This window comes from Mesorhizobium australicum WSM2073 (genome assembly GCF_000230995.2).
Taxonomy (GTDB): Bacteria; Pseudomonadota; Alphaproteobacteria; order Rhizobiales; family Rhizobiaceae; genus Mesorhizobium; species Mesorhizobium australicum.
Genome location: NC_019973.1, coordinates 3,385,907 through 3,443,577 on the forward strand (window position 1 = coordinate 3,385,907; position 57,671 = coordinate 3,443,577).

The window sequence follows — 57,671 nt, forward strand, 5'->3', positions numbered from 1 at the left end:
GCCTCGTATTTCTGCATGGCGGAGCGATGGTCGCCGGTCAACACGGCCTGTTCGGCGGCATTGGTCAGCGCCGCCATGCCCTCTGTCGGCTTGTCGAAGGCCGGGCCGAGCACCTTGTTGCGGTATTGCTGGGCCTGGTCGGCCATCCAGTTGGGAAAGAAGGCGAGTTCCGGCGGCGCGCCGATGTCGGGATCGCCGTCCATGTTGACGACCTTGCCGGCGACCGCGCCGGTGAAGGATTTCAACTGGTTATAGTCGGATTTGAGAAAGCACCATTTTGCCTTGGTGTTGTAGGTGAAGGCGCGGCAGGCCGGATCGCCGAGGCATGTCGTCTTGCACTGGTCGAGCGTGACGTTCTGGTCGGACCGGAGATCGAAGCCGAAATAATCGGAATTGTCCGTCGTCGCGATCCGCCGGGCCTCGGCCGCTTGCGCGACGCTACCCCAGGCAAGGAAAAAAAGGACGAGAATCGACAGACCACGAGCCGCGCGCATTGCCATTACACCCTCCAGACAATTGCAGACGTCCGGGCATGATCAAGCTTCAGTCGGGCTTGTCAACGCGCGAACGCGGCAGGTGCCGCCTGCCAACGGTTTATTTTCCGGCCAAGGACCGGTATGCGGACAGTAACCTCCATGGGAAAGGGGATCACGCTTTCTTGCGGAAACGCAGAAGGTGTGAATTCCAAGCCCGTCCTATTTCAGACAATTGGATTGTGGCCCCTTTACGAGCGCTTCAGAACTTCATTCCAATTTTAGTTTTACGAACTAGGTTGTCTTAATGCCGGCGTATGAAGAGCAGATGTCAGGAGGGATCGCGCCAGGGCGCGTGCTTCCGCGCGCCCTGCTTTTGGCCATGATGTGCTCGATGGCGCTGCTTTGCGAATCGAGGCCCGCGGCCGCGTTCGAGCTTTTCGGCATCAAGCTGTGGGGATCGTCCAGCGACGAGGACGCCGACATTGTCGATCCCCTGCGCTATGCGGTGACCATCTCCGCGCCCGATGCCGACAAGGACCTGGTCAAGAAGCTCGAAAACGCCTCGGCGTTGAAAGGCGACGAGGACCGGCCGGTTTCGGGCTCGCTCGGGCTGATGGCCAAGGCACGCAGCGACCGTGAACAGCTGGTCGCCGCCCTTTATGCCGATGCCCGTTATGAAGGCGTCGTCACCGTCACCATCGACGGCAAGCCGCTCGACGAATTGCCGCCGGACGCCGAATTCAAGGGGCCACAGCCCATTCCGGTGGCGATCACCATCTCGGCCGGCCCCAAATTCACGCTCGGCAACATCAGGCTGGAAGGCGACGCGGCGGGGCTGATGAGCGCCGATTATGGGCTGATAGCAGGCGGCGACGCCGGATCGGGCGCTGTGCTCAAGGCCGAGGCGCTGATCGTGCGGACGCTGAAGGAGCAGGGCAGGCCGCTGGCCAAGGTGACCGGCCGGCAGATCGTCGCCGACCATGCCACCTCGACGCTCGACGTGTCGCTGACGGTCGCGGCCGGCCCGGTAGCCGGCTATGGCGCGACCACGGTGGAAGGCACCGAGAAGGTCGACCGCGACTTCACCGAATACATGACCGGGCTGAAGCGCGGCAAGCAGTACTCGCCGCAGGAGATCAGCGACGCGCGCGACAGGCTGCTGGCGCTGGAGGTGTTCAACAGTGTCACCTTCAAGGAAGCCGACAAGCTCGACGCGGACGGCAACATCCCGATCGGCGTCCAGGTCAGCGAGCGCAAGCCGCGTTATTTCGGGCTGGGCGGCACCTTCTCGAACACCGAGGGGCTTGGCCTGGAGGGCTACTGGGGCCATCGCAACCTGTTTGGCCGTGCCGAGAAGCTGCGCATCGACGGTGCCATCAGCGGCATCGGCAGCAACAATCTGTCCGAACTGAACTACAATGCCGGCATCATGTTCGAGAAACCCGGCGTCATCGGGCCGGCGTCGAAGTTCTTCGCCAGCGTCAAGACGGTGCTGGAACATCCCGACGCCTACGACCATTTCTCGGTCAAGGGCAGCACCGGCCTGTCTTATGAACTCGACAGGAAGCAGACCGTGTCAGCCGAGGTCGCGCTCGATTATTCGCGCATTCACGACGCCTTCGGCAAGCACAAATACCTGATCGCCAGCGTTCCGCTGCAGTATGTCTATGACAACAGAGACAGCCGGCTCAACCCGACCACCGGCTTCCGTTTGCTGGCCTATGCCGAGCCGAGCTACGACATTTTGAGCGGTGCGGCCTTCCTCAAGCTGAAGGGCGAAGGGTCGGCCTATCAGTCGCTGGACACGGCCTCGAAATTCGTGCTGGCCGAACGGGTCGCCGTAGGCTCGATCGTCGGTACCGGGCTGCAGAACGTCCCGGCCGACCGGCGTTTTTATTCCGGCGGCGGCGGCTCGGTGCGCGGCTATGCCTATCAGGGCATCGGCCCGAAGGACTTCACCGGCCAGCCGATCGGCGGCCTGTCCTTCTTCGAGACTTCGGTCGAGATGCGCATCGCCGTCACCGACACGATCGGCATCGTGCCGTTCGTCGATGCCGGCACCGTGTCGACCAAGTCGGTTCCCAACTTCTCCGACGTCAAGGTCGGCGCCGGTGTCGGCCTGCGCTACGTCACGCCGTTCGGGCCGCTGCGCATCGATGCGGCCGTGCCGCTCAACCGCGACCCAGGTGATCCGCATTTCGGCATCTATGCCGGCATCGGACAGGCGTTCTGACGATGAAAACGGTCTGGCGCATCCTTCGCATTGTCCTTTACACGCTGCTGATCGTGGTCGCGGGTGCGATCGGCGCGCTGGTCGTGCTGACCAAGACCGAGCGCGGGCGCGACAACCTCGCCGGCATCATTTCGCGGCTGGCTTCAAGCGACGACCGCAAGGTCACCGTCAGCGGCATCAACGGCATCTGGTCGGGTAATCTCAGCGTCGACCATGTCGTGCTTGAGGACCGTGAGGGCGCCTGGCTGGTGGCGCGCAAGGTGGCCGTCGACTGGTCGCCGACGGCACTTCTGTCCAAAAGCTTCAGCGCCGATCGCATCGCCGCCGATCGCGTCGAACTGGCACGCCTGCCGGTGGCCGGTACGCAGCCGCCCGCGCAGAGCGGCACGACGACGCTGCCGGTCTCCATCGACATCAAGCAGATCGAGCTGCCGGAAATCGCGCTTGGCCAGCAACTGGCCGGCAGCGGCATCGCCGAGCTCGCGGCCAAGGGAATGCTCAAGGCCGATGCCGCGCCACTGGCGGTCCAGACGGTGCTCAATGTCACCCGTCACGACGGCAAACAGGGCAATGTCGACGCCAAGATCCATTTCGCACCCGCCGATAACAAGCTGGACCTCGACCTCAAGGCGTCGGAGCCGGCCGGCGGCATCATTGCCAACCTGCTCAAGCTGCCGGATGCGCCACCAGTAGATATCGTGGTTTCGGGCAGTGGGCCGCTTGCCAACTGGAGCGGTGTCGGCACCTTCCTCGTCGACCATCGGATCGTCACCCAGCTCACCGGCCGTCACCAGCTCACCGACAAGGGCAATCATGTCGAAGCAAAGGGTGACGGCGATTTTGCGCGCTTCCTGCCGGAAAACCTGAAGCCCCTGTTTGCCGGCAAGACCAGCTTCGATGTCGCGGGCACCGCCACGTCGGTCGGCGGTATCAGCATCGACCGGGCCAGCATCGAGAGCGATGCGGTACACGGCACCGCGTCCGGCATTGCCGATCCTGCCGGCGCCAGCGACCTGTCGGTCGAACTCGCCGCCAAGGGCCCGCCCGTGGTGATCAGCGTCGGCAGCAAGGCGCAGCCGATCACGCTCGCGATCAAGAACGCCACAGCGCGCGCCTTCGGCGACGGCAAGGCGCCGATCGTCGACATCGGCGCCTCCTTCGTTTCGATCGTCGCCGGCGGCACGCGGCTGGACGATCTGGCGGCGCAAATCCATTCCGATGGTTTCGATATCCAGAACCGCGCCGGCCCGGTTGCCGTCAAGCTGGAGGCGGGCGGCCTGAAAACCGACGTCGCGACGTTGGCGCCGCTGATCACCGGCAAGGTCAATGTCGATCTGGCCGGTTCGATCAGCAAGGACGCCGTTATTGCCATCGATCAGGGTACGCTGCGCTCCGATGCGGTCAATGCCTCGCTGACCGCGACGGTGGCGCTCGCCGACATGTCGATGCAGCTCAAAATGAATGCCGATGCCGTGGCGACCGCGTTTCCCCAGCAGATCGCCTCGGTGCTCGGCGGGCGGGTGAAATTCTCGGCCACGGCATCGCGCGATCCGCAGGGCTCTTTCGCCGCAAACTCGATCGAACTCACTTCGGGATCGCTCAGCGCCAGCGGTACGGCCAGCATGCAAGGCACTGACATCCAGGCCGACATCAAGGGCAAATTAGGCGACGTTTCGGTGTTGTCGCCGACGGTCGGCGTGCCGGTTGCCGGCGGGGCCGATTTCGCGCTGTCGGCAAGCGGCGCGATGACCGCGCCGGATTTCACCGTTAGCGCCAACAGCGACAGCCTGACCGCTTCGGGCCGCACGGTGAAGGCCATCAAGCTGACCGCGAGCGGCAAGGCCGACATAACGAACCCTTCCGCCAACGTCTCGCTGACCGGCGCCGTCAACGACCAGCCGCTCGACATCAAGGCGGCCCTGGTGACCAGCGAGGGCAAGCGTTCGATCAATGGCTTCCTGGTGTCGCTGGGCGACAACAAGGTCTCAGGCGACCTGGCGCTCGACGACAAGTTCATGCCCCTGGGCACGCTGACGCTCGCCGCACCTGCCATCGACCAGTTGGCCGCGCTCGCCGGCCAGGCGGTGACCGGCGACATCAACGGCACCATCCTGTTCGCCAAGGACGGCGATGCACCGTCCATTGCCATCGATGCCAAAAGCACGTCGGTCGCGCGTGGCGAGGTGACGGCCAAAGCGATCGCCATCAATGCGCTGGTCGCCAATTATCTCAAGGCGCCGGCGATCTCGGGCACCATCAAGGCCGATGCGGTCACTTCGGGAAACACGGAAATCAGCGGCATCGGCGTCGACCTCAAGCGCGACGGCGACTGGACCGATTTCACTGGTGGCGCGACCATAGCAGGCATTCCTGCGACCGCTGCCGGCCGGGTGAAGATCGCCGAGGGCACCACCAGCGTCGAGATCGCCTCGGGCGACGCCACCGTTCGCGGCATCAAGACGGCGATTGCCGAACCGTCGGCTCTGACCATCGCCGACGGTACGGCCAAGATCGAGAAGCTGGTGCTCGATATTGGCGGCGGCAAGGTGGCGCTGTCGGGCAGCGCTGGCGAGACGCTCGATCTGGCGGCGCAGGTCTCCGCCTTGCCGGCGGCGCTTGCCAATGCGTTTTCGCCTGGCCTGGATGCCACGGGAACGCTTGACGGTATCGCTGAAGTGAGCGGAGCGCCGGCAACTCCCGATATCCGGTTCAACGCGAAACTGGCCGGTGCCGAGACCAGCCAGACCCGCCAGGCAGGGCTCGGACCGCTCGCCGTCGATGCGGCCGGCAGCTACACGATCGCCGGCGGCGTCGCCCTCGACCATGCAACCCTGTCCGGCGACAAGGTCTCTGGGCAGGCCACAGGCACCATCAATCCGAACGGGGCGAGCGATTTTGCGATCGATCTGACCTCGTCGGGTCCCAGCCTGCCGCTGACGGTCGGCAGCGCCGAGAGCCCCGTCAAGATCGAGGTCCGATCAGTATCGGCTAAAATCGCGGGCGAAAGCACGCATGCCCGACTGGACCTTTCCGTGATCCTGCCCTCGGTCGTTACCAGCCCGGCGAAGGTGGACGGACTGACCTTGGCGCTGCACTCGGACGCATTCGATCTCCGGAATCGCGCCGGGCCGGTTTCCGGAACGGTATCGGTGGACAAGGTTGGGCTCGACAATCCAACGATCGCGCCGCTTATCGCCGGCAAGGTCACGGCCGCGCTCAGCGCCCGGCTGAGCGCCGACACTGTGGCTATCGACAGCGGCTCGCTGAAAAGCGATGCGCTGAGCAGCCAGGTGGCCGGTCAGGTATCGCTGCGTGACGGTGCCATCGATCTCAACCTGAAGGCGGATGCGCCATCGTCGGCCTTGCCGGCGGCGGCGCGCGGCATGCTTGGCGACCGCGCCCAGATAAGCGCCATGCTGAAGCGCGAACCCAACGGCAATCTCCACATCGGTGGATTGAAGCTGACTTCCGGCGCGCTGAGCGCCGACGGACAGGCAAGCCTTGCCGACAACAAAGTGACCGCCGATATCAGGGGGGCGCTGAGCGACATCTCGCCATTGTCGAAGGATGCCACGGGCGCCATCGCCTTCGCGCTGAGCGCGCAAGGGCCGGCCATGGCGCCCGACCTGTCGCTTACCGTCAACAGCGACAGACTGTCGGTGGCATCGCGCGAGATCACCGGATTGAAGCTCACGGCTACCGGCAAGGCCGATGCCGCCAATCCGGCGGCCAATGTCCAACTCACCGGCAATGTCGCCGGGCAGGCGCTGCAGGGGAGTGCCGTGCTGGCAACGGCGAACGGCAGGAGCGCCGTCAATGGCCTGCTGCTGTCGCTGGGCAAGAACCGGATCTCGGGCGATCTGGCGCTGGACGACAAGTTCGTGCCTGAAGGCACCATTTCGCTCGACCTTCCCGACATCGGGCCGCTTGCCGCGCTGGCACTGGAAAAGGCCGAAGGCGACGTTCGCGGCACGATCGCCTTCTCCGGGAATGGCGCGGCGCCGCAGGTCGCCATCAAGGCGACGACCGACTCGATCATACGCGGCGACCTGCAGGCGAAGGCCGTCTCGGTCGATGCGCTGATCGCCAATTATCTCGCCGCTCCCGTGATTTCAGGCAAGATCCGCGCCGACACCGTCACCTCGGGCGGTACGGTGATCAGCGGCATCAATGTCGATTTGAAGCGCGATGGCGACTGGACCGGCTTTTCCGGTGGAGCGACGGTCAAGGGCATTCCGGCGCAGGCGGCAGGCCGGGTGAAGGTAGCCAACGGGACGACCACCATCGAGCTTGCTTCAGGCCAGGCGACCGTCCAGGGCATCAAGGCGGCCATCGCCCAGGCCTCGACCGTCAGCATCGCCAATGGCACGACGACGTTGGACAGGCTGGTGCTCAACCTTGGCGGCGGCACCGCGACGGTGACCGGCAAGGTCGGGCAGGCGCTCGACATCAATGCGGTGCTGGCACGCGTGCCGATGTCGCTCGCCAACAGTTTTTCGCCCGGGCTCGATGCCGCGGGTTCCATTTCCGGCACGGTGAAGGTGACGGGCGCACCGGCGAGCCCCGCGGTTGCCTTCAACATAGACGCGGCCGGCGTGCAGACATCGCAGACCCGTGGCGCGGGCGTCGGCGCGGTGAGCGTTTCTTCGTCCGGCACCTTTGCCGGCAACAAGCTGGCCTTCAACGCCAATATCAGCGACGGGGCCGGCCTTGGGCTCAAGGGCGGCGGCACGGTGACGACGGTGGGCACTCCGGCGCTGGCGCTCGACTTCAACGGTGCGGTGCCATTCGGCCTTCTCAGCGAGAAACTTGCCGCGCAGGGCTTGTCGCTGACCGGCAACGCCAACGTCAATGTCCAGGTGCGTGGTCCGGCGACATCTCCGGTGATCGGCGGCAGCGTCAAAACCTCCGGCGCGCGGCTGGTCGATGCACGCTCGGGCCTTGCCATCAACGATATCGCGGCCGATGTCTCGATCGGCAATGGCGTTGCCAGGGTCAATCGGTTGACCGGAACCCTGTCGACGCGCGGCAGCCTGTCGGCCAGTGGCACGGTCGGCATCAATCCGGCGCAAGGATTCCCGGCCGACCTGTCGATCAAGCTCACGGACGGTCGTTATACGGACGGTCGCGTGGTGACCGCCAACCTTGGCGGCGACCTGACGATCAAGGGGCCGCTGACTTCGGCACCGGCGATTGCCGGAACCGTCAACCTGGCCAAGACCGTCATCACGGTCCCGGACAAATTGCCAGGCTCGCTCTCGGCGCTCGACGTCAAGCACAAGAATGCGCCGGGTCCGGTCAGGGCGCAGGACAAGGCGCTGCGCCCGGCGACGACCAGCGGCAAGAGCGGTGGCAGCGGTCTTGCGCTCGACGTCACGGTCAACGCGCCGAACCAGATCTTCATCCAGGGCAGGGGTGTCGACGCCGAATTCGGTGGCTCGCTCAAGCTAACCGGCCCGGCCTCGTCGCCGCAAGCCGTCGGCACCTTCACCTTGCAGCGCGGCCGGCTGTCGATCCTTGGCAAGCGGCTGACCTTCACCGAAGGCACGGTCGGGTTCTCGGGTTCGCTGGTGCCTTACCTCAATCTGACGGCGACGACGACGACGACCGGCGCGACCGTCACCATCGTGGTGTCGGGCGAGGCGACCAATCCCAAATTCACCTTCAGTTCGGTGCCGGCGCTGCCGGAGGACGAGGTGCTGGCGCAGTTGATCTTCGGGCGGTCGATGTCGAACCTGTCGCCGCTGCAGATCGCGCAGCTGGCCGAGGCCGCCGGACAATTGGCCGGCGTCGGCGGTTCGACGTCGCTTCTGGAAAACCTGCGCAGCGCCATCGGCGTCGACGACCTCGACGTGACCACCGATGATAAGGGCGGCACGGCGGTCTCGGCCGGCAAGTACCTGAACGACCGCACCTATGTGACCATCCAGAAGGGCGACAAGCCGGGTTCCGGCAAGGCGACCATCGATCTCAATGTCGGGCGCGGCGTCAAATTGCGCGGCGAGGCGACGGACGCCGGCGAAGCCAAGGGCGGCATCTTCTACGAGAAGGAATATTGAGGGCCTGGCCTTCATCCTGGCCGCAACTGGCGCTGTCGTAACCAGTGCGAATGTCTCAATTTAATTGCCCGAAGAGATTTTGGCGAAATCTGGGCGCACTAGCAATTTTGCGCCAAGACTGTCGCTATCACGCGAACTGCCCCCCTTCCAAAGTTGCACATTCGCTAACATGTTCCCAATCCATGCCGTCTTTGACATCATGGCCCGGATGCGGAATGTTAATCGGCGGAAAGCCAACAATGGGAGTTAGTCATGACAATCTATAAGAGCAACGGCGACAGCGTTCCGGATCACATCCTGGCGATGGCCGAAGAAGCCAAGTCGGGCAAAGTCGATCGCCGCGAATTCCTCGCGCTCGCCAGCGTCTTCGGTGCCTCGACCGCCATGGCCTACGGCCTGCTCGGCCTTGCCGCTCCGACCCCGGCCAAGGCCGAGGACGTCCAGGGCAAGAAGGGCGGCGTGCTGAAAGTGGCGATGTCGGTCAAGGATCCCAAGGATCCGCGTACCGCCGACTGGTCCGAGATTTCCAACGCCGAGCGCCAGGCGCTCGAGCCGCTGGTGAAATACACCAAGGAGTACACATTCGCTCCATATCTGCTGGCAAGCTGGGACATCAACGACGACGCCACCGAGTACACGCTGCATGTGCGGCCTGGCGTCGAATGGAACAATGGCGACAAGTTCACCGCCGATGACGTGATCTACAATTTCACCCGCTGGGCCGACAAATCAGCCGAAGGCAACTCGATGCCTGGACGTCTCGGCAGCCTCGTCGACGAAAAGACCAAGAAGTTGCGCGAAGGGTCGATCGTCAAGGTCGACGACATGACCGTCAAACTGAAGCTGTCGAAGCCCGACATCGCCATCATCCCGAACCTGTGCGACTATCCCGGCCTCGTCGTCCACAAGAGCTTCGACGAGAAGGGCGCCAACTTCAAGAACTGCCCGATCGGCACTGGTCCGTTCGAGCTCGTCTCCTATGATGTCGGCCAGAAGGTGGTCTACAAGCGCCGCACGACCGGCAAGTGGTGGCAGGGCGAAGCCTTCCTCGACGGCGTCGAGTTCATCGACTACGGCACCGATCCGGCCGCGACCGTTTCGGCCTTCGAATCGGGCGAAGTGCAGACCAACCACGAAACGACCGCCGACTACGTCAAGATCATCGCGGACGTCGGCGCGCCGCCTTCGGAAGTGGTGACCGCGGCTACCGTGGTGTCGCGCTTCAACGTCAACGCCAAGCCTTATGGCGACCAGAAGGTGCGTCAGGCGATGTGCCTGGCCGTCGACAATTCGGTGGTCCTGCAGCTCGGCTACGGCAATGCCGGCACGCCGGCCGAAAACCACCATGTCGCGCCGATCCATCCGGAATATGTCGAACTGCCGAAGATCAAGCGCGACGTCGCCAAGGCCAAGCAGATGCTGACGGAAGCCGGCGTGATCGATTTCGAACACGAGCTGATCAGCAACGACGAGGACTACCACAAGAACACCACGGACGCGATCGCGGCCCAGCTGCGCGAGGCCGGCATCAAGGTGAAGCGCACCGTGCTGCCGAGCTCGACCTTCTGGAACGACTGGACGAAGTATCCATTCTCGGAGACCAACTGGAACATGCGTCCGCTTGGCATCCAGGTCATCGCCATCGCCTACCGCTCGGGCGAAGCCTGGAACGAGACGGCCTATGCCAATCCGGACTTCGACAAGAAGGTCAACGAGGCGCTCGGCATCGCCGATGCGGAGAAGCGCAAGGTGGTGATGAAGGACATCGAGCAGATGCTGCAGGATTCCGGCATCATCATCCAGCCTTACTGGCGCAAGCTCTACATCAACATCAAGCCCGAGGTGAAGAACCACTCGATGCACCCCACCTACGAGCACGATTTCGGCAAGGTCTGGCTCGATCAGGCGTGACCGCTGCTTGATGGATATGAGGGGCGCCTGCCCCTCATATTCGCAGGATCGTCGCCGTTGCATTGGATGCAGCGGCGGCGGGACGCTACAGGGTTTTCGTCACAGGGTTGACCATATCTGACCCCAACCCGGCCGGCAGGGGGGCACAATGTTCTCATTCATCATCAGACGCATCGGCACGATACTGCTCACGATGCTGTGCCTGACGCTGGTCGTCTTCTTCCTCGTCAATCTCGAACCCAATCTAAAAAAGCTGGCGATCAGCCAGACCGAAATGCACACATCGGCGGAGCAACTCGAAAGCTGGCTGGTCAATCACGGCTATCGCCAGAATTTCTTCGTTCGCTATGGCCAGTGGCTCGGCGTCGTGCCCAAGCAGCCGATCACGGATCCGGCGACCGGAAAGACCACGCAGCGCTTCTCCTTCTGCAATGACCCGGCCGTGCCGACATTCTCCGGCGTGATCGAGGGTGATTTCGGCTGCTCGACCAAGTTCAAGACCACGGTCGCGGCCAAGCTGTTCCCTGCGCTGGGCGCTACCGGCATTCTGATGCTCTGCGTGCTGGGCGTAATGGTGCCGGTGTCGCTGCTGGTTGGCATCCTTGCCGGCATGCGGGAGGGGTCGCGCACCGATCGCGTGCTGTCGATCGCCTCGATCGCCTCGACGGCGACGCCTGAATATGTGTCGGGTGTCATCTTCACCGTCATCTTCGCCTCCTGGCTCGGCTGGCTGAACGGGTCGGCCGCCTCAGCAAGCCAGGGCATCACGTTCTACAATTTCACCCTGCCGGTGATCACGCTGGCGATCTACGGCATCGGCTATATCGCACGCATGACACGCGCCTCGATGGTCGAGGTGATGACGCAGCAATATATCCGCACGGCACGCCTGAAGGGGCTTTCCTTCAAAAGCGTCGTGGTCAAGCACGCGCTGCGCAACGCGTTGATCGCACCGTTCACCGTCATCATGCTGCAGTTCCCTTGGCTGCTCACCGGCGTCGTCATCGTCGAGGTGATGTTCCGCTACCAGGGCTTCGGCTACACGCTGGTCGAGGCCGCCGGCAACAACGACATCGATCTTCTGCTCGGCTGTTCGCTGGTCTCGGTGTTCATCGTGCTGATCACCCAGCTCATTTCCGACGTCGGCTACGCATTCCTCAATCCGCGCATCCGCGTTCAGTAGGGAGAAGGCGCATGCAAGCTCAATATATCGGCGCCTCCACCATCATCCTCGAAGTGCTCTGGCGCTTCTGGCCGGTCTGGGCCGCGCTCGCCATCGTCATGGGGGCGAGCTTTCTCTACAAGAAGAAGCTGGCGCTCTACGGCCAGTTGTTCGACAGCGGCGTCGGCATAGCGGGCGTGTTCATCTGCCTGTTCTGGCTGTTCACGGCGATTTTCGCCTCGACCATCTCGCCTTTCGATCCGCTCGGCCAGATCCCGATCATGAAGGACACGCTGCCGGGCGCCATCGAACCGCAATCGGGGCTCGTCTACTTGTTCGGCGGCGACAAGCTCGCCCGCGACGTGTTCTCGCGCATGGTCTATGGCAGCCAGATCGTGCTGATCATCGCACCCGCCGCGACCGGTTTCGCGCTCATGGTCGGCATCACGCTTGGCCTGCCGGCCGGCTACTACGGCGGCAAGATCGATTCCATCCTGTCGTTCCTGGCCAACCTCGTGCTGGCCTTCCCGGTGATCCTCCTGTTCTACCTGCTGGTGACGCCGGGCATCATGGACACGCCGATCCCCTATGCGCTGGCCGGCGTCTTCTTCCTGTTTCCGATCATTTTCTTCAGCGTGCTGTTCTGGACGCGCTACAAGAACCGGCCCGACCGGATTTATATCCTGCTCGGCCTGACACTGATCATAGGCGGCTGGATCTACCTCGGCCTCGTCTTCGACAGGGACCCGCTGCACATCGTCCACATCGATCCCAACCAGCTCAATATCTTCGTCGCGGTGGTGTTCGCCTCCAGCCCGGGCGTGTTCCGCATCGTGCGCGGCCTGGTGATGGACATCAAGACGCGCGACTATGTGGCGGCGGCGCAGACGCGCGGTGAATCGCCTTGGTACATCATGCTGTGGGAGATCCTGCCCAATGCGCGCGGGCCGCTGATTGTCGATGCCTGCCTGCGCATCGGCTACACCACCATACTGCTCGGCACGCTGGGCTACTTCGGCCTGGGCCTTGCGCCCGAGAGCCCGGACTGGGGTACGGCGATCAAGGATGCCAGCCGATTGCTGCGGTCCTTTATTCACCCGGCGCTGCCGCCGACGATCGCGTTGATGTCGTTCGTGCTGGGTCTCAACCTGCTCGCCGACTCACTGCGTGAGCAATCGATGAAGGATTGACGGCGGGGTCTCAGATCCCACTTGGCCAAGAATAAGGATTGGAGCGACCCATGAACGAGGCAGTTCGAAATCCGGCACAGCCGATCATCGAGATCGAGAACCTTTCGATCTCCTTCTTCACCCGCAAGGGCGAGATACCGGCCGTCATGGACTTTTCCTGCACGGTCATGCCGGGCGAGGCAATGGGCATCGTCGGTGAATCCGGTTGCGGCAAGTCGACCGTGTCGCTCGGCATCATGCGCGACCTCTCCAACATCGGAAAGATCGTTGGCGGCAAGATCAAGTTCCAGGGCAAGGACATGGGCGAGCTCTCCGACGAGGAGCTGCGCGCCATCCGCGGCAACAAGATCGCCATGATCTACCAGGAGCCGATGGCCAGCCTCAATCCGGCGATGAAGATCGGCCAGCAGCTGATGGAAGTGCCGTTGATCCACGACAAGGTGTCGACGAAAGAGGCCTACTCCAGGGCGCTCGAAATGGTGCGCTCGGTCAAGCTTCCCGATCCCGAGCGCATGATGCGCTCCTATCCGCACCAGCTTTCCGGCGGCCAGCAGCAGCGCATCGTTATCGCCATGGCGCTGCTGTCGAAGCCGGCGCTGCTTCTGCTCGACGAGCCGACGACGGCGCTCGACGTAACCGTGGAAGCGGGCATTGTCGATCTGGTCAAGGGGTTGGGCGAGAAGTTCGGCACCTCGATGATCTTCGTGTCGCACAATCTCGGCCTCATCCTGGAAACCTGCGACCGCATCACGGTGATGTATTCGGGCGAGGCGGTCGAGACCGGCAAGATCAAGGACGTCTTCGACCGGATGCGCCACCCCTATACGCAGGGGCTGTTCCGTTCGATCCCGCTGCCTGGCGCCGACAAGAACTCGCGGCCGCTGATCTCGATCCCGGGGCAATTGCCACTGCCGCACGAACGGCCCAAAGGCTGCAATTTCGGCCCGCGCTGCCACCATTTCGTCGAGGGCGTCTGCAACGCCGCCGAAATCCCGATGATCGAAGTCGCCGGACACGAGGGCCATTTCTCGCGCTGCGTGCGCTTCAACGAGATCGATTGGGAGGCATTGCCGCCCGGCGCCAAGAAGGTGAATGAGCGCGTCGTGCCCGGCGCGCCGGTACTTAAGATCGAGGACCTGCGGAAATACTACAAGGTCGGCGGCAGCGAGGTGTTCGGCTCGAGCGAAGGCCGCGTCGTCAAGGCCAACGAGACGATCTCGTTCATGGCACGCGAATCCGAGACCGTGGCCATCGTCGGCGAATCCGGCTGCGGTAAGTCGACGCTTGCCAAGGTACTGCTCGGACTGGAAACCGCCAGCTCCGGCAGCGTCACGCTCGGCAACAAGGAAATCCAGTCGACCGGCATCGAGAAGCGCAGCGTCGACACCGTGTCGTCGATCCAGATGGTGTTCCAGAACCCGTTCGACACGCTGAACCCCAGCCATTCGGTCGGGTCGCAGATCATCCGGACGCTGGAAAAATTCAATGTCGGCAAGACCGTCGCCGACCGGCGCAAGCGCATGCTGGAACTGCTCGACCTGGTGAAACTGCCGCGGGCGTTCGAAACCCGCAAGCCGCGCCAGCTTTCCGGCGGCCAGAAGCAGCGCATCGGCGTGGCGCGAGCCTTCGCCGGCGACGCCAAGGTCGTGGTGGCCGACGAGCCGGTTTCGGCGCTCGACGTCTCGGTGCAGGCGGCGGTGACGGAACTGCTGATGGATATCCAGCGCAAGAACAAGACGACGATGCTGTTCATCAGCCACGATCTGTCTGTCGTGCGCTACATCGCCGACCGCGTCGTCGTCATGTATCTCGGCTATATCGTTGAGCAAGGCACGACAGACCAGATCTTCGCGCCGCCCTACCATCCCTATACCGAGGCGCTGCTCTCGGCGATCCCGATTGCCGACACCAGCGTGGTCAAGAAGCACATCGTGCTGGAAGGTGACATCCCCTCGGCGATGAACCCGCCGTCCGGCTGTCCGTTCCAGACACGCTGCGGCTACAAGAAGCTGGTGCCTGACAATCTGTGCGAGACCAAGGTGCCGCCGGTCAAGAATCTCGGCGATGGCCATATGAGCCTGTGCTGGCTCTCCGACGACGTGCTCAAGACCATGGAGCCGGTGATCAAGTTCGACAGGGAACATGCCGCCCATGAAGGCGTGCCTGACGACGCGCCGCATGGCGAAGGTCCGGGCTTTGCCGGCGAGCCGCCAAAGCGGCCACATGGCAAGGTGGCAGGTGCTGAGGCCGACGCGATCGGGGAGGCCGCCGAGGAGGCGGACGCCGTTTCGCGGGCCCGTCGCCACGAAGTCCGCGACGAGGTGTCGGAAACCGGTGATTCAAAACCGAAGGACACGACAAAGCCGCACTAGCGCGGACAGGACATCAGCTCCCGCATTGCTGCAGCTGAACAGCATAGTCGCGGGCCATCTTGTCGGTGGCCCGTGCGTAGCCCTGGACGCCGGCATCGCCACGATTGCCGCGGCCATAGGCGGTCCAGCCTAGGTAATAGGCGAGGTAGAGGTTGTAGGTGTCGTTGCGCGCGACGCCATATGTGTCGGCTGTCTTGGAATGATACCAGCCGACGAAGTCGACGGCGTCGGCGAATCTCGTGCGCCGCGCCGCCCAGTTGCCGGTTTCGCGCTGATATTGCGACCAGGTGCCGTCCAGCGCCTGCGAGAAGCCGGTGGCCGAGGAGACATGTTTCCACGGAATGAAGCCGAGCAGTTTGGTGCGCGGCGGCCGGGCGTTGCTCTTGAAGCCGGATTCCTTGCGCACCGTCGCCATCAGCACCGGCACCGGCACGCCATATTTCTGTGAGGCGCGCTCGGCACCCGACTGCCAATTGTCGAACCAGCCATCGTTCTGGTCGAAGACGGCGCAGACATTGTTGATGTGACTGGGTGCCGTGGCGCAGGCCGAAAGTGCCAGCAGCACGCCAACCGCTACAATTTTACTAAAACTCGACCTACGCATTGGATGAGCAATAGGCCGAAATCATAAAGGGAATCTTGCTGCCGCTGTTAACGCCTCGTCGGCACGGTCAGGTGAGAAAATGCCATAGCTGTATTCCGACGCCAATTGTCGCCTTTTATAAAGTCGTGCTGAGCATATGCCGCCTTGGCTAAAATCACGCCCGTAAACGGCGCATTTCTGACAGCTTGCGCGGTTTACCGAAGCTTTGATGCCGGCATGACCGAACCAAGACGCAAGCGCGGCGCCGAGCGTACCAGCAACCGGGGGCCAGCGCCCATCGCACAGCTGCGGCCCAGGCGGGTGATCAATCCCTATCCGCCGATGGCCTTGCTGTCACCAGACCAGATCGAGGCGATCCATCAGGCGTCGATGCACATATTGGAGAATTTCGGCATCGAGGTGATGAGCCCGCGTGCGCTGTCGCTGTTCGAGAAGGCCGGCGCCAAGGTCGATCACGCCTCGGCCAATGTGCGCGTCGATCGCGGCATGATCGACGAGGCGCTGAAGACAACGCGGTCCGGCTATACGCTGACCCCACGCAATCCAGCCAACACAATCCATCTCGGCGGCAACACCATCAATTTCACGCTGGTTGCCGGTCCTCCCAATGTGCATGACATGGAGCGGGGCCGCCGTGCCGGCAATCTGCGCGACTATGCGGATCTGACCAGGCTGGCGCAGCATTTCAACTGCGTCCACATGCTTGGCAACCAGGTCTGCGCACCGGTCGAACTGCCGGCCAACTCACGCCATCTCGATACGTACTTCACCAATCTGACGCTGACCGACAAGAGTTTTCATGTCTCGGCGATCGGCCGGGGCAGGGCGCTGGACGGCATCGAGATGATGGCGATCGCGCGTGGGATGACGCTGGACCAGATGGCTGATGATCCCGGCATTGCCACCATCATCTCTGTCAACTCGCCGCGTCGCTTCGACGAGATGATGGCCGAGGGGCTGATGACCATGGCCGAGTACGGGCAGTCGGTGGCGGTGACACCGTTCACGTTGATGGGAGCGATGAGCCCGGTGACGCTGGCCGGGGCGCTGGCGCAGCAGAATGCCGAGGCGCTGTTCGGCGTGGTGCTGACGCAGCTGGTGCGGCCAGGCGCGCCCGTGATGTACGGCGCCTTCACCTCCAATGTCGACATGAAGTCGGGCGCGCCGGCCTTCGGCACGCCTGAAAACACCAAGGCCAACATTGCTTCGGGTCAATTGGCGCGCCGCTATGGCCTGCCATACCGGACGACGCCCGGTTCGGCTTCCAACGTCGCCGACGCGCAAGGCGCCTATGAGACCCTGATGGCGTTGTGGGGCGCGGTGCTTGGCCATGGCAATCTCGTCTACCACGCCGCCGGCTGGCAGGAGGGCGGGCTGACGGCTTCGTTCGAGAAATTCATCATCGACGTCGAGATGATCCAGCACATGATGGAGTTTTTGCGCCCGATCGTGGTCGACGAGGCCGAACTTGCCGTCGAGGCGCTGGGCGCGGTGCCGACCGGCGGCCATTTCTTCGGCGAGCCGCACACGCTGGAGCGCTACGCCACCGCCTTCTACCAGCCGATGCTCTCCAACTGGCAGAATTACGAGGCCTGGCAGGAGGCCGGCGGCCTCGACGCGACCGCGCGCGCGACGCGGCTGTGGAAGAAGGCGCTGGAGGATTATGTCGAGCCGGTGATGAACATCGCCGTACGCGAAGCGCTCGAGGCCTACGTGGCCAAGCGCAAGGAAGCGATCGGACAGGGCGAGCCGTGATGCGCCACGAACGTCCCGTTTTGAATCATCCCACCCATCCAACTAACTGATATCAGAGAAGAAACCATGAAATCGCCTGCAAAGGTCGTGGTCATCGGCGGTGGCGTCGTCGGATGTTCGGTGCTGTTCCATCTCGCCCATCATGGCTGGACCGACGTCGTGCTGCTGGAGCGCGACGAGCTGACCTCGGGCTCGACCTGGCACGCGGCCGGCGGCATGCACACGATCAATGGCGATCCCAACGTCGCCAAGCTGCAGAAATACACCATCAACCTCTACAAGGAGATCGAGGAGCTGTCGGGCCAGGCAACCGGCGTCCACCTGACCGGCGGCGTGCTTCTTGCGGCCACCGAGGCGCGGCTCGACTGGCTGCGCGGGGTGGTCGCCAAGGGCCGTTATCTCGGCATCGAGCTGGAGGAAATCTCCCCGAAAGAGGCGGCCGAACTGATGCCGCTGCTCGATCCCAAGCAGTTCGTCGGCGCCGTCCGCAACAAGGAGGACGGCCACCTCGATCCCTCCGGTGTCACCCACGCCTATGCCAAGGCGGCACGAAAACTCGGCGCCGAGGTGGAGCGCTTCACCAAGGTCAAGGATATCGTGCGCCGTCCCGACGGGCTGTGGCGCGTCATCACCAACAAGGGCGAGGTGGTGGCCGAGCATGTCGTCAATGCCGGCGGCCTGTGGGCGCGCGAGGTCGGCCGCATGGTTGGGCTCGAACTGCCAGTACTGGCGATGGAGCACATGTACCTGATCACCGAGGACATGCCGGAGGTTGCCGCCTGGAACCAGAAAACCGGCACCGAAATCATCCATGCGGTCGATTTCGACGGCGAACTCTATCTGCGCCAGGAACGCGGCGGCATGCTGATGGGCACCTATGAGAAAGCCAACAAACCATGGTCAGAATACCAGACGCCGTGGAATTTCGGCCATGAATTGCTGGCGCCGGATATCGACCGCATCGCGCCGTCGCTCGAGGTCGGTTTCCGGCATTTCCCGGCTTTCCAGAACACCGGCATCAAGCAGATCATCAATGGGCCCTTCACTTTCGCGCCCGACGGCAACCCGCTGGTCGGGCCGGTGCGCGGCCTGCCGGGCTTCTGGGTCGCCTGCGGCGTCATGGCCGGCTTCAGCCAGGGCGGTGGCGTTGGTCTGGCGCTATCCAACTGGATGATCGAGGGCGATCCCGGCGCCGATATCTGGGCGATGGATGTTGCGCGCTACGGCGACTGGGCGACGATGGCCTACACCAACGCCAAGGTGCGCGAAAACTATTCCCGGCGTTTTTCGATCCGCTTCCCCAACGAGGAACTGCCGGCCGGGCGGCCGCTAAAGACGACGCCCGTCTACGACCTGTTGTCGGCCAAGGGTGCGCAGTGGGGCGTCGCCTACGGGCTGGAAGTGCCGCTCTGGTACGCGCCGGAAGGCGTCAAGGACGAATTCTCATGGCGGCGCTCAAGCGACTTCAGCCATGTCGCCGCCGAAGTCGCGACGGTTCGCGCAGGCGTCGGCTTGTCGGAGATATCGAGCTTTGCCAAATACAAGGTGACGGGCGAGGGGGCCGCGGCCTGGCTCGACCGGATGCTCGCCTGCAAGCTGCCGAAGCCCGGCCGGATGACGCTCGCCCCGATGCTGAAGGACGACGGCAGGCTGATCGGCGATTTCACGCTGGCCAATCTCAGCCCCCAAGGTCGGGAAGAAGGGGGCTGGTTCCTGGCCGGCTCCGGCATTGCCGAGCAATATCACATGCGCTGGTTCGAGCAGCATCTGCCCGACGATCGCTCGGTCCATATCGAAGCGCTGGGACAAAAGCTTACCGGCCTGTCGATTGCCGGCCCCAAGGCCAGGGACGTGCTGGCGAAAGCCACGCGCTCCGACATCTCGAACGCGGCATTTCCCTTCATGGCCGTCGGCAAGATGGATGTCGGCATGGCGCCATGCCTGGTCGGCCGCGTCAGCTACACCGGCGATCTCGGCTACGAGATCTGGGTGGTGCCGGAATATCAGCGTGCCGCCTATCAGGCGCTGATGGCGGCGGGGGCGGAATTCGGCATCGGCCTGTTCGGCTCGCGCGCGCTCAACGCGCTCAGGCTGGAGAAGAACTACGGCTCATGGGGGCGCGAATACCGGCCGATCTACGGGCCGCTGGAAGCCGGCATCGATCGTTTCGTCGCCTACGGCAAGGACGCGGATTTCATCGGCAAGGCGGCGGCTCTGGCCGAGCGCAAACAGGGCGGCAAGTTGCGGCTGCGCGCCTTCATCGTCGATGCCGACGATGCCGATGTCATCGGCGACGAACCGATCTGGTTCGGTGGCGCGGTGCGCGGCTGGGTGACGTCGGGCGGCTATGCCCATCATTCGAAGAAGTCGGTCGCTCTCGGCTATGTGCCGAAGGAGATCGCAGAGAAGAGCGACGGCTTCGAAATCGAGTTGCTCGGCAAACGGCATGCGGCGCGAATCCAGGCGGCGCCGCTGTTCGATGCGAATTTCGAACGGATGCGGGGGTGAACCACCCCCGCATGGGGTTCACGCGCTACGGCGGTTGTCCAGCGCGAAGGCGCCGGCGCCGGCAAAGACCAGATAGAGGAATATGAAGCAGAACGAGATCGCCGAATCGCCGCTGTTGTTGACGGGGAAGAAGTCGCGCGGCATGTGAGCCATGAAATAGGCAATCGCCATTTCGCCGGCCAGAAGGAATGCGACCGGGCGGGTGAAAAGGCCCAGCGCCAGCAGAATGCCACCGGCGAATTCGAGGATGCCCGCTGCTAGCGGCAGTCCGCTCAACGCGGTGGCTGCGTGGTCGCTGGCGGGGAAATTGAACAGTTTCTGCGTGCCGTGCTCGATGAACTGCAGCGCGGTCATGATGCGCAGAACGCCAAGCGCCTGCGGCTGGTATCTGGCTAGGCCATCGAATAGCTTCATCCAAAACTCCGTTTGGCTTCTCGGATCGGCCATAGGTTATTGCCCGGCAGTGGACCATTCACTTCCCATGGCCCGCCATCAATAATTGGTGATTGGAAATGTTCCCCAGTCTGACCTTTCACATTGTTCTCGTCAAGGTTGCATTTTTTCCTGTTTGGTTGTATTGGCTGTCGACGTCGATTTGGATGCTCTTCACATGTGGGTTCCCTTGCCATGAAAAAAGTCGCCATCAGCCTGTTCGCAATCCTTCTGAGTACCAGTTTAGCCATGGCCGAGGACGCCGGCTGCGAGGCCTTCAGATGGCCGGTGACGCGCGAACAGGCGCTGTTTGCAACCGCACCCTCAACGCCGTCCGGAGCGACACTGGCAGTGGGGGCGGCCGCGGATCTGGCGCTGGTGCCGGCCGAGAAGGCCGGCTTTGCGGTGCCGCCCGAACGCGCGCCCGCGGAGGGCACGTTCGGTGCCGTCGCCAGTGTGGCGGTGCCTCCGGAGGGGACCATCCAGATCAGCCTTTCGGGAGAGGCCTGGGTCGATGTCATCCAGGACGGCAAAGCCGTGAAATCGTCCGGCTATAGCGGCGTCAAGACCTGCCCCGGCATCCGCAAAAGCGTGCGCTTCAAGCTGGCGGCCGGCCAAGCCACCGTCCAGTTCAGCGGTGCCAGGAAAGAGACCCTCAAGGTCGCGGTGCTGGCACCGGAATAAGCCGACGCCAGCAAGCGTGATATCTGCGGTTGACGCGGGCGCTTATCGCACCGGCGCCATCAAAGCGAAGTGCGCGCCTTGCGGATCCTGGCATTGCACGACCCAGCTGCCTCCGGGGACCTCCATCGGTCCCATCAGGATCTTGCCGCCATTGTCGGTGACGCGTTTTGCGGCCGCGTCGATGCCGGTGACGTTAAAATAGAACTGCCAGACCGGCACCGGAATCTGCTCGGGCTTGTTCATGATGCCACCGCCGGATTCGGGGCCGGCGGTAAAGGTCTGGTAAGTGCCCATCGGCCCCATGTCGAATTCGCCGGCATTGGCCCAGCCGAACTGGCTGGAATAGAAGTCAAATGCGGCCTTCCAGTCGCTCGTATAAAGCTCATGCCAGCCGATATGGCCCGGCGTGCTGGCCGGCACGACGGGCTGGTCGGGGCCGTTCGGCTGCAGGAGCATGAAGGTCGCGCCTTGCGGATCGGCCACGACGGCAAAGCGGCCGACGCCTGGAATGTCGTCGGGCTGGCGGTGAACGGCGCCACCCGCCTTTTCCAGCGACGCTGTTGCCGCGTCGACATCCCTGGCGTGGATGTAGCCCAGCCAGGCGGGCGGCATGCCCATCTTGGCGGCATCCTGAGGCATCGTCATCAGGCCGCCGACGCCACGCTCGCCGGCATTCATGACGACATAGCGCGGCATGCCTGGAGCCTTATCGAAGGGCTCGGCCTTCCAGCCCACCACGGCGGGGTAGAAAGCCTCGGCGGCGTCGAGGTCTGATGTCATCAGTTCGTACCAGAAGAAGGGCATCGGGGATTGTGGCATGGTCGGTCTCCTCACCTTTGTGCGCCGATCGTCGTTCGATCCATCCTAGGACGATCTTGACGACGGAAATCCGACATCTGGGCTGGAAATCGGGAACGGCAAGGCGCACCCTCTTGGCAATCTTGCGTGTCTTGCGATTTTCGCCTTTGCTTGGCCTCGAGGAGGAGGTCGTCGTTCCATGCGGCAGATGTCACTTACAGCCGAGCTTGTCGCACTGTGCCATCGCGACGAGGCCGATCCCGGGCCCAGCGGCGGCTGGACGCAACTGAGCGACGAGGATTTCCGGGTCCTTTCCGCGCGGCTCGCCGATGAAGCAGATGCGGGGCCGCTATGGGTGTTCGCCTATGGCTCGCTGATCTGGAAGCCGGCTTTCGAGTCCGTCGAACGCCAGCGTGCCACCGCCCATGGCTGGCACCGCTCGTTCTGCATCGACATGGTTCGCTGGCGCGGCAGCGTCGCGCAGCCTGGACTGATGATGGCGCTCGAACGCGGCGGGCGGTGCGATGGTGTGATCTACCGTTTGCCGGAAGGGGAGAAGACTGCTCAGATCGAAAGGCTGTTGCGGCGCGAGATCGACGATCATGAGAGCGTCGCTTCGGTCAGGTGGGTCTCGGTGCGTACGGCGCAAGGGCATCTTCGGGCGCTGGGTTTCTGGGTCGGGGTGACGGGCAGGGGCACTTCGCTCGGGCAGCCGCTGGACCGGGTGGCGCGGGTGCTGGCGCGGGCCTGTGGCCATGTCGGATCGGGCGCCGAATATCTCTACAACACCGTCAGCCACCTCGAGGAATTCGGCATTCGCGACCGCAATCTGTGGCGCCTGCAGCAATTGGTCGCCGACGAAATCAGGTCTATCCATGGCAATGGCAGGGGCGGCGGCCTTATCCCAGTGTCACCGTCATCATAACATGAATACCACTATCATGTTTTCTTCCAGTCTTTTCAACGGTTTGTGCCAAAAATTGACCAATTGATAAAAAAATAAAACGTGCTAGCCTTCCCCAAAACGAAAACATGGGGAACTGAGAATGCCAGAAGGCCAGTTCAAAGAGGGTATTGTCGGCGGCCGGCTTCTGCCCGACCAATACGCGGATAATTTTTCCGACCTGCATCCCCCGCTCGATCATCACGAGGCGCTGGTCGAATCCGACCGCTGCTATTTCTGCTACGACGCGCCGTGCATGAACGCATGCCCGACCTCGATCGACATTCCGCTGTTCATCCGCCAGATCTCGACCGGTAACCCGATCGGCTCGGCCAAGACCATCTTCGACCAGAACATTTTGGGCGGCATGTGCGCCCGCGTCTGCCCCACCGAGACGCTGTGCGAGGAGGTTTGCGTGCGCGAGGTTGCGGAAGGCAAGCCGGTCCAGATCGGTCGTCTGCAGCGCTACGCCACCGATGTCGCGATGAGCGAGAGCAGGCAATTTTATCCGCGCGCCGAGCCGACAGGAAAAACCGTAGCCGTCGTCGGCGCCGGCCCGGCCGGTCTTGCCGCGGCGCACCGGCTCGCCCGCCATGGCCATGACGTGACCATCCTGGAGGCGCGCCCGAAGGCGGGCGGCCTCAACGAATATGGCATCGCCGCATATAAGAGCGTCGACAACTTTGCCCAGGCCGAGGTCGACTATGTCACCGCGATCGGCGGCATCGACATCCAGAATGGCAAGGCGCTCGGCCGCGATTACCAGCTCTCCGACCTGATCCGCAATTACGACGCCGTTTTCCTTGGCATGGGGCTTGGCGGTGTCAACGCGCTGCGCGCCGATGGCGAGGATGCCGCCGGCGTCACCAACGCGGTCGAATTCATTGCCGAACTGCGCCAGGCCAGCGACCTCTCCGGATTGCCGGTCGGCCGCCGCGTCGTCGTCATCGGCGGCGGCATGACGGCGATCGACGCCGCCGTGCAGTCGAAGCTGCTTGGCGCCGAGGAGGTGACGATCTGCTACCGGCGCGGCCAGGAGCATATGAACGCCTCCGAATTCGAACAGGACCTGGCCGCCGCCAATGGCGTCACCATCCGTCACTGGCTGCAGCCGAAGCGGGTGATTGCCGAAGGCGGCAAGGTCAGTGCCATCGAACTCGAATACACGGCACTCGACGGCGACCGGCTTGCCGGCACCGGCGAGACGCTGACGCTGGTTGCCGACCAGGTGTTCAAGGCCATCGGCCAGAGTTTCGTGCCGGCTGCACTCAACGGCAGCGGGGCGTCGATCGATCTCGAAGCCGGCCGTATCAAGGTCGACGCGGAAGGGCGCACATCGCTGGCCAAGGTCTGGGCCGGCGGCGACTGCATTTTTGGTGGCGACGACCTGACCGTTTCGGCTGTGGCGCAAGGCCGCGACGCGGCGGAAAGCATCCACAGGAGCCTGACCCAGGGATAAGGACCATGGCCACGGTGGAACCGGGCATTGCCCGTCACTACGAGATTTCAGGCCTGGAGGAGCGGATTCTTGCCGCGCTTGCCGACACCGGCGTGGAAATTGACCATCTGAGCGCTGACGATCTCGCAGCGGTCGACGAATTCCACATTGGCGGCGTGGCCGCCACCAGGGAACTCATCGACCAGATGGGGCTGAAGCCTGGAGCCCGGCTTCTCGACATCGGTTCAGGCATCGGCGGCCCGGCCCGTTTTGCCGCGAACAATGCCGGCGCCGATGTCACCGGCATCGACCTGACCCAAAGCTATGTCGATATCGCGACCAGCCTGTCGAAACGGGTGGGAATGGCCGGCAAGACGCGCTTCGTGCAAGGCAGCGCGCTGGACATGCCGTTCGGCAAGGCCAGCTTCGATGCGGCAATGATCCTGCATGTCGGCATGAACCTTCCCGACAAGGCCAAGCTGATGAGCGAGGCCGCCTGCGTGCTGAAGCCCGGCGGCGTCTTTGCCGTCTATGACGTGATGCGGCTCAAGGATGGAGCACTGGCCTATCCGCTGCCATGGGCATCAGACGCGACCATATCGTTCGTCGCCACGCCTGCTGATTATCGAGCGGCCGCCACCGCCTGCGGCTTTTCAGTAATCGCCGAGCGCCCGCGCGGCGCTTTCGCCATCGAATTCTTCGCCACCATGCGTGCCCGCATGGCTGCCGCGCAGGCCGAGGGCAAAAAGCCGCCGCCCGGCGTCGGCCTGATCATGGGCGAGGATGCCCGCACCAAGATCGCCAATCTCACCGCCGCGCTTGAAGGCGGCATTCTTGCACCCGTGGAAATGCTCCTTCGTCTCGGTTGAAAGGGACCTGTCATGGCTGACATCAGAAATAATTTCGTCGGCATCAAATCGCCCAATCCGTTCTGGCTGGCCTCGGCGCCGCCGACCGACAAGGCCTACAACGTCATCCGCGCTTTCAAGGCGGGTTGGGGCGGTGTCGTCTGGAAGACGCTTGGCGAAGAGGGGCCGCCGGTGGTCAACGTCAACGGCCCGCGCTATGGCGCGATCTGGGGCGCCGACCGGCGCCTGCTCGGCCTCAACAACATCGAGCTGATCACCGACCGCGATTTGCAGACCAATCTGCGCGAGATGAAGCAGGTCAAGATGGATTGGCCCGACCGTGCGCTGATCGCCTCGATCATGGTGCCCTGCGTCGAGGAGAGCTGGAAATCGATCCTGCCGCTGGTCGAGGAGACCGGCGCCGACGGCATCGAGCTCAATTTCGGCTGTCCGCACGGCATGTCGGAACGCGGCATGGGTGCGGCCGTCGGCCAGGTGCCGGAATATATCGAAATGGTGGTGCGCTGGTGCAAGCAATATACGCGCATGCCCGTCGTCACCAAGCTGACGCCCAACATCGCCGATATCCGCAAGCCGGCGCGGGCAGCGCATGCCGGCGGCACCGACGCGGTGTCGCTGATCAACACCATCAATTCGATCACCGGCGTCGACCTCGACAGTTTCGCGCCGATGCCGACCATCGATGGCAAGGGTTCGCATGGTGGCTATTGCGGTCCGGCGGTGAAGCCGATCGCCATGAACATGGTGGCCGAGATCGCCCGCGACCCCGAAACCCGCGGCCTGCCGATCTCCGGCATTGGCGGCATCACCACGTGGCGGGACGCCGCCGAATTCATGGCGCTAGGCGCCGGCAATGTGCAGGTCTGCACGGCGGCGATGACCTACGGCTTCAAGATCGTGCAGGAGATGATCGCCGGCCTCGAAAACTGGATGGACGAGAAGGGCCACCGCTCGCTCGACGACATTATCGGCCGCGCCACGCCCAACGTCACCGACTGGCAGTATCTCAACCTCAACTATGTCGCCAAGGCGCATATCGACCAGGATGCCTGCATCAAATGCGGCCGCTGCCACATCGCCTGCGAGGACACCTCGCACCAGGCGATCACCAGCATGGTCAACGGCGTCAGGCATTTCGAGGTGATCGAGGCCGAATGCGTCGGCTGCAATCTGTGCGTCAATGTCTGCCCGGTGGACAATTGCATCACCATGGAGCCGCTTGCGGCCGGCGCGTTGGACCAGCGCACCGGCAGACCTGTGTCGCCGGTCTATGCCAACTGGACCACCCACCCGAACAACCCGATGGCCAAGGTGGCGGCGGAGTAGGGGTAACCTTTCAAAAGCGGCTTCTCCGGGCGTCGCCTTTTCATTTTCTTATTGCAGATAAATTTTATCCAGGATATGATGTATCTACGAATTGGAGACTAGCATTATGAAGCTGGGCGAGGGCGTTGAGGCGGCCATCCACTGCGCGGCGACACTGGCGAGCGTCGACGGCAACAGTACCATGCCGGGCGCGGCGCTGGCGGAATCCTTCGGCCTGTCGCCGAGCTATTTGCTGAAGCACCTCAACATGCTGACGGCGTCCGGCATTCTGGAATCGGTGCCGGGTCCCGCCGGCGGCTACCGGCTGGCGCGGGCTGCCGAACGCATCACGCTGCTCGACATCGTGCTGGCCATCGAAGGGCGCGAGCCGGCTTTTCGCTGCGGCGAGATCCGCCGCAACGGTCCGGTCAAGATCGATGCCTCCGCCTATGTGAAACCTTGCGGCATCAATGCCGCGATGCTCAAGGCGGAGCGCGCCTACCGGGCAGCGCTCGCCGAGGTGAAGTTGTCCGACATCGTGGCGGATTACGCTGCGGAAGGCGACCCCAGATCGTTTGCCGCGAGCTGCGCCTTTGTCGAGCGCCATCAACGGCGGCAGAAACCCAGTTCAACCAACCAAGCCTAAATTAACCTCCCCAAGGATGTGAAAGGAAAGACGATGAAACAGAGGCTGCAGTTCTTCGCCAAGGCGCCCGAGATCATGAAGGCTGTGTCGGCACTCAACAAGGCGGTCGACGAATGTGGACTGGAGGTGAGCCTGCTGCACCTGGTCAAGCTCAGGGCCTCGCAGATCAATGGCTGCTCGTTCTGCGTCGAGATGCACAGCCGCGAGGCCAGGCGCGACGGCGAGACCGAGCAGCGGCTCTATCTCGTCGCCGCCTGGAAGGAATCGCCGCTGTTCTCCGAGCGCGAACGCGCCGGACTGGCCTGGACCGAGGCGGTGACGCTGATCGCCAACGATGGCGTGCCGGACGAACTCTATGCGCGCACGCTGGAGCATTTCTCGGAAGAGGAACTGGTCAAGCTCTCCGTCGCGATCGGCATGATCAACACATGGAACCGACTTTGCATTCCGTTCCACGCCATCCATCCGATGCCGGCCGCCAAGGCGGCCTGACAGTCCGGACATCTGTTGGGGGCGCCGCCGGGGAAAGGCGGCGCCCCTACTGTTTCAAAGGGGGAGTTCAATGCCTGTCGATTTGCCTTCGACCTTGCTGTTTCTCGGTCGCCTGCTGCTCGGCGGTGCCTTTGTCTTCGCCGGCCTGCGCAACATCCAGAACGCGGATTTCCTGACCAGGTTGGTGGCCGCGCGTGGCGTGCCCCAGGCCCGGCTGGCGTTGTGGGCTGGCATTGTCGCGCAGATCATCGCGGGAGTGCTGGTGATGGTCGGCCTCTGGACCGCGATTGCCTGCGTGGTGCTGGTGCTGTTCCTGATCGTGGCGACGCCGATGTTCCACAATTTCTGGGATCATCAGGTCCGGAGCGTGCATCCCGCATCAATGGCTTCGTCGGCAATGTCGCACTGAGCGGAGTTTTTTTGTCGCTGATCGCGCAGTCGCTTTAACTCTCCAACGTTTTACGCCGCGAACCGTAGGCCGCCGTCGCAGGTCAGCACCTGGCCGGTCATGAAGCCGTTGGAGACGAGGAAGGCTATCGCCGAGGCGACGTCCTCGGCGCGGCCGATGCGGCCGACCGGCGTTTTCCCCGCATAGTCGGCAAAGACCGCCTGCCGCTGCTCTGCGGGCAAAAAGTCCCACCATGGCGTGTCGATGACACCCGGCGCCACGACGTTGACGCGCAGCGGCTTCAGCTCGATGGCCAGGATCGGCGCCACGGTCAGGAGCATGCCATTGATGGCGCCGATGCCGGCGACGCCCGGCGTGGCGAGCTGGGCCGATACCGCCGAGATGAAGGTGACCGACCCCGATTTGTTCAGCGTCGGCAAGGCGGCCTGCAGGCAGGAGAGTTGAGGCCGCACTTTCTCGTCGACGCCTCCGGCGATATCGGTGAGATCGAGGGTCTGGAACGGGCCGAGGCCCTTGCCACCGCTCGCCGCCAGAACGAGATGGTCGAACGGACCGAGGCGCTCGAAGAATTGGCGCACCTCATCCGGTTTCGAAGCGTCGAAGGCCGCCTTGTCGGCGGCTCCGCCAAGGCTTTTCCAGGCGCTGATGAGCCTGTCCTGGTTGCGCCCGGTGATCGTGACCTTCATGCCCGGGCCGAGCAGTTTGCGCGCCGTCGCCAGGCCGATGCCGGATGAGCCGCCGATGATCACCGTGTGTTCGATGTTGCTGGTCATGAATGCTGTTCCTTCGTTTCAGGGAAAGCCAGCCCGACGAGGTCGAGGCTCAGGCTTCGCAATTGTTGTCTTGCCTTGGCATCGTAAGCCTGGGCGTCGGCGCGGGATTCGCGCAGGCCGTCGAAATAGAGGCCGCTGCGCCCTTCCAGCGCGGGCGAGGTGGCGAGATTCAAGATAGCCTCGGCGCCGGTCTCGACCGAACTCCATGGCGTGACGCCCGCCTGGCGGACCATGGTGGTGTTCATGTAGCTCGCCGGATGCAGCGCGTTGACGGTGACGCCGCTGCCTTCCAACTGCCCGGCCAGATCGACGGTGAACAGGATCTGCGCCAGCTTGCTCTGGCAATAGGCGCGCACGCCGCTATAGCCGCGGGTCAGCATGACGTCTCCGAAATCGATCGCCTGCTGGCCGGCGGACGCGACATTGACGATGCGTGCCGGGGCGCTCGCCTTCAGCAGCGGCAGAAGCTCCGAGGTCAGCAGGAAGCCGGCGAGATAATTGACGGCAAAGCGCAACTCGTAGCCATCGGCGCTTGTCTGTCGTTTGTCGCCAGCGGTGCCGACGCCGGCATTGTTGATGAGGATGTCGAGGCGGCTCGTGCTGGCGCGCACGGCTTCGGCGAGGCGTCGTACCTGCGCCAGCGAAGCGAGATCGGCCGCGAAAAACTCGGCCTTGCCGCCGGCGGCTTCGATGGCGGCGATAGTGGCGTCGCCGCGTGTGGCATCGCGGCCATGCACCAGCACCCGTGCGCCGGCGGCACCCAGCCTTTGCGCCACCACGCGGCCGACGCCGTCGGTCGAGCCGGTGATGAGGATGGTCTTGTCTTTCAATTCCATGTTCAGAGCCTCCTGTTGTTGCTCTGAACGCAAGATGGAGCGCTTCGCCTACGTCAAACAGTTCAAACTTTATCCTGGTATCAATACTGCTATAATAGCCGGTATGAACGCTCCCGTTGCCTCCACCCGATCAGCCGACGAGAGCCGCCGGCGCGAACTCGGCGCCTTCCTGCGGTCGCGCCGGGAAAGGCTGGCGCCATCGGCCACCGGCATCGCGACAGGTCCGCGACGGCGCACGCCGGGTCTGCGGCGGGAGGAAGTGGCGATGATCGCCGGTGTCGGCACCACCTGGTACACCTGGCTCGAGCAGGGCAGGGACGTGCGGCCCTCGGTGGAAGTGCTGGCGGCGCTCTGCGAGGCTTTGCGCCTCGACGCCGTCGAGAAGCGGCATCTGTTCATCCTGGCCGGCCGCCAGCAGCCGGAGCGTCGTGTGGCGGCACCTGAAAAGGTCGACGCTACGCTGTTGCACATGCTGCAAAGCCTGGTGCTGCAGCCCGCCTATGTCGTCGGCCGTCGTTGGGACGTTCTTGCCTGGAACGACGCGGCCGTGGCGGTGTTCGGCGACTATGGCTTGCTCGAGGGCGATAGCAGAAACATCGTCCACATGGTGTTCACCAACCCGCACCATCGCCGCCTGCTGGTCGACTGGGAAGAACTCGCCCGCGTGGTGCTTGCTTCGTTTCGTGCCGAAAGCGCCAAATATGTCGGCGATCTGGATTTCGAACGGCTGATCGCGCTGATGATGAGTTCAAGTCCCGAGTTCCGTGACTGGTGGCCCCGGCGCGACGTGGCGCGCAGGCTGACTGGCGTGAAGCATGTCCGGCATCCCACAGTGGGCCTGATGGCCTTCGAGCATATGAGCCTGTCGATCGACGACGGCTCGGACATGCGGCTGATCGTCTACACGCCGCTCGCCGAGCAGAACTCGATCTCCAAACTTCAACAACTGCTGGAGGCGATGCCGGCCGAACGGCGCAGCGCGTGAAGTTATCTGCCGGCGCGCTCTCAACTTCGTCATCCACGGGCGGAGCGGAAGCGAAGCGGACACGCAGACCCGAGGATCCATGCCGTTACCTTGACAGTATAGTGCAGCCGAGCAGAATTCTGGACCGTAGCGGCGCTCATGTGTCGCGGCATGGATTCTAGGGTCTGCGCCGCGTCGCTTCGCTCCTTGCTTCGCCCTAGAATGACGAAGCCAATGTGCGCTTCGGCCAATCTAGACATGATTTCGCCTGTTACCCTTTCGGCCTCAGCCCATCGAGGAACAATTGCTCGAGGAAGCGGGCAGCGTCCTCGAAGCGGCCGTCGCCGCCACGGTTCGGCCCCAGCACGGCGCGGACCTGGACATCGAAATCGGCGTAATGCTGCGTCGTCGCCCAGATCGAGAAGATCAGGTGCCAGGGATCGGTCCGGGCGATCTTGCCGGCGCGCATCCAGCCCTTGATGACGGCGGCTTTTTCGTCGACCAGCGTCTTCAACTCGCCCGCCAGCAGCGGCATGATGCGCGGCGCGCCTTGCAGGATTTCGTTGGCGAACAGCCGGCTCTCGCGCGGAAAGTCGCGCGCCATTTCCAGCTTGCGCCTGATGTAGCTCCTGAGTTCGGTCATCGGATCGCCGATGTCGTCAAGTTCCCGCAGTGGCGCCAGCCAGGTTTCGAGCAGCCGTTCCATCAATGTCTCGTGGATGTCTTCCTTGCGGCGGAAATAGTAGAGCAGGTTCGGCTTCGACATGCCGGCGGCTTCGGCGATCTGGTCGATGGTCGAACCGCGGAAGCCGTTGGTGGAGAACACTTCGAGCGCGGCCTCCAGGATCAGTTCGCGCTTTTCCTGCTGGATGCGGGTGCGGCGAGGGGCTTGCGTGCTCGTGGTCACCGTTGCGGACCTTCCTATTGCCATATCTCGCATTCAAGGTCATCTGGACCAATTCTCTGGACCAGTTTTTCCCCAGGCTGTGGAACGCACTTCAGGAGCCGCATTTCCGCTAGTAATCCATTGACCGCCGACATGGCGGTGCTAAACGTTTGTCCAATCGGTCAAAATTTGCGTAGCATGAAAGCGCGGCAAAGACCAAGCGTTGGACGCAGCGAAACAGGTTACAAGGGGAAGTCTTGGTCATGTCCAACCGGCTGAAAGTCACGCCGAACGATCTCAGCGCATTCTGGATGCCGTTCACGGCAAACCGGCAGTTCAAGCAGGCGCCGCGCATGTTCGTGTCCGCCAAGGACATGCATTACACAACCAGCGATGGCCGCAAGGTATTGGACGGCACCGCTGGCCTGTGGTGCGTCAACGCCGGCCATTGCCGCCCCAAGATCACCGAGGCGATCCAGCACCAGGCCGCCGAACTCGACTATGCACCCGCCTTCCAGATGGGCCATCCGATCGTGTTCGAACTGGCGAACCGCTTGGTCGACCTCGCGCCCAAGGGCATGGACCATGTCTTCTTCACCAATTCCGGTTCGGAATCTGTCGAAACGGCGCTGAAGATGGCGATCGCCTATCACCGCGTGAAGGGCGAAGGGTCGCGCACCCGGCTCATCGGCCGCGAGCGCGGTTATCACGGCGTCAATTTCGGCGGCATCTCGGTCGGCGGCATCGTCACCAACCGCAAGATGTTCGGCACGTTGCTGGGCGGCGTCGACCACATGCCGCACACGCATCTGCCGGAGAAGAACGCCTTCTCCAAAGGCGTGCCGGAGTATGGCGCGGAGCTCGCCAACGAGCTTGAGCGTATCGTCGCCCTGCATGACGCCTCGACCATCGCCGCCGTCATCGTCGAGCCGGTCGCGGGTTCCACGGGCGTCATCCTGCCGCCGAAGGGCTATCTCGAGAAGCTGCGCGAAATCTGCACCAAGCACGGCATCCTGTTGATCTTCGACGAGGTCATCACCGGCTTCGGCCGTCTCGGCGCGCCGTTCGCGGCCGACTATTTCGGCGTCACGCCCGACATCATGACCACCGCCAAGGGCGTCTCCAACGGCGTCATCCCGATGGGCGCGGTGTTCGTGAAGAAGGAAATCCACGACGCCTTCATGACCGGCCCCGAGCACATGATCGAGTTCTTCCACGGCTACACCTATTCGGGCAACCCGATCGCCTGTGCGGCCGCACTCGGCACGCTCGACACCTACAAGGAAGAGGGCCTGCTGACGCGCGGCGACGAACTGGCGCCTTACTGGGAAGATGCACTGCATTCGCTGAAGGGCGAACCGCATGTCATCGACATCAGGAACATCGGCCTGATCGGTGCGATCGAACTGGCGCCGATCGCCGGCAGTCCGACAAAGCGGGCCTTCTCGGCGTTCGTCAAGGCGTTCGAGCGCGGCGCGCTGATCCGCACCACCGGCGACATCATCGCACTGTCGCCGCCGCTGATCATCACCAAGGGCCAGATCAACGAACTGATCGACCATGTGCGTGAAGTGCTTAGGATGATCGATTGAAGAACTGGGCGCCGATATCCCTCCCCCTCGAGGGGAGGGTGGCCGCGAAGCGGTCGGGTGGGGTCGGTTCGACCGGGTGCCGACGTGATCCTTTGCCGCGAGGTCGCTTCTGATGCCCCGTACCCGCGTGAGCTTCGAAATGCGCCAAAAGGCGCGCGCGCTTCGAGTTCACGCGACCAAAGGCGAATCCCTTCTTTGGTATGAATTGCGTGAGTTGAAAACAAACGGAATCAAGTTTCGCCGACAATGTCCGATTGGGCCCTATATCGTTGACTTTGCCTGCTTTTCTACAAAGCTGATTGTTGAAGTCGACGGCGATTTGCATGAGCACGAAAAGGGCAAGCAGCACGATGCCGTTCGTGACGCGTATCTACGATCGCTTGGGTTCGAGGTCTTCCGTGTCGACGAACCCGATGTCATAAACAGCGCTTGGCATGTCGCGCAGGTGGTCAAGGAAAAAGTCGAGCGTATGTCAGCCGACCCCACCCGACCGCTTCGCGGCCACCCTCCCCTCGAGGGGGAGGGGGACGCCCCGCAATTGATGAGGTTTTGAATGGCCGCACCCGGCGAGAATCTGCGAATCAATTCAGACCGTTTGTGGGATTCGCTGATGGAGATGGCGAAGATCGGCCCCGGCATTGCCGGCGGCAACAATCGCCAGACCGTGACCGACGAGGATGGCGAGGGCCGGCATCTGTTCAAGCGCTGGTGCGATGCCGCGGGGCTCGAAATGGGCGTCGACGAGATGGGCACCATGTTTGCCCGCCGCGAAGGCACCGACCCCAGCCTGCCTCCGGTCTATGTCGGCAGCCATCTCGATACGCAACCGACCGGCGGCAAATATGATGGCGTTCTCGGCGTTCTGGGCGGCCTGGAGATCGTGCGCTCGCTCAATGATCTCGACATCAAGACCAAACATCCGATCGTCGTCACCAACTGGACCAACGAGGAGGGCGCGCGCTTCGCGCCGGCCATGATGGCGTCCGGTGTGTTCGCTGGCGTGCTCGACCAGGCCGATGTCTACGAGCACACGGACAAGAACGGCAAGAAATTCGGCGAGGAACTGGAGCGCATCGGCTGGAAGGGCACCGAGAAGGTTGGTGATCGCAAGATCCACGCCTTCTTCGAACTGCATATCGAACAGGGCCCGATCCTCGAGGACGAGGACATCGACATCGGTGTCGTCACCCATGGCCAGGGCCTGAAATGGCTGCAGGTGACGCTGGCCGGCAAGGAGGCGCATACCGGCTCGACGCCGATGCCCAAGCGCCGCAATGCCGGGCTCGGCATGGCGCGGGTGATCGAATTGGTCCACGAGATCGCCATGGACTACCAGCCCGACGCCGTCGGCGCGGTCGGCCACATGGAGGTCTATCCCAACTCGCGCAACATCATCGCCGGGCGCACCGTCTTCACCATCGACATACGCTCGCCGGAAAAGGAAGTGCTTGACGCCATGGATGGCCGCATCCGCGAAGGCATCGACACGATCTGCGACGCGCTCGACATCCAGTACAAGATCGAGCAGGTCGGCGCTTTCGATCCGGTCACTTTCGACAAGGGCTGCGTCAAGGCGATCCGCGATGCGGCCGAGCGGCTTGGCTACACGCACCGCAACATCGTCTCGGGTGCCGGCCACGACGCCTGCTGGATCAACCGCGTCGCGCCGACCGCCATGGTGATGTGCCCTTGCGTGGATGGGTTAAGCCACAATGAGGCGGAAGAGATCACCAAGGAATGGGCAGCGGCCGGCGCCGACGTTCTGTTCCATGCCGTGGTGGAGACGGCCGTTATCGTTGAGTGAACTTAGAGATTTACCTTCAAACGCCGCTCACCAAGAAGCGGGAAGAGAAGAACAAGGGAACAGCAAAATGACCAAAGTCATCAAGAACGGCACCGTCGTAACCGCCGACCGAACCTGGAAGGCCGACGTGCTGATGCAGCACGGCAGGATCGTCGCCATCGGCTCGGACCTGCATGGCGACCATGAGTACGACGCCACCGGCTGCTATGTGATGCCGGGCGGCATCGACCCGCACACCCATCTCGAAATGCCGTTCATGGGCACCTATTCGGCCGATGATTTCGAATCCGGCACGCGGGCAGCCTTGGCCGGCGGCACCACCATGGTGGTCGATTTCTGTCTGCCGGCGCCGCAGCAATCGCTGCTCGAAGCCCTGCAGATGTGGGACAACAAGACCTCGAGGGCGTCCTGCGATTATTCGTTCCACATGGCGATCACCTGGTGGGGCAAGCAGGTGTTCGACGAGATGGCCACCGTGGTCGACAAGGGCATCACCTCGTTCAAGCACTTCATGGCGTACAAGGGCGCGCTGATGGTCGACGACGACGAGATGTACGCGTCGTTCCAGCGCTGTGCCGACCTCGGCGCGCTGCCGCTGGTGCATGCCGAGAATGGCGACGTGGTCGCGGCCCTGTCGCAGAAGCTGCTTGCCGCCGGCAATAATGGCCCCGAGGGACATGCCTATTCGCGCCCGCCGGAAGTGGAGGGTGAGGCGACCAACCGCGCCATCATGATCGCCGACATGGCGGGCGTGCCGCTCTATGTAGTGCATGTCTCGTGCGAACAGAGCCACGAGGCGATCCGCCGGGCACGCCAGAAAGGCATGCGGGTGTTCGGCGAGCCGCTGATCCAGCACCTGACGCTGGACGAGAGCGAGTATTTCGACAAGGACTGGGACCATGCGGCGCGCCGCGTGATGAGCCCACCCTTCCGCAACAAACTGCACCAGGATTCGCTATGGGCCGGCCTGCAGGCCGGTTCGCTGCAGGTGGTGGCGACCGACCATTGCGCCTTCACCACCGACCAGAAGCGCTTCGGCGTCGGCAATTTCACCAAGATCCCCAACGGCACGGGTGGCCTCGAGGACCGGTTGCCGGTGCTGTGGACCAAAGGCGTCAATACCGGCCGACTGACGATGAACGAGTTTGTCGCCGTGACCTCGACCAACATCGCCAAGATCCTCAACATGTATCCGAAGAAGGGCGCGATCGTCGAAGGCGCGGATGCCGACATCATCGTCTGGGACCCCCAGCGCAAGAAGAAGATTTCCGCTGAGAAGCAGCAGTCCGTCATCGACTACAACGTCTTCGAAGGCGTCGAGGTGACTGGACTGCCGCGCTTCGTGTTCTCGCGCGGCGAGCTGTCGGTCGAGGAGGGCGAGGTCAAGGCCAAGCCTGGCCATGGTGAGTTCGTCGGCCGCGAACCGAACGCGGCCGTCAACCGGGCGCTGTCGACCTGGAAGGAGATCACCGCGCCGCGCAAGGTCGAGCGGACAGGCATTCCGGCGACGGGTGTTTGAGGTGAGGTGCGCGGGGCTCTATCTCACCGCCGTTGTTGTTCTGGCAGCCGGCTCCGCCTCTGCGGCCGGCATCGACCTGTCCAAGCCCTATGGCAATAAGTCCGGCTGCATCAACAAGAACGGCCAGAAGGTCTATGCCGAAGACATGCTGCTGCTGACCGACACCGATTTTATCACCGCGACCAGTGCCTGCGCCTTCACCGGCAAACACGGTGAGGCCGATGGTTCGCTGACGGTCAAGGCAGAGTGCGAAGCCGAAGGCGAGGAGGGAAAGTCGCCCGCCACCTTCACGATCAAGCACAGCGCCAAGAATGCCAAGAAGTTGGTGATCGCCGACGAGGACGGCAGCGTATACGGGGAAGTGTCTCGGTGCAGATGATTGCCGAGGTCGGCGCCGCCCCTCATCTGCCTGCCGGCATCTTCTCCCCGTATAGTGACGGGGAGAAGGGGGCCGAGTGCGATCTCGGTGCCCTTTCTGCCAACGCAGGCGATTGGCGGAATCCTTCGCGACGGCGTCCTTCTCCCCGTCTCTCTACGGGGAGAAGATGCCGGCAGGCAGATGAGGGGCAGCGCGGACCTGGAGCTATTGAGCCTCGGCCGGCGAACCCGCCAATACCACCCTCAGGCGACGAGCGCGTCCAGTTCCGGCAGCAGGACGACGCTTTCCTGTTCGTTGGGATCGGTGCGGGCGATGACGGCCGAGGACGGCGCATTGCTCAGATTGGCCGGCAAATGCGGCACGCCTGCGGGAATGTAGAAGAGGTCGCCGGCCTTGACGACGATGTGATGCTCCAGCCGGTCGCCATACCAGGTATGGACCTCGCCGGAGAGCACGTAGATCGCCGTTTCATGGTTCTCGTGCAGATGCGCCTTGGCGCGGGCACCGGGCGGCATGGTGAGCACGTGCATGCAGATGCCGGAGGAGCCGACCGACTCGGTGGCAATGCCGGCGAAGTAGGTCAGGCCCTGCTTGCCTTCATAAGTGCTTTCAGGGCGGATAAGATGACAAGTCGGTTTAGGCGACATCGGGGAAACTCCGGGCGTCGGCCGAGCGGGACAAACTCAGCAGGACTGGGGCCAATGGGACGGGTCGAGTGGAAAACAACATCACGATAAAAGCAATCGGTTTCGTGCGGCGGAAGGCAGGCAGCAACCGATGACGGGACCTTCGCCAGCCGTCGTTTCGGCAAGCAAACTGGGCCTCACCTTCCAGACCAATGACGGGCCGGTACAGGCGCTGTCCAATGTCGACCTGACCATCGGCAAGGGTGAGTTCGTCTCCTTCATCGGGCCTTCAGGTTGCGGCAAGACTACTTTGCTGCGCGTCATCGCCGATCTGGAAAAGCCCACTTCGGGGACGATCTCGGTCAATGGCATGACGCCGGAACAGGCGCGCGAGAGGCGTGCCTACGGCTATGTCTTCCAGGCCGCCGCCCTGTTTCCCTGGCGCACCATCGAGCGCAATGTCGGGCTGCCGCTGGAAATCATGGGCCTGTCCAAGACCGAGCAGGCGGAGCGGATCAAGCGCACGCTCGACCTCGTCAACCTCAGTGGCTTCGAGAAGAAATACCCCTGGCAGCTTTCCGGCGGCATGCAGCAGCGCGCCTCGATCGCGCGTGCGCTGGCCTTCGATGCCGACCTGTTGCTGATGGACGAGCCGTTCGGCGCGCTGGATGAGATCGTGCGCGACCACCTCAACGAGCAATTGCTGCAACTGTGGGGACGGACGAACAAGACCATCTGCTTCGTCACCCACTCCATTCCGGAAGCCGTCTACCTGTCGACGCGCATCGTCGTTATGTCGCCGCGCCCGGGCCGGGTCAGCGACATCATCGAATCGACGCTGCCGAAAGAGCGGCCGCTCGACATCCGCGAGACGCCGGAGTTTCTGGCGATCGCCGCGCGGGTGCGCGATGGGTTGAGGGCAGGGCATAGTTATGATGATTGAGGGGAGCGACAAGCGCGCAGTCCATCGCGACTTCGTCATCCTAGGGCGAAGCAAGGAGCGAAGCGACGCGGCGCAGACCCTAGGATCCATGCCGTTACCTCAACGTTCCGCAGCGGTGCAGACCGATGCACCTTACGCTGTGCGTTCGAAGGCGAACACTCTCGACCGCTTATACCCCCCGGCCAACGTCACGGAATGGATCCTAGGGTCTGCGCGACGCTTCGCGTTGCTCCGCCCTAGGATGACGAAGGCGAAGGTGGTCGGCCTTCGCTTCGCTCCGGCCATCCTCTCCCCGTGGGGGAGAGGAGGAGGCCCCGCCCATGGATAGCTTCCGCTCCAAGATCATCCCCGTAACCTCCATCCTTCTGGGCGTGGTCGTGCTCTGGTACATCTTCGCCGTCATCCTCAACGCGCCCTTCCAGCGCGATCTCGACCGGCGTGCCAACGAAACCTCCACGTTCGGCGAACTCATCGGCAAGACTCTGTCGCAGCCCAAGCCGACGCTGCCGGCGCCGCATCAGGTGGCGGTGAATTTCTTCGAGAACACTTTTCTGCGGCCCATCACCTCAAACCGCAGTCTCGTCTACAACGCCTGGGTTACGCTGTCCTCGACGCTGCTCGGCTTCGCCTTCGGCACCGCACTCGGCATCGTCATCGCCGTCGGCATCGTCCATGTCGCGACGCTCGACCGCAGCCTGATGCCGTGGATCATCGCCTCGCAGACCATTCCGATCCTGGCGGTGGCGCCGATGATCATCGTCGTTCTGGCGGCAATCGGCATTACCGGACTGATCCCGAAGGCGATGATCTCGACCTATCTGTCGTTCTTCCCGGTAACCGTAGGCATGGTGAAGGGCCTGCGCTCGCCCGAGATCATGCATCTCGACCTGATGCACACCTACAATGCCAGCCGCGCGCAGACCTTCTGGAAACTGCGTGTGCCAGCCTCGGTGCCATTCCTGTTCACCTCGATGAAGGTCGCGGTGGCGGCAAGCCTGGTGGGCGCAATCGTCGGCGAACTGCCGACCGGCGCGGTCGCCGGCATCGGCGCCAAGCTGTTGGCGGGCGCCTATTACAGCCAGTCCATCGACATCTGGTCGGCGCTGGTCGCCGGCTCCATCGTGGCGGCGCTGCTGGTGATGGTGGTTGGCATCGCCGGCCGCGTCGTTGACCGCGCCATGGGCGGGAGGCCAGCATGAACTGGCTGAAACCTTCCTGGCAGGCCGTGCTGGCGATCGTGCTGTGCCTGATCGCGATTGCGCTCGGCGCCATGTCGAAGCCGGAAGCGGCAGCGCTTGCCGATCCGACGGCCAGTATCGGCTACCCCTATCTCGGAATGAAGGGCTTGATGCTTGGCGTGGCCGTGCTGGCGGCGCTGATCTCCATGGTCAGGATTCCGCCCCTGGCGGAGGCCGTGGTGCTCTTCATAGGGGCCCATCTCGTCGCCTGGCTGCTGATATCGGGCATCGCAGGGTTCGAAGGGACGGCGCTGGCGCCGTATTTCCTTCTGCTCGCGGCTGCCTGGCTGCTTGGCTGGCGTTGTGTGGCGGTGCTTTCGGGGTTGCGGCCGACGGCAGGATGGGTCCGGACCGCACTGCGTCTGGTCATCCCCGCTATCTTCGGCGCCTGGATCCTGATCATCTGGGAAGCCGTCACACGCGGCGCCGGCATTCCTTTCATCCTGCTGCCGCCGCCGAGCGCCATCGGCGCGCGCATCGTCAGCTCGCTGCCGGTGCTCGGCGCCGATGTCCGGCAAACCATCTTCAAGGCGGTGCTCTTCGGCTATGTGGTGGGCAGCGGCGCTGGCTTCATCACCGCTGTTCTCGCCGACCGCGTACCGTTTCTGCGGCGTGGACTTCTGCCGATCGGCAATATGGTCTCGGCGCTGCCGATCATCGGCGTGGCGCCGATCATGGTCATGTGGTTCGGCTTCGACTGGCAATCCAAGGCGGCGGTGGTCATCATCATGACCTTCTTCCCGATGCTGGTGAATACGGTCGCCGGGCTCGCCGCGTCCGGCCATATGGAGCGCGACCTGATGCGCACCTATGCGTCGGGCTACTGGCCGACGCTCGTCAAGCTCAGGCTGCCGGCCGCCGCTCCCTTCATCTTCAACGCGCTGAAGATCAATTCGACGCTGGCGCTGATCGGCGCCATCGTCGCCGAGTTCTTCGGCACGCCCGTCGTCGGCATGGGATTCCGCATTTCGACCGAGGTCGGGCGGATGAACATCGACATGGTGTGGGCCGAAATCGCAGTTGCAGCACTTGCGGGTTCGGTCTTTTATGGCGTGGTCGCCCTTGTCGAAAGGGCCGTCACGTTTTGGCATCCCTCTGTCCGTGGTGGATAGGGGCGGTGGGTTTGGGCACTAACTTCAGAGGGTAAAAAAATGAAAAGACTTATTATTCCAGTTCTGGCCGGCGCGATGTCGCTGGCCGCGTTCCAGGCGATGGCCGCCGACAAGGTGACCTTGCAGCTGAAATGGGTCACGCAGGCGCAGTTTGCCGGCTACTATGTCGCCAAGGCCAAGGGTTTCTATGAGGCTGAAGGCCTCGACGTCGACATCAAGCCAGGCGGCCCCGACATCGCCCCCGAGCAAGTGATCGCCGGCGGCGGCGCCGACGTCATCGTCGACTGGATGGGCGGCGCGCTCGCCGCGCGCGAGAAGGGCGTGCCGCTGGTCAACATCGCCCAGCCGTTCAAGAAGGCCGGCATGGAGCTGGTCTGCCCGAAGGACGGCCCGATCAAGACCGAAGCCGACTTCAAGGGTCATACGCTCGGCGTCTGGTTCTTCGGCAACGAATATCCGTTCTACGCGTGGATGAACAAGCTTGGCCTCAAGACGGAGGGCGGCCCCGATGGCGTCACCGTGCTGAAGCAGAGCTTTGACGTGCAGCCGCTGATCCAGAAGCAGGCCGATTGCATCTCGGTCATGACCTACAATGAGTACTGGCAGCTGATCGACGCCGGCTACAAGCCCGAACAGCTGACCGTGTTCAACTACTCGGCCATGGGCAACGACCTGCTCGAGGACGGCCTCTATGCCTCGGAAGACAAGCTCAAGGATCCGGCTTTCGAGGACAAGATGGTGCGGTTCGTGCGCGCTTCGATGAAGGGATGGAAATACGCGGTCGACAACAATGACGAAGCCGCAAGCATCGTCATGGACGGCGGCGGCCAGGACGAGAATCACCAGAAGCGGATGATGAGCGAAGTTGCCAAGCTGATCGACAATGCCGACGGCAAGCTCGACCCGGCGACCTACGAACGCACCGCCAAGGCGCTGCTCGACCAGAAGATCATCACCAAGGAGCCGAAAGGCGCCTATACCACCGCCATCACCGATAAGGCGGTCAAGTAGGCCTCGCAGGCGCGATCAACAGCGCCTGAGACCGGGTCTGACGATCAAAGGGGCGGGCGACCGCCCCTTTTCCATGCGCTCCAATCACAAAACCGTGTGCGGGGATACATTGCGCCGTCCAGCCGTTGCATTGAAGCATGCGCGCGTCGGGGAGCCGCGACGCACGCTTTGTCAATCGGAGGTCCTTCATGCGCGCTCACTCCTTCCTGCCGGCGCTATCGGCGCTCGCCATTTCCACCGCTTTCCTGTTCGCATCACCGGCCATGGCCGAGATGGTAAAATACAAGGCGACCCTCGATGGCGGCCAGCAGAGCCCAGCCGTCACCACGAAGGGCAAGGGGACGGCCACTCTCACCTTCGACACCACCAAGAAGAAGCTCAGCTGGAACGTGAAGTATTCCGGCCTCAGCGGCCCGGCGACAGCGGCGCACATCCACGGCCCGGCGGCGGCGGGCGAGAATGCGCCTCCGGTGATCCCGTTCAAAGGCAAGCTCAAGAGCCCGATCAAGGGGTCGGCGACGCTGACCGATGCGCAGGCCGCTGACCTCGAGGCCGGCAAGTATTATGTCAATGTGCACACGGCGGCCAACAAGGACGGCGAGATTCGCGGCCAGATCGAAAAGGCGATGTAGAGCCGGAAGCGCGGCTAACGCTTGAAGGCCGGCGGGACAGCCCGCCCTTTGTCCTGCCGGTCCTTAAGCCCTGTCGCGTATCTGTGTCATCGTCCGGGTCGGGGTGATCGCTTCGGGATCGAGCCTGATCTCGACGATCGCCGGTTTGCCGCTGGTTCGCGCGCGCTCGAAGGCAGGCGCGAAATCAGCTGTCCTCTCCACCGTCTCGCCATGGCCGCCATAGGCGCGGGCAAGTGCTGCAAAATCAGGGTTCTTCAGATCGGTGCCGACGACGCGGCCGGGATATTCGCGTTCCTGGTGCATGCGGATGGTGCCGTAAATACCGTTGTTGACGACGATGACGACGATCGGCAGGTCGTACTGCACGGCGGTGGCGAATTCCTGGCCGTTCATCAGGAAGCAGCCGTCGCCGGCGAAGGCGACCACTGTGCGCTCCGGATACAGCGCCTTGGCGGCGACCGCCGCCGGGGTGCCGTAGCCCATCGAGCCCGACGTCGGCGCTCCTTGCGTGGCGAAGCGGCGGAAGCGATGGAAGCGGTGTACCCAGGTTGCGTAATTTCCGGCGCCATTGGTGAGGATGGCATCGTCCGGCAGCACGTTTTCCAGGTAGTTCATGATCGGTCCCATCTGGACCGGGCCGGGACCGTTTTCAGGCGGAGTCGACCAGTCGAGATAGGCGGCATGCAGCTTGGCTGTTTCGGCCGCCCATGATGGCGTTCCGGCCGGCATGCGCTTGGTGAAAGCCTCGACGAAAGCCGCTGGCGAAGCATTGATCGCCAGGGTCGGACGGTAGACGCGGCCGAGTTCGCCGGCATCGGCATGGACATGCACAAGGGCCTGGTCGGGGTAGGGGCTCTTCAGCAGCGTGTAGTCGGAAGAGGGCATCTCGCCCATGCGCCCGCCGATCAAGAGAACGACGTCCGCCTGCTTGATAGCCGTCGCCAGCTTCGGATTGATGCCGATGCCGACATCGCCGGCATAGTTTGGATGAAGATGGTCGAACAGCATCTGGCGGCGGAAGGAACAGCCGACAGGAAGCGACCAGGCCTCGGCGATCTCATGCATCCGCGCCACCGCGTCCGCGTTCCAGCGTGTGCCGCCAAGAATGACGAAGGGACGCTTCGCGCCGGCAAGCAGCATTTCCAGTGCGTCGAGTTCGGCCTCGCCGGGATAGGTTTCGACCGGCGTGTGCGGAAGTGCTTCCGGCGCGTCGACGACGCTGGTCAGCATATCCTCAGGCAGCGATATGACGACCGGACCGGGGCGGCCCGACGTCGCCACGGCAAAGGCGCGCGTGACGAATTCGGGGATGCGCGAGGCGTCGTCGATCTCGACCACCCATTTGGCGATGTCGCCGAAGAACCTGACATAGTCCACTTCCTGGAACGCCTCGCGCTCCTTGGCGTGGCTGGCGACCTGGCCGATGAACAGGATGAGGGGAACCGAATCCTGCATGGCGATGTGGATGCCGGCCGAAGCGTTGGTGGCGCCGGGTCCGCGGGTGACGAAGCAGATGCCGGGCTTGCCGGTCAGCCGGCCCTGGCAGTCGGCCATCATGGCAGCACCGCCTTCCTGGCGGCAGACGATGGTGCGGATCGAGGAATCATGCAGCGCGTCAAGCACCGCAAGGTAGGATTCGCCCGGCACGCAGAACATACGGTCGGTGCCATTGGCTTCGAGGGCGTCGACGATCAGTTGTCCACCGGTCTTCATTTCCCAGACTTCTCCAGTTCGGCAAGGATTTCGTCAGTGTGCTCGCCAAGGCGCGGCGAGGGGCGTTCGTAAGTAAGCGGTGTGCCCGACATCACCATCGGCGCGCGCACCGACGGCAGGCGGTTGCCATGGCCGTCGTCGAGGTCGAGCCGCATGCCGCGGGCAATGGTCTGCGGGTCGTCGAACATCTGGCCGATCGTGTTGATCGGGCTTGCCGGCACGCTGGCGGCTTCGAGCTTCGCCAGCAGCGGATCGCGATCAAAAATCTTCAGCGCCTCGATGATGCGTGCGCGAAGTTCCACGCGATTGGCGACGCGGGCCGGATTGGTGGTGAAATCGGGATTGGCCGGCAAATCGCCCAGCCCGACCGCGGCGCAGAATTTGGCGAACTGGCCGTCATTGCCGACAGCCAGGATGATGTGGCCGTCCCTGACCGGAAGCACTTCGTAGGGGGCAATGTTCATATGGGCATTGCCCATCTGCACCGGCGACTTGCCGGAAACGAGATAATTGAGGTTCTGGTTGCCGAGCGCCGAGATCTGGGTGTCGAACAGCGCCATGTCGATGTGCTGGCCTTCGCCGGTCTGTTCGGCATGGCGAAGTGCTGCCTGGATGGCGATGACCGAATAGAGGCCGGTGAAGATATCCGAGATGGCGACGCCGGCTTTCTGCGGCTCGCGGCCGGGCTCGCCGGTAATCGACATCATGCCGGCCATGGCCTGGATGATGAAATCGTAGCCCGCGCGAGGCGCATAAGGCCCATCCTGACCGAAACCGGTGATCGAGCAGTAGACGAGGCGAGGGTTGATTTCCTTCAGGCTGCCGTGGTCGAGCCCGTATTTCTTCAGGCCGCCGAGTTTGAAGTTCTCGATCAGCACATCCGCCGTCGCGACCAGCCGGCGCACCGTCTCGGCGCCTTCGGGCGTCGAGAAGTCGATGGCGATGGAGCGCTTGCCGCGATTGCAGGAATGGTAATAGGCGGCCGACAGGTTCTCGCCGTCGTGGCTCATGACGAAGGGCGGACCCCATTTGCGGGTGTCGTCGCCGCCATCGGGGCTCTCGACCTTGATGACATCGGCGCCGAGATCGGCAAGCAACTGCCCGGCCCAGGGCCCGGCAAGAATGCGGGCGAGTTCGACGACGCGGACGCCTTTCAGCGGGGGTTCGGCCATAAATCACCGTGGTTGCTGCAATCATCCTGATCGCTGCGAAAGCAGAGCCTCTATCAAGCCCGGCGGCGGCTGTCACGGTTCTTGCGATGGGCCAAACCGTCGGGCTTTCAGGACAGCGTCCGCCCAGTTGGCGAAATCGTCCATGACGGTGTCCCGGTTCGCCTCGTTCAGGCTCTCGTGGCGGGTGCCGGGGTAAACCTTCGAAACCAGATTAGAAAAGCCCATCTTGCGCATGCGGTTCGCGAGATGGGTGATGCCCTTGCCGTAGTCCGAGGCAGGGTCTTTCTCGCCGCCAACGATGGCGACGGGAAGGTCGCGCCGGATGCCGGCAAAGGCCGCATCCTTGCCGCCGTTCAGCGCCATCGCGACCACATCGCGCCACATCGATATGGAGGCATCCCAGCCGCAGAGCGGATCGGCGATGTATTTCGCGACCTCCGCATCGTCGCGCGAAAGCCAGTCGAACAAGGTGCGATGGTCGGGGACCGCCTTGCCCCAGGCCTGGAAGGTGAGTTTCGGCAGCAGGCGCGACGGGACATCGGAGCCCAGCCGCATCCGTTCCCAGGCCAGGATGCCGAGCGCCACCTGGCCGAGCAGGCCTTGCGAGAAATTGCCGTTCCAGATGGCTGCGGCATGGATCCGATCCGAGTGCCGTAACAAGTAGTTCAGCGCCACGGACGCGCCCATCGAGTGGCCGAAAAGGATCACCGGCAGGTCAGGCTGCTCGCGGGCGATAAGATCACGGATGGCGTCGACATCGGCGATCACCTTGGCCGGGCCGTCCTTGTCGGCGAATCTGCCGAGCGGCGCGTCGGGCGCCCTGGTCGTCCCATGGCCACGGTGATCATGGACATAGACATGGAAACCCCGAGCGGACAGGAAACCGGCGAAGCGGTCGTAGCGCCCGGCATGCTCGGCCAGGCCATGATTGATCTGGACCACCGCACGCGGAGAGCTGTCGGCCTGCCGGACGAACAGATTGAGGTCGGCGCCGGTCGGCGAGCGGACCACGCGCTGCTGGCTGAATGGCATGCCGGCTGGCCTCCCCCTGGTTCCGCCCTTGCAATGTCCAACGTGTGCGCCGGCGCCTGATTTGCGTCAATCGGGCCTGCCGGCTTTTCCGCGACGATCTTTCTTGCCACGAGCCCGCAAAATATCGCAATTCTGACATGGAGACAGTTTCAGTCTGTCGCCCACTTTCCAGCAGGGGAATCTCCATGCGCATTGCTGTTGTTTTCGGATTGGCCTTGCTGGCGGGGTCGCTGGCAGGCGCGGCGCATGCCGACGTCAAGATGAGCGGCACCTTCGTGGCCGACGCTGCCTGTCCCGCGACGCAGGCGATCAAGAACGCCAAGAACCCCGGCAATGTCTCGACCGATGCGGGCAAGACCTATCAATTGCTGGCCGGCAACAAGGACGCTCCGACCCACTACCTCATCCTGGTGCCGGGCGCCGATCCCGAGCGCCGTTGGGTGAAGGTCAGCTGCGGCCATCTCTCGGGCAGCAGTGCGGTGACCGCGCCGGCGGCACCGGGCGGGCAAGGCAAGCCGGCGGCCTCGGGAAAACCCGAATATGTTTTCGCGCTGAGCTGGCAGCCGGCCTTCTGCGAGACCAAGTCGAACAAGACCGAATGCAAGGCGCAAAGCCTTGGCGAATTCGACGCCACCAATTTCACGCTGCACGGCCTGTGGCCGCAGCCGAACGGCAATTTCTATTGCCAGGCTACTGCCAGCGACAAGGCCAATGACAATCCGGCTCACTGGCAGGACCTGCCACCGGTCAACCTCGATGCCGAGACCCGCGCCGAACTCGACAGGGTGATGCCGGGCACCGCCTCGAAGCTGGAACGGCATGAATGGATCAAGCACGGCACCTGCTATGGCAAAAGCCAGCAGGAGTATTTTTCCGACGCCCTTCATTTGATGCGTGAGGTCAACAGCTCGCCCGTGCGCGACCTCTTCGCCAAAAATATCGGCGGCAAGCTGACCGCGGACCAGATCCGCAGCGCCTTCGACCAGTCCTTCGGCGCGGGAGCAGGGGACCGGGTGCGTGTGTCCTGCCTTATCGATCCGTCGAGCGGCCGGCGGCTGATCGGGGAACTGACGCTTGGCCTTGCCGGCCCGATCGGTCCGAACAGCTCGCTCAAGGATCTGCTGCTGGCCTCCGTGCCGACCAACAAGGCCGGTTGCCCGACCGGCACGGTCGACGCGATCGGGTTCCAGTAACGCACGGGCACGGATTTAGGCAGCCAGCCGGGCTTTCGCTTGCCGTGCCTGCTGTTATGTTGGCATGGCGGTGTTCATTCAGCGGGGGTTGCATGAGTGGCATGACGAGCAGCGCGCCGGCACGGCAGGGGAAATCGTAGCGACAAGGTTGGGTCTGGACTGACTTTGGCTAGATCTGCGCGGACCTGGTCCAGGCGATATCGGCGTCGGCTTCATGCCCGCCGGGTTCGCCGACGACGCGGTCGCGTCCGGTCGATTTCGCCTTGTAAAGGCGTTGGTCGGCGAGCGCGAACAGGTCGGCCAGGCACTGCGTCGTTTCGCTGACGGTGGAAACGCCGGCGCTGACGGTCAATTCGAACCGGCTGGTGGCGGCCGATGCTTTGAGCGCGGTGCGGACGCTTTCGCCAAAGAGCCTGGCGACGGAGTGTGGACGCGAACTCAGGATCGCGAATTCCTCGCCGCCGATCCGGAACACCTGGTCCTCGGCGCCTGCCGCCTCGCAAAGTACGGTTGCGACCGCCTTCAGCACCTTGTCGCCTTCGGCATGGCCGAAACGATCGTTGATCGACTTGAAGTGGTCGACGTCGACGATGAGCAGGCTGAGCGGCCTCGCCGTGCGCAGGCTGGACTGGACGGCGGCCTCGCCATCGGCATCGAAGCGTCCCCTGTGCAGCAGTCCGGTCAGGCCATCGCGGCCGACATGTTCGACCAGCGCCTCGTAGCGTTCGCGATAGGTCAAGGTCTCGAAGATGTCGGTCAGCCCACGCGGCATCTGGACATCCCGGACCTCGAACCATTTGAGATAGGCGACCAGCATGGCGCTGAAGGTCAGTGCTGCCGCCATCTTGGCGAACCAGCCGCCGAAGAAGACCGCGATCGGCGCGCCGGCAACGAAATGCAGCGCGGTGAAGAATCCCGCCTGATCAAAAGTCAGCACGCAGGCGACGCAAATCAGGATGCGTGCGAACCGCGCCTTGCGCAGGACGCGTCCAAGTTTCTCATAAAGCAGGATGATCAGGATGGCATCGACGAACAGCAGCGTCGTGCCCCAAACCATCAGCCAGCCCATCTCGTCGATGAAGCCGATGTCGGGGAGCCGGCCATCGGGAAGCGGAGCGATGGCGTGCAGGCGCAGGAGCAGAACCAGACCGATCATCAGCGCATTGCCGAGCAGCAGGCCATAGATCGGCTGGCGCACGGTGGCGGCATCCTCCTTCATGTAGAGCAGAAGGAGCATCACCAGCTTGCCCGAAAACAGCACCGCCGAGCCCGGCGAGACCATGCCGAACGGCAGCGCGACGTAGAAGACGCTGGCGAGATAGGTTTCCAGGAAATGCATGACGCCGAGTGCGCAGATGAAGACGCCCAGGCCGATCCGCTTGCGGAAGCGGAAAAGCGTCACCATGACGCTGAAGTAGACGATCGCTTCGGCAAGGAGCAGGAAACTGTTCAGCAATGCCGTCGATCCGCTCTCTTTTCGAAATCGCGGCCAGCCAGCGATTCCACTCCGATGCTGTTTTGACGTGGAAGGGTTAACCGGAGATTTCCGCGCGCCATCGACCGGTTGAAAACCTGGCCGTCGGTGCACACTTATCCGTGTGGTTGGCTTGATATGGCAAAAGCGATTGCCGTTCGGCGCCGCATCGCCTACATAGCGGCCAACCTCCATTCAATTCGACAAATCCAGTCATTTTTCAGGGAAAGCGCGCGTGGCACGCCAGTTCATCTATCACATGGCCGGCCTCAACAAGGCCTATGGCACCAAGAAGGTGCTCGAGAACGTTCATCTGTCCTTCTACCCGGACGCCAAGATCGGCATCCTGGGCCCAAACGGCGCCGGCAAGTCGACGATCCTCAAGATCATGGCCGGCATCGACAAGGACTGGAGCGGTGAGGCATGGCTCGCCGAAGGCGCCACTGTCGGCTACCTGGCGCAGGAGCCGGCGCTCGACCCCGACAAGACCGTGTTCGAAAACATCATGGAAGGTGTCGCGGCCAAGACCGCCATCATCGAGCGTTACAACGAATTGATGATGAACTATTCCGACGAGACGGCGGACGAGTCGGCCAAGCTCCAGGACGAGATGGACCGGCTGAACCTGTGGGATCTCGAACAGCAGGTCGAGATGGCAATGGAAGCGCTGGGCTGCCCGCCAAAGGATGCCAACGTCACCAAGCTGTCGGGTGGCGAGCGCCGCCGCGTCGCGCTCTGCCAGTTGCTGCTGCGCCAGCCTGATCTTCTGCTGCTCGACGAACCGACCAACCATCTCGATGCCGAGACGACGGCGTGGCTGGAAAAGCATCTGCGCGCCTATCCGGGCGCCGTGATGATCATCACCCACGACCGCTACTTCCTCGACAATGTCACCGGCTGGATTCTCGAACTCGATCGCGGACGCGGCATTCCTTATGAGGGCAACTACACCAAGTATCTCGAAGCCAAGGCCAAGCGCCTCAAGCAGGAAGGCCGCGAGGACGACGCCCGCCAACGTGCCATCGGCCGCGAGCGCGAGTGGATCCAGTCGAGCCCGAAGGCTCGCCAGACCAAGTCCAAGGCGCGTATCCAGGCGTTCCAGGACCTGCTCGATGCAGCCGACAAGCGGCGGCCGACGGATACACAGATCGTCATCCCGCATGGCGAGCGGCTCGGCAACGTGGTCATCGAGGTCGAGGGCCTGTCGAAAGGCTTCGGCGACACGCTGTTGATCGAAGGCCTCGAATTCAAGCTGCCGCCGGGTGGCATTGTCGGCGTCATCGGCCCGAACGGCGCCGGCAAGACGACATTGTTCCGCATGATCACCGGCCAGGAAAAGCCGGATGCGGGTTCTGTCCGCGTCGGCGAGACGGTCAAGCTCGGCTATGTCGACCAGAGCCGCGATGCGCTCGATCCGTCAAAGACCGTGTGGGAAGAAATCTCGGGCGGCGCCGAAGTGGTCAAGCTCGGCAAGTTCGAGGCCAACACCCGCGCCTATTGCGCGTCCTTCAACTTCCGCGGCGGCGACCAGCAGCAGAAGGTCGGCAACCTCTCCGGCGGTCAGCGCAACCGCGTGCACCTGGCCAAGATGCTGAAGACCGGCGGCAATGTTCTGCTGCTCGACGAACCGACCAACGATCTCGATACGGAAACGCTGGCGGCGCTCGAAGACGCGCTGGAAAATTTCGGCGGCTGCGCGGTTATCATCTCGCACGATCGCATGTTCCTCGACCGTCTGGCGACACACATTCTCGCCTTCGAGGGCGACAGCCATGTCGAGTGGTTCGAGGGCAATTTCGAGGATTACGAGCAGGACAAGATCCGCCGGCTCGGGCCTGAAGCCGTCAACCCGCACCGCATGACCTACAAGAGGCTGACGCGGTAAGGCTTGCCGGCTTAGCCTAATTCGCTCCCAACTGGGCAAATCGTTTCGCCAGTGCCTCGCTGGCGAAACGTCCGGCCTCTTCATAGTCTGGACTGTGTTCCGCAGTGTCGGGCGATCTTACTACTACGAATTCGCCCGCTTCCGCCAAGACTTGCAAGGTAAGGTCTTCACTATCGATTGGCGTTGCATGACGCGCGCCGCAATTCGGACATTCGTCATCACACATGCACGACCATTCGTCGGTCCAGTGCTCGCTGCATCTGTAGCATTCGTAGTGATTTAGATACCACGCCATTTGGACAAGCCCTCCCATTGTGACGTCACGGCCGACTACTCCTAATGCGATAGCGACCGCGGGATATAAAATCGAGGTATCCGCTATCTCTGAGGCGTTGCAATTGCTGACGAATTTTTGGCCTCACATTCATGTTGTGTGGGTATAGGGCACCCAGTCGTCCTTCGAACGCATAAACTTGTTCGATATCAAATTCTACCGTGCCAATTAAGTCGAGGCATTTCATTACTTCGATTAGCCAACCACGAGCATCCGCGTCTTCTTCGCGAAGAAAAAGGGTTTTTTGCCATTGTGCGATGACGGTTTCCTTTGGAACCGGAACCCCATCTCGAACAATACAAATTCGCCCCGATTGCGGTACGCGACCAAGCAATATGTTGGAGCCGATCCAACCGGCTCTTCTGGCTGTAGAGGCCAGTGGATTTCTCTTCTCGATGATTTCTGGGATGAAGAAGTGTTTTGGCACCATGCAAACGTTCAATACCGCCATCGTTCCCAGGCTATAGTTGAGCAATATCAAATTCGGGTTAGTTGAGGACGCCAGCCTCTCAATCTTGGTAAAATAAGCTCCGTCTGCTACCTTTGCGCCGAAGGCCTTCCTTTGGCTTTTTAACTCGAATTGATCGTTGCAATTACCGCAGAGGAAGTCGGCAACTGGCAGATTGGCAGGAAACTGACTCAGACGCGAGTTCGCGCAATTAGGGCAATAAATCCATCGGGAAACCCACTGCTCCGTCCAAATTCTGGCTCGTTGCGAACCACTGCTGTATTTTGTTTGTGCCTCTTCGAAACCAAATTTCATTAAGGCCCCAAACTGTCGGAAGACGTTGAAAGACGAAGCTTACCGTTCGGTGACAAAAGCAATCAAGAGGCTGACAACGCAATAGGGGACCAGTTGCCCTTAGCTTCGAATGATACCGGCATTGTCGGATCAAATCATAGGAAACGGATATGACGACAAACGAAGGTAGGGATTGGTCCGCCGCCCAATATCTGAAATTCGAGGACGAGCGCACGCGCCCGGCGCGTGACCTCGTGGCGCAAGTGCCGGTCGACTTTCCGCGCCGGGTAGTCGATATCGGCTGCGGGCCGGGCAATTCGACCGAACTTCTGGTCGAGCGCTGGCTGGATGCGCAAGTGAGCGGCTTCGACACCTCTCCCGACATGATCGAGAAGGCGAGGACGCGGCTGCCCAATGTCAGCTTCGACCTCGCCGATGCGTCGACTTGGCAGCCGGCCGAGCCGGTCAACGTGATCTTCGCCAACGCCGTCTTCCAGTGGCTGCCGGAGCATCCGGCGGTGTTCCAGCGCCTGATGGGTTTTCTGGCCCCCGGCGGCGCGCTGGCCGTCCAGATGCCCGACAATATGGCCGAGGATTCTCATCGCCTGATGCGGGAGACCGCCGCCGAAGCGCCTTTCGCGGCAAAGATCAGGGATGCGGCCCGTGCGCCGCTGCCGCCGGTGTCGTTCTACTACGACCTGCTGTCGCCGCTCTCGGCTCGGCTCGACATCTGGCACACCATCTACAACCATCCGTTGGCCGATGCCGACGCGATCGTCGAGTGGGTGAAGTCGACAGGGCTGAAGCCCTTCCTCGATCCGCTGGACGCCGATGAGCGCAAGCTGTTCCTCGACAGCTACACGGCCAAGGTCGCCAAGGCCTATCCGAAGACCGCCGATGGCAAGGTGCTGCTGCGTTTCCCCCGCATTTTCATCGTCGCCAAGGGGGCGGGATAGGCTGGCGAAAAACCTTGGTTTAAGCCGGCCTAAACCTTGGTTTAAGCCGGCGTAAACCGGCCGAGTGAGAAAAATGTTGCGCCGAAACGTTTCGGCGCCCACATCAAGCCGCAACGCCCGCGGATGGACGGACTTAAACATGCATCGCGTCATCATCAGCGGCATCGGCGCTGAAATTCCCAAGCCTGTCATCACGAATGAGGAACTGGTCGCCAGCTTCAATGCCTGGGTCGACACGGAGAACGCGCGGCGCCAGGATACCGGCGAGACGCTGCTGCAGAAATCGGATGCCGACTTCATCGTTCATGCTTCAGGTGTGAAGTCCCGCCACGTGGTCGAGCGTGAAGGCATTCTCGACCCGACCCGCATGGCGCCGCGCATTCCGGCGCGTCCGGACGACGCGCTCTCGCTGCAGGCGGAATTCGGCATCGCTTCGGCTGGGAAGGCGATCGACCACGCCGGGGTCGAGGCCTCGGACATCGATCTGGTGATCTGCTCGTCCTCTCATCAGCAGAGGCCATATCCGGCGATCGCCATCGAAATGCAGGAGGCGCTGGGCACGAGGGGTGCGGGCTTCGACATGGGGCTTGGCTGTTCGTCGGCCGCGGCTGCGCTGCACGTGGCGGTCAATCTGGTGCGCTCGGGCGCGCACAAGCGCATCCTGGTGACGACGCCGGAAATCATCACCGGCCATCTCAATTTCCGCGACCGGCAGACGCATTTCATCTTCGGGGATGCTTCGGTGTCGATGGTGGTGGAGGGGCTTGCCCAGGGTGAGAGGCGGCCGGGCCGCTTCGAGGTGCTGGACACGCGCATCTGGACGCAGATGTCGAACAACATCCGCACCAATCTCGGCTATCATACCCGTACCGCCCAGGATGATCCCTACAGGATCGACCTGGAAGGCAACCTCATCAAGCAGGTCGGCAACAAGGTGTTCAAGGAAGTCACCGTCGCCGGGCATAAATTCATCGTCGAATTCCTCGCCGAACACGGGCTGACGCCGCAAGCGGTGCGGCGCTTCTGGCTGCACCAGGCCAATGCGCGCATGAATGCGATGATCCTGAAACTGGCGTTCGGCCACGAGGTCGGCCATGACCGGGCACCGATGGTGCTGGAGCGGCTCGGCAACACGGCGGGCGCCGGAGCCATCATCGCGCTGTCGGAGAACCATGCCGACATGAAACCGGGCGACCACGGCCTGATCTGCGCCTTCGGTGCGGGATATTCGATCGGTGGCGCGCTGCTGAGAATGCTCTGAGGTGATGCCGCGCTAGGCCGGCGTGAAGGGAACCAGCATCGGCACCCGCCTGGCGTAATCGTCATAGGCGGGTCCGAGTTCGTCGCGCAGGAAACGCTCCTCCAGCCTCGCCTTGATGACGACGCCGATGATGAGCAGGGCCGTACCTGCAATGCCCCAGACCGTGCCCTTTGCCGCCATGGTGGCAACCACAGCCAGCAGCAGCCCGGTGTAGATCGGATGCCGGACCAGGCGATAGGGGCCGGTGTCGACCACGCGATGATCCGCCTTGGCTGTGACCGTGGCGGACCACAACCGCCCGAGATGGATGCGTGCCCACCATGCGAAGCCGATGCCGACCGCGATCAGGGCAACGCAGACCCAGGCTTCGGCAAGGGTCGGCGTCCACAATCTCAGCCTGCCTTCATAGCCGTGCGCTGGAACGAACAGCAGGACGGTGCCGGCCAGCCAGAAGACGCGATAGCGGGCCTCCGCCCCGATGGTGGCGCGCTTTTGGGCTGGATCGGCCCAGGATGCAGCGACGATCCAGGATACCACCCAGAACAGCCAGAGCGCTGCGATGGCCTGTCCAACCTGCATGCGAACCTCCTCCTCCCGACTGGCGCCGAATATATATAGGCGGCGCGGCGGCAATGGGACGCGCTCGCTGCAACATGACGGCATTTCCGGTAATAACGTCGTGATCGGCATCAAACGCAGTGATCGGATCATCAGCGCTTTAGACTGGACCGTATTGTCCGAGGCCTCTAGACCAGCAGCATGCAGGAAACAAACCTAGAACTTTTTCCAACTGCCGAGCCCACGATCGACATCGTCCCGGGCCGCAAGCTGACGGCAAAGGCAGTGGCGCTCTATGCCGCTCCGTCCGATCATTTCGAGACGAAAGCCGTCGAGGAATTGCATCTTGGCTTCGACGGAATCGCGAATGACTTCCATTCCGGAATGACGCGGCGTTCCGGTGGGCGCGAGCCTTGGTATCCGCGCGGCACGGAGATGCGCAACGAGCGGCAATTGTCGCTGGTCGCCGCCGACGAGCTTTCGATCGTCGCCGAGCGCATGGGCCTGGAGGAGATCAAGCCGGAATGGATCGGCGCCAATATGCTGATCGGGGGCGTGCCACGTCTGTCGATGCTGCCGGCCGGCTCACTGATGTTCTTCCAAGGGGGCGTGACGATCAAAATCGACGCGCAGAACAAGCCGTGCCGGGTCGCCGGGCAATCCATCGCCACGCATGTCCATGCATCGGATCGTGATGCAGCCGCGCTGCTCTTCCCGCAGACGGCGAAGCGGCTGCGTGGCCTTGTCGCGTGGGTTGAAAAACCCGGCGTGGTCAGGGTCGGCGAAGAGATTTCGGTGCGTGTGCCGGAGCAATGGATTTACAAGGCATAGCTACGCCGCCCACTAGCGGCGTAACTATTATTTTGGGTGTCAGCCCTTGCGGTTCTTGTTGACGCCTTGCGCCATGACGGAGACGTGGTCCCACTTGTCCCAGGTGGCGAGGCGGTTGGCGTATTCCTGGCGTATCATCGGCAGGCCGCCATCGCCGAAGAACACCCTCAGCGGCGGCTCTGCCGCATCGACGATGGCCAGCATCGCCGGCCCGGTCGCCTCGGGATCGCCAGCAACCGAGTTGGCGCGGCGCTCGGCCATCTTGGCGCGGGCGGGCGCATAGGCCTCGATCGGCTTGGAGACCTTGGCCGATGCTCCCGACCAGTCGGTGGAGAAGCCGCCCGGCTCGACCAGCGTGACATGGATGCCGAATTCCGCGACCTCGATGCTGAGCGACTGGCTGAAGGCTTCCAGCGCCCATTTCGAGGCATGGTAGAGGCCGAGCGAGGCAAAGGCATTGACGCCGCCGATCGACGAGATCTGGATGATGTGGCCGGAGCGCTGCGCCCGCATGATCGGCAGGACAGCCTGGGTAACCCACAGCGCGCCGAACACATTGGTCTCGATCTGGTCGCGGGCTTCCTGTTCGCTGACTTCCTCGATGGCGCCGAAATGGCCGTAGCCGGCATTGTTGATGACGACGTCGAGCCGGCCAAAGCGCTTGTGCGCCTCGGCGACAGCGGCATCGACGGCTTTCTTGTCGGTGACGTCGAGCTTTATGGCGGCGATGTTGTCGCCGTATCTATCGACGAGATCGGCGAGCGTGCCGGTGTCGCGGGCGGTCGCTGCAACGCGGTCGCCACGCGCCAGTGCGGCCTCGGCCCAGACGCGGCCAAAGCCTTTCGACGATCCGGTGATGAACCAAACCTTTGATGTCATGATGTGGAATCCTTGCCCCTGCGGGGCGCAATTTCTGGATGGAAGCGGAGGCTTCTCCGCTTTCGGGCATATACGGCCTGTTCCGTGATTTTCCAGAGGCGAGGGGGAATCTTTTTGAACAAGACGCAGAGCGCCATCTGCCCGGCAGTGGCCTCATTCCTCCTCGTCATCGGCGTCGAGCAGGCGCGTGGCGCGCCAGCGCGTGAGCATGATGTTGGTTTGCTCGATGACGAAGAACCGGGCGGAGTCGCGGTCATAGCCCTCGGCCAGCAGCTTTTCGTAATCGGTGTGCATGTGGCGGATGTGGGCGATCGTCGCCAGCCAGACGGCGATCGTCGGCGGCAAGGTTTTCATATGAACCGAGCCGGCATCGGTGCGGATCTTCTCCATGTCGGCATAAGGGGCCAGCGGCAGAAGTGCTGTCAAAGCCTTGGCGATAGCGCGGCGGCGGCCGGTTGGTGCCGTCATCGTCCGTCACGCCCTTCAACAGTTGCCTCGGCAATGGCATCGGTCGAGGCGAAATACGGCTTGATGTCGATGACCGGCGTGCCGTCGAGCACGTCGATGGCGTCGAGGTCGACGCGCCCGATGCCAATGTCCAATCCGACGAGTTTGGTCACGTGCAGGCCGACCGGGTTCGGCCGGGCAGGGGAGCGCAGGCCGAATACGCCTTTCGATTCAGCAGCATGGCGGGGTTTTTGCACGATCAGATTCCGCGGCGCGTGATGCAGCCAGGACAGGATGACGACGTGGCTGGCGCGCTCCAGCCCGCGCAGGCCCGCACGAAAGGGCGCATCGATGGTCAGCACCGCGGGCTGTCCCGCCTCGCGCGCGGCGCGCATGTTCTTCGGGCAGCTATCCCGGGTGATCCACGGCGAGGCAATACGGCCGATGAAGACGATGCCGGCGTCCGGCGGCATCAAGGCCGGATCCTGGTCCAGTCTCTGCTCGCCTTCGCGAGCCTCGAACATCTCACGCGGTTCGGTCATTGCCTGTCTCTGTGCTGGTGCATGCCATTGTCTCAAAACCGCTAGACGTTT

Annotated in this window: 49 protein-coding genes (1 of these 49 cut by a window edge); 32 read left to right on the forward strand and 17 right to left on the reverse strand. The window is 63.0% G+C overall.

Features of this window, described 5'->3' with window-relative positions:
- Nucleotides 1-500 carry the 5' end (the start) of an alpha-2-macroglobulin family protein gene (locus MESAU_RS16265; protein WP_015317131.1) on the reverse strand. It extends 4,981 nt beyond the left edge of the window, so the window shows 500 of its 5,481 coding nt (coding positions 1-500); its start codon is at nt 498-500; the stop codon falls past the left edge of the window.
- A 280-nt stretch (nt 501-780) separates the two neighbouring features.
- On the opposite strand from MESAU_RS16265, the gene MESAU_RS16270 reads away from it, so the two are divergent.
- From MESAU_RS16270 to MESAU_RS16295, 6 genes are all read left to right on the forward strand, one after another.
- On the forward strand, nt 781-2,709 hold the full coding sequence (locus tag MESAU_RS16270) for an autotransporter assembly complex protein TamA (protein WP_015317132.1): 1,929 nt from the start codon (nt 781-783) through the stop codon (nt 2,707-2,709).
- A 2-nt stretch (nt 2,710-2,711) separates the two neighbouring features.
- A complete protein-coding gene (locus MESAU_RS16275) occupies nt 2,712-8,768 on the forward strand; it encodes a translocation/assembly module TamB domain-containing protein (RefSeq protein WP_015317133.1) in 6,057 nt (2,018 codons plus the stop codon).
- A gap of 252 nt (nt 8,769-9,020) precedes the next feature.
- Nucleotides 9,021-10,679, forward strand: coding sequence for an ABC transporter substrate-binding protein (locus MESAU_RS16280; RefSeq protein WP_015317134.1), 1,659 nt, complete (start codon nt 9,021-9,023; stop codon nt 10,677-10,679).
- Nucleotides 10,680-10,827: 148 nt separating this feature from the next.
- Nucleotides 10,828-11,862, forward strand: coding sequence for an ABC transporter permease (locus MESAU_RS16285; RefSeq protein WP_015317135.1), 1,035 nt, complete (start codon nt 10,828-10,830; stop codon nt 11,860-11,862).
- 11 nt (nt 11,863-11,873) lie between these two features.
- On the forward strand, nt 11,874-13,031 hold the full coding sequence (locus tag MESAU_RS16290) for an ABC transporter permease (RefSeq protein ID WP_015317136.1): 1,158 nt from the start codon (nt 11,874-11,876) through the stop codon (nt 13,029-13,031).
- Nucleotides 13,032-13,081: 50 nt separating this feature from the next.
- The gene (locus tag MESAU_RS16295; protein ID WP_015317137.1) at nt 13,082-15,403 is read left to right on the forward strand and encodes a dipeptide ABC transporter ATP-binding protein; all 2,322 of its coding nucleotides are present in this window, start codon (nt 13,082-13,084) and stop codon (nt 15,401-15,403) included.
- A 13-nt stretch (nt 15,404-15,416) separates the two neighbouring features.
- On the opposite strand, the gene MESAU_RS16300 is transcribed toward MESAU_RS16295, so the two are convergent.
- Nucleotides 15,417-16,007, reverse strand: a complete 591-nt coding sequence (locus MESAU_RS16300; RefSeq protein ID WP_015317138.1) for a transglycosylase SLT domain-containing protein — start codon at nt 16,005-16,007, stop codon at nt 15,417-15,419.
- Between the two features lie 216 nt (nt 16,008-16,223).
- Between MESAU_RS16300 and MESAU_RS16305 the strand changes: the two genes are divergently transcribed.
- Nucleotides 16,224-17,762, forward strand: a complete 1,539-nt coding sequence (locus tag MESAU_RS16305; protein ID WP_015317139.1) for a trimethylamine methyltransferase family protein — start codon at nt 16,224-16,226, stop codon at nt 17,760-17,762.
- A 66-nt stretch (nt 17,763-17,828) separates the two neighbouring features.
- Nucleotides 17,829-20,270: a GcvT family protein gene (locus MESAU_RS16310; RefSeq protein WP_015317140.1), complete on the forward strand. Its 2,442-nt coding sequence runs from the start codon at nt 17,829-17,831 to the stop codon at nt 20,268-20,270.
- Between the two features lie 18 nt (nt 20,271-20,288).
- On the opposite strand, the gene MESAU_RS16315 is transcribed toward MESAU_RS16310, so the two are convergent.
- The gene (locus MESAU_RS16315) at nt 20,289-20,684 is read right to left on the reverse strand and encodes a DoxX family protein (RefSeq protein WP_015317141.1); all 396 of its coding nucleotides are present in this window, start codon (nt 20,682-20,684) and stop codon (nt 20,289-20,291) included.
- A gap of 213 nt (nt 20,685-20,897) precedes the next feature.
- On the opposite strand from MESAU_RS16315, the gene MESAU_RS16320 reads away from it, so the two are divergent.
- The gene (locus tag MESAU_RS16320) at nt 20,898-21,386 is read left to right on the forward strand and encodes a hypothetical protein (protein ID WP_015317142.1); all 489 of its coding nucleotides are present in this window, start codon (nt 20,898-20,900) and stop codon (nt 21,384-21,386) included.
- Between the two features lie 42 nt (nt 21,387-21,428).
- On the opposite strand, the gene MESAU_RS16325 is transcribed toward MESAU_RS16320, so the two are convergent.
- Nucleotides 21,429-22,205, reverse strand: a complete 777-nt coding sequence (locus tag MESAU_RS16325; protein WP_015317143.1) for a VOC family protein — start codon at nt 22,203-22,205, stop codon at nt 21,429-21,431.
- A gap of 178 nt (nt 22,206-22,383) precedes the next feature.
- Here MESAU_RS16325 and MESAU_RS16330 point away from each other — a divergent pair, with 178 nt between their 5' ends.
- The 7 genes from MESAU_RS16330 to MESAU_RS16360 all read left to right on the forward strand — a co-directional run bounded on the left by MESAU_RS16330 (nt 22,384) and on the right by MESAU_RS16360 (nt 28,286).
- Nucleotides 22,384-23,109 carry a gamma-glutamylcyclotransferase gene (locus MESAU_RS16330; protein WP_015317144.1) on the forward strand — a complete coding sequence of 242 codons (726 nt, stop codon included), beginning with the start codon at nt 22,384-22,386 and terminating at the stop codon, nt 23,107-23,109.
- Between the two features lie 121 nt (nt 23,110-23,230).
- Complete coding sequence (locus tag MESAU_RS16335) at nt 23,231-24,586, forward strand: NAD(P)-dependent oxidoreductase (RefSeq protein WP_015317145.1); 1,356 nt, start codon at nt 23,231-23,233, stop codon at nt 24,584-24,586.
- Between the two features lie 5 nt (nt 24,587-24,591).
- A complete protein-coding gene (locus tag MESAU_RS16340; protein WP_015317146.1) occupies nt 24,592-25,434 on the forward strand; it encodes a class I SAM-dependent methyltransferase in 843 nt (280 codons plus the stop codon).
- Nucleotides 25,435-25,446: 12 nt separating this feature from the next.
- Nucleotides 25,447-26,760 carry an NAD-dependent dihydropyrimidine dehydrogenase subunit PreA gene (preA, locus tag MESAU_RS16345; RefSeq protein WP_015317147.1) on the forward strand — a complete coding sequence of 438 codons (1,314 nt, stop codon included), beginning with the start codon at nt 25,447-25,449 and terminating at the stop codon, nt 26,758-26,760.
- A 106-nt stretch (nt 26,761-26,866) separates the two neighbouring features.
- Nucleotides 26,867-27,385 carry an RrF2 family transcriptional regulator gene (locus tag MESAU_RS16350; protein ID WP_015317148.1) on the forward strand — a complete coding sequence of 173 codons (519 nt, stop codon included), beginning with the start codon at nt 26,867-26,869 and terminating at the stop codon, nt 27,383-27,385.
- Nucleotides 27,386-27,418: 33 nt separating this feature from the next.
- Nucleotides 27,419-27,877: a carboxymuconolactone decarboxylase family protein gene (locus MESAU_RS16355; RefSeq protein ID WP_015317149.1), complete on the forward strand. Its 459-nt coding sequence runs from the start codon at nt 27,419-27,421 to the stop codon at nt 27,875-27,877.
- A 70-nt stretch (nt 27,878-27,947) separates the two neighbouring features.
- Entirely contained in the window at nt 27,948-28,286 is a 339-nt protein-coding gene (locus MESAU_RS16360) for a DoxX family protein (protein WP_015317150.1), read from the forward strand.
- Nucleotides 28,287-28,336: 50 nt separating this feature from the next.
- Here the strand turns inward: MESAU_RS16360 and MESAU_RS16365 are convergent, their stop codons facing one another.
- Together MESAU_RS16365 and MESAU_RS16370 are read right to left on the reverse strand one after the other, a co-directional pair.
- Nucleotides 28,337-29,059: an SDR family oxidoreductase gene (locus MESAU_RS16365; RefSeq protein WP_015317151.1), complete on the reverse strand. Its 723-nt coding sequence runs from the start codon at nt 29,057-29,059 to the stop codon at nt 28,337-28,339.
- The gene (locus MESAU_RS16370; protein ID WP_015317152.1) at nt 29,056-29,895 is read right to left on the reverse strand and encodes an SDR family NAD(P)-dependent oxidoreductase; all 840 of its coding nucleotides are present in this window, start codon (nt 29,893-29,895) and stop codon (nt 29,056-29,058) included. The genes MESAU_RS16365 and MESAU_RS16370 overlap by 4 nt, the downstream gene beginning before the upstream one ends.
- A gap of 103 nt (nt 29,896-29,998) precedes the next feature.
- Between MESAU_RS16370 and MESAU_RS16375 the strand changes: the two genes are divergently transcribed.
- The gene (locus MESAU_RS16375) at nt 29,999-30,880 is read left to right on the forward strand and encodes a helix-turn-helix transcriptional regulator (protein WP_015317153.1); all 882 of its coding nucleotides are present in this window, start codon (nt 29,999-30,001) and stop codon (nt 30,878-30,880) included.
- Nucleotides 30,881-31,130: 250 nt separating this feature from the next.
- On the opposite strand, the gene MESAU_RS16380 is transcribed toward MESAU_RS16375, so the two are convergent.
- Nucleotides 31,131-31,766 carry a TetR family transcriptional regulator C-terminal domain-containing protein gene (locus MESAU_RS16380; RefSeq protein ID WP_015317154.1) on the reverse strand — a complete coding sequence of 212 codons (636 nt, stop codon included), beginning with the start codon at nt 31,764-31,766 and terminating at the stop codon, nt 31,131-31,133.
- 242 nt (nt 31,767-32,008) lie between these two features.
- Between MESAU_RS16380 and aptA the strand changes: the two genes are divergently transcribed.
- The 5 genes from aptA to MESAU_RS16410 all read left to right on the forward strand — a co-directional run bounded on the left by aptA (nt 32,009) and on the right by MESAU_RS16410 (nt 37,039).
- Nucleotides 32,009-33,337 (forward strand): omega-aminotransferase AptA, encoded by a 1,329-nt coding sequence (gene aptA / locus MESAU_RS16390; protein WP_015317155.1) that lies wholly within the window; start codon nt 32,009-32,011, stop codon nt 33,335-33,337.
- 112 nt (nt 33,338-33,449) lie between these two features.
- Complete coding sequence (locus MESAU_RS16395; protein WP_015317156.1) at nt 33,450-33,890, forward strand: endonuclease domain-containing protein; 441 nt, start codon at nt 33,450-33,452, stop codon at nt 33,888-33,890.
- Nucleotides 33,891-35,141: a Zn-dependent hydrolase gene (locus MESAU_RS16400; RefSeq protein ID WP_015317157.1), complete on the forward strand. Its 1,251-nt coding sequence runs from the start codon at nt 33,891-33,893 to the stop codon at nt 35,139-35,141.
- Between the two features lie 67 nt (nt 35,142-35,208).
- Nucleotides 35,209-36,660 carry a dihydropyrimidinase gene (hydA, locus tag MESAU_RS16405; RefSeq protein WP_015317158.1) on the forward strand — a complete coding sequence of 484 codons (1,452 nt, stop codon included), beginning with the start codon at nt 35,209-35,211 and terminating at the stop codon, nt 36,658-36,660.
- Complete coding sequence (locus MESAU_RS16410; RefSeq protein ID WP_015317159.1) at nt 36,653-37,039, forward strand: hypothetical protein; 387 nt, start codon at nt 36,653-36,655, stop codon at nt 37,037-37,039. The genes hydA and MESAU_RS16410 overlap by 8 nt, the downstream gene beginning before the upstream one ends.
- A 242-nt stretch (nt 37,040-37,281) precedes the next feature.
- On the opposite strand, the gene MESAU_RS16415 is transcribed toward MESAU_RS16410, so the two are convergent.
- Nucleotides 37,282-37,686: a cupin domain-containing protein gene (locus MESAU_RS16415; protein WP_015317160.1), complete on the reverse strand. Its 405-nt coding sequence runs from the start codon at nt 37,684-37,686 to the stop codon at nt 37,282-37,284.
- A 130-nt stretch (nt 37,687-37,816) separates the two neighbouring features.
- On the opposite strand from MESAU_RS16415, the gene MESAU_RS16420 reads away from it, so the two are divergent.
- The 5 genes from MESAU_RS16420 (at nt 37,817) to MESAU_RS16445 (ending at nt 42,601) form a co-directional block, all read left to right on the forward strand.
- Nucleotides 37,817-38,608, forward strand: a complete 792-nt coding sequence (locus MESAU_RS16420) for an ABC transporter ATP-binding protein (protein ID WP_015317161.1) — start codon at nt 37,817-37,819, stop codon at nt 38,606-38,608.
- Nucleotides 38,609-38,928: 320 nt separating this feature from the next.
- The gene (locus MESAU_RS16430) at nt 38,929-39,807 is read left to right on the forward strand and encodes an ABC transporter permease (RefSeq protein ID WP_015317163.1); all 879 of its coding nucleotides are present in this window, start codon (nt 38,929-38,931) and stop codon (nt 39,805-39,807) included.
- A complete protein-coding gene (locus MESAU_RS16435) occupies nt 39,804-40,958 on the forward strand; it encodes an ABC transporter permease (protein ID WP_015317164.1) in 1,155 nt (384 codons plus the stop codon). The genes MESAU_RS16430 and MESAU_RS16435 overlap by 4 nt, the downstream gene beginning before the upstream one ends.
- A 39-nt stretch (nt 40,959-40,997) precedes the next feature.
- Nucleotides 40,998-41,969: an ABC transporter substrate-binding protein gene (locus MESAU_RS16440; RefSeq protein WP_015317165.1), complete on the forward strand. Its 972-nt coding sequence runs from the start codon at nt 40,998-41,000 to the stop codon at nt 41,967-41,969.
- 188 nt (nt 41,970-42,157) lie between these two features.
- Nucleotides 42,158-42,601, forward strand: coding sequence for a CHRD domain-containing protein (locus MESAU_RS16445; protein ID WP_015317166.1), 444 nt, complete (start codon nt 42,158-42,160; stop codon nt 42,599-42,601).
- A 63-nt stretch (nt 42,602-42,664) separates the two neighbouring features.
- Here MESAU_RS16445 and MESAU_RS16450 read toward each other — a convergent pair whose 3' ends face one another.
- From MESAU_RS16450 to MESAU_RS16460, 3 genes are all read right to left on the reverse strand, one after another.
- On the reverse strand, nt 42,665-44,314 hold the full coding sequence (locus tag MESAU_RS16450) for a thiamine pyrophosphate-binding protein (RefSeq protein WP_015317167.1): 1,650 nt from the start codon (nt 44,312-44,314) through the stop codon (nt 42,665-42,667).
- The gene (locus MESAU_RS16455; protein WP_015317168.1) at nt 44,311-45,486 is read right to left on the reverse strand and encodes a CaiB/BaiF CoA transferase family protein; all 1,176 of its coding nucleotides are present in this window, start codon (nt 45,484-45,486) and stop codon (nt 44,311-44,313) included. Before MESAU_RS16455 ends, MESAU_RS16450 begins: the two co-directional genes overlap by 4 nt.
- A 72-nt stretch (nt 45,487-45,558) precedes the next feature.
- Nucleotides 45,559-46,518 carry an alpha/beta fold hydrolase gene (locus MESAU_RS16460; RefSeq protein ID WP_015317169.1) on the reverse strand — a complete coding sequence of 320 codons (960 nt, stop codon included), beginning with the start codon at nt 46,516-46,518 and terminating at the stop codon, nt 45,559-45,561.
- 185 nt (nt 46,519-46,703) lie between these two features.
- Between MESAU_RS16460 and MESAU_RS16465 the strand changes: the two genes are divergently transcribed.
- Complete coding sequence (locus tag MESAU_RS16465) at nt 46,704-47,711, forward strand: ribonuclease T2 family protein (RefSeq protein WP_015317170.1); 1,008 nt, start codon at nt 46,704-46,706, stop codon at nt 47,709-47,711.
- Nucleotides 47,712-47,880: 169 nt separating this feature from the next.
- On the opposite strand, the gene MESAU_RS16470 is transcribed toward MESAU_RS16465, so the two are convergent.
- Nucleotides 47,881-49,167 (reverse strand): GGDEF domain-containing protein, encoded by a 1,287-nt coding sequence (locus MESAU_RS16470; RefSeq protein WP_015317171.1) that lies wholly within the window; start codon nt 49,165-49,167, stop codon nt 47,881-47,883.
- A gap of 253 nt (nt 49,168-49,420) precedes the next feature.
- Between MESAU_RS16470 and ettA the strand changes: the two genes are divergently transcribed.
- Nucleotides 49,421-51,070, forward strand: a complete 1,650-nt coding sequence (ettA, locus tag MESAU_RS16475; protein WP_015317172.1) for an energy-dependent translational throttle protein EttA — start codon at nt 49,421-49,423, stop codon at nt 51,068-51,070.
- A 320-nt stretch (nt 51,071-51,390) separates the two neighbouring features.
- On the opposite strand, the gene MESAU_RS30265 is transcribed toward ettA, so the two are convergent.
- The gene (locus tag MESAU_RS30265; protein WP_015317174.1) at nt 51,391-52,167 is read right to left on the reverse strand and encodes a DpnI domain-containing protein; all 777 of its coding nucleotides are present in this window, start codon (nt 52,165-52,167) and stop codon (nt 51,391-51,393) included.
- Between the two features lie 149 nt (nt 52,168-52,316).
- On the opposite strand from MESAU_RS30265, the gene tam reads away from it, so the two are divergent.
- Both tam and MESAU_RS16485 read left to right on the forward strand, forming a co-directional pair.
- Complete coding sequence (tam, locus tag MESAU_RS16480; protein WP_015317175.1) at nt 52,317-53,102, forward strand: trans-aconitate 2-methyltransferase; 786 nt, start codon at nt 52,317-52,319, stop codon at nt 53,100-53,102.
- Between the two features lie 139 nt (nt 53,103-53,241).
- A complete protein-coding gene (locus tag MESAU_RS16485; protein ID WP_015317176.1) occupies nt 53,242-54,363 on the forward strand; it encodes a beta-ketoacyl-ACP synthase III in 1,122 nt (373 codons plus the stop codon).
- A gap of 12 nt (nt 54,364-54,375) precedes the next feature.
- Here MESAU_RS16485 and MESAU_RS16490 read toward each other — a convergent pair whose 3' ends face one another.
- Nucleotides 54,376-54,942 (reverse strand): methyltransferase family protein, encoded by a 567-nt coding sequence (locus MESAU_RS16490; protein ID WP_015317177.1) that lies wholly within the window; start codon nt 54,940-54,942, stop codon nt 54,376-54,378.
- A gap of 180 nt (nt 54,943-55,122) precedes the next feature.
- Here MESAU_RS16490 and MESAU_RS16495 point away from each other — a divergent pair, with 180 nt between their 5' ends.
- Nucleotides 55,123-55,752, forward strand: a complete 630-nt coding sequence (locus tag MESAU_RS16495) for an MOSC domain-containing protein (protein ID WP_015317178.1) — start codon at nt 55,123-55,125, stop codon at nt 55,750-55,752.
- Nucleotides 55,753-55,791: 39 nt separating this feature from the next.
- Here the strand turns inward: MESAU_RS16495 and MESAU_RS16500 are convergent, their stop codons facing one another.
- The 3 genes from MESAU_RS16500 to tsaA form a co-directional block, all read right to left on the reverse strand.
- Entirely contained in the window at nt 55,792-56,631 is an 840-nt protein-coding gene (locus tag MESAU_RS16500; RefSeq protein ID WP_015317179.1) for an SDR family oxidoreductase, read from the reverse strand.
- A 153-nt stretch (nt 56,632-56,784) separates the two neighbouring features.
- The gene (locus tag MESAU_RS16505) at nt 56,785-57,099 is read right to left on the reverse strand and encodes a DUF2293 domain-containing protein (RefSeq protein ID WP_015317180.1); all 315 of its coding nucleotides are present in this window, start codon (nt 57,097-57,099) and stop codon (nt 56,785-56,787) included.
- Nucleotides 57,096-57,620: a tRNA (N6-threonylcarbamoyladenosine(37)-N6)-methyltransferase TrmO gene (tsaA, locus tag MESAU_RS16510; protein WP_015317181.1), complete on the reverse strand. Its 525-nt coding sequence runs from the start codon at nt 57,618-57,620 to the stop codon at nt 57,096-57,098. The genes MESAU_RS16505 and tsaA overlap by 4 nt, the downstream gene beginning before the upstream one ends.
- Between the last annotated feature and the right edge of the window lie 51 nt (nt 57,621-57,671).

Coding starts and splice junctions, on each gene's coding strand:
- aptA (WP_015317155.1), top strand. CDS start 32,009: ATGTCCAACCGGCTGAAAGTCACGCCGAACGATCTCAGCGCATTCTGG.
- MESAU_RS16350 (WP_015317148.1), top strand. CDS start 26,867: ATGAAGCTGGGCGAGGGCGTTGAGGCGGCCATCCACTGCGCGGCGACA.
- MESAU_RS16415 (WP_015317160.1), bottom strand. CDS start 37,686: ATGTCGCCTAAACCGACTTGTCATCTTATCCGCCCTGAAAGCACTTAT.
- MESAU_RS16435 (WP_015317164.1), top strand. CDS start 39,804: ATGAACTGGCTGAAACCTTCCTGGCAGGCCGTGCTGGCGATCGTGCTG.
- MESAU_RS16300 (WP_015317138.1), bottom strand. CDS start 16,007: ATGCGTAGGTCGAGTTTTAGTAAAATTGTAGCGGTTGGCGTGCTGCTG.
- MESAU_RS16325 (WP_015317143.1), bottom strand. CDS start 22,205: ATGCCACAATCCCCGATGCCCTTCTTCTGGTACGAACTGATGACATCA.
- MESAU_RS16505 (WP_015317180.1), bottom strand. CDS start 57,099: ATGACGGCACCAACCGGCCGCCGCCGCGCTATCGCCAAGGCTTTGACA.
- MESAU_RS16455 (WP_015317168.1), bottom strand. CDS start 45,486: ATGGCCGAACCCCCGCTGAAAGGCGTCCGCGTCGTCGAACTCGCCCGC.
- MESAU_RS16500 (WP_015317179.1), bottom strand. CDS start 56,631: ATGACATCAAAGGTTTGGTTCATCACCGGATCGTCGAAAGGCTTTGGC.
- tsaA (WP_015317181.1), bottom strand. CDS start 57,620: ATGACCGAACCGCGTGAGATGTTCGAGGCTCGCGAAGGCGAGCAGAGA.
- MESAU_RS16430 (WP_015317163.1), top strand. CDS start 38,929: ATGGATAGCTTCCGCTCCAAGATCATCCCCGTAACCTCCATCCTTCTG.
- MESAU_RS16280 (WP_015317134.1), top strand. CDS start 9,021: ATGACAATCTATAAGAGCAACGGCGACAGCGTTCCGGATCACATCCTG.
- MESAU_RS16490 (WP_015317177.1), bottom strand. CDS start 54,942: ATGCAGGTTGGACAGGCCATCGCAGCGCTCTGGCTGTTCTGGGTGGTA.
- MESAU_RS16290 (WP_015317136.1), top strand. CDS start 11,874: ATGCAAGCTCAATATATCGGCGCCTCCACCATCATCCTCGAAGTGCTC.
- MESAU_RS16270 (WP_015317132.1), top strand. CDS start 781: ATGCCGGCGTATGAAGAGCAGATGTCAGGAGGGATCGCGCCAGGGCGC.
- MESAU_RS16305 (WP_015317139.1), top strand. CDS start 16,224: ATGACCGAACCAAGACGCAAGCGCGGCGCCGAGCGTACCAGCAACCGG.
- MESAU_RS16420 (WP_015317161.1), top strand. CDS start 37,817: ATGACGGGACCTTCGCCAGCCGTCGTTTCGGCAAGCAAACTGGGCCTC.
- hydA (WP_015317158.1), top strand. CDS start 35,209: ATGACCAAAGTCATCAAGAACGGCACCGTCGTAACCGCCGACCGAACC.
- MESAU_RS16340 (WP_015317146.1), top strand. CDS start 24,592: ATGGCCACGGTGGAACCGGGCATTGCCCGTCACTACGAGATTTCAGGC.
- MESAU_RS16465 (WP_015317170.1), top strand. CDS start 46,704: ATGCGCATTGCTGTTGTTTTCGGATTGGCCTTGCTGGCGGGGTCGCTG.
- tam (WP_015317175.1), top strand. CDS start 52,317: ATGACGACAAACGAAGGTAGGGATTGGTCCGCCGCCCAATATCTGAAA.
- MESAU_RS16275 (WP_015317133.1), top strand. CDS start 2,712: ATGAAAACGGTCTGGCGCATCCTTCGCATTGTCCTTTACACGCTGCTG.
- MESAU_RS16335 (WP_015317145.1), top strand. CDS start 23,231: ATGCCAGAAGGCCAGTTCAAAGAGGGTATTGTCGGCGGCCGGCTTCTG.
- preA (WP_015317147.1), top strand. CDS start 25,447: ATGGCTGACATCAGAAATAATTTCGTCGGCATCAAATCGCCCAATCCG.
- MESAU_RS16495 (WP_015317178.1), top strand. CDS start 55,123: ATGCAGGAAACAAACCTAGAACTTTTTCCAACTGCCGAGCCCACGATC.
- MESAU_RS16285 (WP_015317135.1), top strand. CDS start 10,828: ATGTTCTCATTCATCATCAGACGCATCGGCACGATACTGCTCACGATG.
- MESAU_RS16375 (WP_015317153.1), top strand. CDS start 29,999: ATGAACGCTCCCGTTGCCTCCACCCGATCAGCCGACGAGAGCCGCCGG.
- MESAU_RS16400 (WP_015317157.1), top strand. CDS start 33,891: ATGGCCGCACCCGGCGAGAATCTGCGAATCAATTCAGACCGTTTGTGG.
- MESAU_RS16355 (WP_015317149.1), top strand. CDS start 27,419: ATGAAACAGAGGCTGCAGTTCTTCGCCAAGGCGCCCGAGATCATGAAG.
- MESAU_RS16460 (WP_015317169.1), bottom strand. CDS start 46,518: ATGCCATTCAGCCAGCAGCGCGTGGTCCGCTCGCCGACCGGCGCCGAC.
- MESAU_RS16365 (WP_015317151.1), bottom strand. CDS start 29,059: ATGACCAGCAACATCGAACACACGGTGATCATCGGCGGCTCATCCGGC.
- MESAU_RS16450 (WP_015317167.1), bottom strand. CDS start 44,314: ATGAAGACCGGTGGACAACTGATCGTCGACGCCCTCGAAGCCAATGGC.
- MESAU_RS16395 (WP_015317156.1), top strand. CDS start 33,450: ATGCCCCGTACCCGCGTGAGCTTCGAAATGCGCCAAAAGGCGCGCGCG.
- MESAU_RS16440 (WP_015317165.1), top strand. CDS start 40,998: ATGAAAAGACTTATTATTCCAGTTCTGGCCGGCGCGATGTCGCTGGCC.
- MESAU_RS16310 (WP_015317140.1), top strand. CDS start 17,829: ATGAAATCGCCTGCAAAGGTCGTGGTCATCGGCGGTGGCGTCGTCGGA.
- MESAU_RS16295 (WP_015317137.1), top strand. CDS start 13,082: ATGAACGAGGCAGTTCGAAATCCGGCACAGCCGATCATCGAGATCGAG.
- MESAU_RS16330 (WP_015317144.1), top strand. CDS start 22,384: ATGCGGCAGATGTCACTTACAGCCGAGCTTGTCGCACTGTGCCATCGC.
- MESAU_RS16360 (WP_015317150.1), top strand. CDS start 27,948: ATGCCTGTCGATTTGCCTTCGACCTTGCTGTTTCTCGGTCGCCTGCTG.
- MESAU_RS16315 (WP_015317141.1), bottom strand. CDS start 20,684: ATGAAGCTATTCGATGGCCTAGCCAGATACCAGCCGCAGGCGCTTGGC.
- MESAU_RS16320 (WP_015317142.1), top strand. CDS start 20,898: ATGAAAAAAGTCGCCATCAGCCTGTTCGCAATCCTTCTGAGTACCAGT.
- MESAU_RS16370 (WP_015317152.1), bottom strand. CDS start 29,895: ATGGAATTGAAAGACAAGACCATCCTCATCACCGGCTCGACCGACGGC.
- MESAU_RS30265 (WP_015317174.1), bottom strand. CDS start 52,167: ATGAAATTTGGTTTCGAAGAGGCACAAACAAAATACAGCAGTGGTTCG.
- MESAU_RS16445 (WP_015317166.1), top strand. CDS start 42,158: ATGCGCGCTCACTCCTTCCTGCCGGCGCTATCGGCGCTCGCCATTTCC.
- MESAU_RS16485 (WP_015317176.1), top strand. CDS start 53,242: ATGCATCGCGTCATCATCAGCGGCATCGGCGCTGAAATTCCCAAGCCT.